This is a genomic window from Campylobacter sp. LH-2024 (genome assembly GCF_048270605.1).
Classification (GTDB): domain Bacteria; phylum Campylobacterota; class Campylobacteria; order Campylobacterales; family Campylobacteraceae; genus Campylobacter_D; species Campylobacter_D molothri.
Map to the genome: position 1 here is coordinate 288,358 of NZ_CP168139.1, position 57,671 is coordinate 346,028.

Consider the following 57,671-nt stretch of genomic DNA (forward strand, 5'->3'; position numbering starts at 1 on the left):
GAGTTTTAAAAAACTAAAGCCTAAAGATTCTTATTTCAAATACCTTGCCTTAGATAATGAAAATTTAAAAGTTTGTCAATTTTATATCGCTTTAAATACAAATTTCAAAGAACTTCCGCAAAAATCCTTAAGTAAAGAAAGCTTTACTTTTAGCGATGAAAACATCAGTGCTCTAAAGGCTAAGATAGAGCGTATAGGCACTCCGCTTAAGGATTGGTATGGACTTAATATAAATTATGGTATCAAAACCGGCTACAATGAAGCTTTTATCATCACCACTGAAAAAAGAAATGAGATTTTAGCAAATTGTAAAGATGAAGAAGAAAAAGAACGCACCGCCAAACTCATACGCAAAATGCTACGCGGACGCGATATAAAAAGGTATGCTTATGAATGGGCGGGATTTTGGATAATAGCTTTTGAATTTGGAAGTTATAAAATTTTAGAAAAAGATTATCCAGCTATATATAATCATTTGAAAAAATATAAAGAAAAATTACAAGCTAGAGGACAATGTACCAATAAACCTAAAACACAGCAAAAACCATATTTAGGGCAGCATCATTGGCTTGAATTGGATAATAATCCAACAAAAGAATATTTATTGCAATTTGAAAAAGAAAAGATAGGTTGGCAAAGAGTAACGCAAGAGCCAAGTTTTATTTTAGAAAAAGAATTTGTTTTGTTAGATTCTATGGCATTTATGACGGGAAATTCTAAAAATGAACTTTCTTATCTTTTAGGGTTTTTAAATTCTAGTTTGATTTTTTATTATTTTAAAAATATAGGACATCTGTATTCTGATAAAGGTTTTTTATTGTCAAATCAATATGTAGAAAGATTTCCTATACCAAAGATAAATTCCAAAAATCAAAAAACAGCTGATGAGTTAGTAACCCTAGTCGATGAGATTTTAAAATCCAAAGAACAAGACAAAAACGCAGACACCAAAATTCAAGAAGACAAAATAAACACTTTAGTTTATAAGTTGTATAATCTCACCGAAGACGAGATAAAAATAATCGAAGGCAAGGAATAAAAATGATTAAAAAAATAAAGCAAGTTAATTATAAAAGTTTTAATAATTATAATTCAAGCGGTTTGGAATTTAATCGTATTAATATTTTATATGGGAGAAATGGTCAAGGTAAAAGTTCATTGGTGAATTTCATTAAAGATAATATTGAAAATAATAATTTAGATATTTTTGAAACAAGCTCTAATGGTTTTAGTTTATTTTTTTATGATTCAGATTATAAAAATAGCTTGTTTTATAGCAATGATAAATTTAAGACATTTTATATAGCTGATGATATAGAAAATATAATTTTAGAAAAAAATAAGATATTTAATAAGATAAAAAAACTTAAAAAGTTCAAAGATAAAGTAGAAGAAAAAATAGATATTATAAATAAAAATAAAAAGGATCTTAAAAGTACAATAGCAAAAAATACTAGAGAAGTTCTAAGTAAAATTGATAGTAATAAATATAATACCCCGCAATCTTATCAATCTATACATATAGATGATAGTTATTTATCAAGTGAAAAAATATCATTATTTGAGATATTGTCGTATGATGAATTTGAAAAAATTAAATCAATGAAGAAAAATTTAAATTATGAAATTATCAAAGAGTTTAATTTTGATAAATTTAAACAAATAGAAGATGGTGTAAAAAAAATTGATGAAATGCTTAAGCAAACCCCAGAAAACAATGCAATAGATAGATTTAAGCAAGATAATGATTTGGAAAATTTGGCAAGATTAGCATTTGATATAAAAAATAAGTCAGAGATATATAAAGATAAATGTCCATTATGTGAACAAAATATATTAGGCGTTAAATTGTGGGAAAAATTAGAAAAACATTTTAATGAAGAATATAAGCAGTTTATTGAAAAATTAGAAAAAGCTAAAAATTTTTTTGAAAATTCTATAACAGAATTGAGCAATTATGCAAAATGGTTTAATGAGTATTTTATTAAGACTAAATTACTTATTGATGATGATATTGATAAAAAAAGACAAGAATATTTATTATTTATTGAAAAATCTATAGAAGAAATGAATAATATAATAAATCATATAGAACTTAAGAAACAAAATCCAAACAAGAATGATATAAATATTAATTGTGATTTAAATTTATTTCAAGGAATTTTAAACGACGATATCCAAAACTTAATTAAACAGCACAATAGGAAACAGCAAACATATCTTAAAGATATAGATGAAAATATTGAAAAGATAAAAAAGCATTTTATAGCCAAAGAGAAAGATAATGTTGTATTATACAATGGTTTAATTAATTTTTATAATAAAATTAAAGAAAAAATTAATTGTGTATTAGAAAAAAGAAATAAGCATATAGTGGATATAGATACAAAACTTAAAGAAATGGATCAAAGTTTTCAAAATCTTAATAAAGATATGGAAAAATGGTGCTTTAATGATATTCGCTTTGAGAAGATAGGGGATACGTACTATAAAATACAAAGGTTAAATTTTAACAATGAATGGTTTGATTGTGATAAGGGGTTAAGTGAAGGGGAAAAGACTATAGTTTCTATAATATATTTTACGAATCATTTTTTATCAAAAATTAAAGAAATAAACGAATGTCCTTTGGTTTTGCTAGATGATCCTATAAATAGTTTAGATAATTCAAATCGAGATAAAATTATTAATTATATATCCGATAAACTTTTGAAACAAAATCGAGGTCAGTTTTTTATAGCTACACATATTGATGAAGTATGTGATAAGTTTAATAAAAGAAATCCTGATGTAAAATCAATTTTTGAAATAAAAAAATATGCCAATCAATCTGAAATTGAAAAAATAGTAGATTTTAAATTAAGTAATGATTTTAAAACAATCTATGAGAGATTATGTAAATATTTAAAATCTGGGAAATATGAAGATGCATTTGATATAAAAGACGATCCTAGATTTATTCTTGAAAAGATTTGTAATATATTTTTTGATGATACTAAAAATTTTACAAAGTGTTATGACAATTTGCTTAGTAAATTTGATATAACAAAAAAATATACAGCAAGTGATATACAGGATTTAAATCATGGAAAAAATATAATAAATTCAGATGAAATAATAGAAAAAATTAAGTTTGTTGTTGAAATTATCGACAAAATTAGGAAATAGCTAGTGCGAGAAATTATAGCAGTAAAAAAGGATTTTGTTGCTTTTAATACTAAATCAGTTTGTCAAGATAGATTATTGACATCCGGAAAAGCATATTATTTATATTATAAGGATAGTAATAAATTTTATGGTTATGCTGGAAAAGAATGTGCAAGGCAAAAATGCAATAATGACTTAAATATTATACCAGATTTTACAAAATCTTTGATTTCAAATTTTAAAAAAGAAACTAAAATAATTCAAAATAGCAAACATATTTATGAGACAAATTTGAATAAGAATGACATTTCTATAGCTATTGAATATGTAGTTTTAAGACAAAGTAAATTAAAAAAATTTGAAAAAGCAAACTATTTTATATTGAATGATTATTACAAAGAATATTTAAAGACAAATACTCTTTCACTGAATTCGATCAAGCATGTTATAAATATAGAAAAAAAAGCGCCTTTGCAATTTAAATTAGAGAATTTATTAACTTGCTATGCTTATGAATATAAAATTTTACTCGCATTAAAAAGTACTCCTAGAAATAATAGAGCATATTTAATAAGTATATTATCAAATTTAAGAAAATATTACACATTGACAGATAGGCAAATAAATGGCGTAGAAGAGTGGTTTAAAAAAATTAGAAATAAAGAAGTCGCTGAAGCTAAATTAAAAAAATTTTTATATCAAAAACCGCACGTAAAAATTCCATAGTGCCTAGCTAAATTTTAGGTTTAGCTAGGAAATACACTCCATTAGCGATCAAAACGCAAAGAAACATTACCAAAGCAAGGATTATCGGTGTATTTGCATTTATGGCACCGACGATGTAAGAAATCGTCCCAGCAAAGCCAAATTGCATAGCCCCAAGTATAGCAGAAGCCGTTCCGCTATTTTCTTTAAATCTTGCCATGGCCAAAGTTACAGTATTTGGCGCGATAAAGCCAAGCATAGCTATACTTGTAAAAAGGCTAAATTCAAAAAGAAATAAATTCGGGAAAAAACAAGCATTTACAAGTAAAACAATCGTCGATAAAAGCATAACCACCAAAGCTTTAGAGAGAATTTTTTTGCTTTCAAATTTTAAAACCAATCTCGCATTGATATTAGCACAGATGACAAATCCAAAGGCATTAGCTCCAAAAATCAGTGCAAATTTTTGCTCACTGATGCCAAAAAATTGCGTAAAAACAAAACTCGATCCAGCGATATAAGCAAACATCGCAGCCAGTGCGAAAGATACGCAAAGAACGCAGATAAAAAAGGCTTTATCGCTAAGAACGATTTTGTATTTTTTAAAAGCCTCATAAGGGCATAATTGTTTTTTATCAGTAACTTTGGGCGCTGACTCTTTAAGCCCAAAAAGTATCATTAAAAAAAGCGTGATCCCAAGGGCAAACAGCGTAGCAAAAATACTATGCCAAGAAAAATACTCGAGCAAAAATCCACCAAAAGTAGGAGAAAGCATAGGTGCAAGAGAGCTAAAAACCATCATCAAAGCAAAAATTCCTGTTGCTTCTTTGATCTCAAATAAGTCATTGATGATCGCTCTTGCGATCACAACCCCAGCACATCCCCCAAGAGCTTCAAAAAATCTTAAAGCGATAAAAGCATAAATATTGTCAATGACCACACAAAAAAAGCTAGAGAGTATGAAAAACAAAATTCCTATTAAAGCAGGAATTTTTCGCCCAAAAACATCGCTTAAAGGCCCGTATATAAGCTGCCCTAAGGCAAAAGCGATGAAAAAACTCGCAAGGCTTAATTGGGTTAAAAAAGAACTCGTTTGAAAGCTTTGTTGCACGTGAGAAAGCGCAGGCAAATACATATCCGTAGAAAGTGGCGCTATGCTTGACATCAAAGCAAGGATGATAATAAGTTTTAATTTTTTAAAGCCGTGAATTTGTGTTTGTTTTTGCATAAATTCCCTTTTTAAAAAGTAAAAAGCTATAATTTAATATAATTTTTATAAAAAATCCATTTAACAAAAGGAAAGAATTTGCAAAATTTTCAAAATGAAAAAATAAAATGTCCAAATTGCGGAAATTTTATCGATATCAGTTTAGCTTTATACACTCAAATTTTAGACAAAGCTAAACTAGATATGCAAAAACAAAAGCAAGAATTTGAAAAAGAAGTCAATGAAAAAAGGGCGGAGTATTCTAAAATTTTATCCGAGCTAAAAGCACAAAAGGCCGAACAAGAAAAACTCATCAGCGAACAAGTTAGCCAAAAACTTGACATCGAAAAACAAAAAATCGAACAAGAAGCACTTTTGCAAAAACAAATTTTTCAAAAAGATTTTATGGAAAAATTTGCTAAAGAACATGAAAATGAAAAGAAAATCATGCAAGAAGAGCTCGATAAAAAAAGCAAAGAACTAAGCGAACTTCTGACTTTAAAGGCTGAAAATGAAAGGCTAAAAAGAGAACAAAAAGAAAATGAAGAAAGATTAAAATTGCAAATCAAAGAAGAGGCTTTTAAAGAATTTAAAGAGCAAGAAAAAAAGAATTTAGAGCTAGAAAAGGAAAAAATTCGTCTTGAATTTCAAAGCAAAAATGAAGAGCAAGATATAAAATTTAAAGAACTTGAGATCAAATTTAAAAGTGTCACTCAAGAACTTGATGCGGCAAAACGTAAAGTCGAGCAAGGCTCACAGCAACTTCAAGGCGAAGCGGCGGAACTGCTTATCGAAGAATATATCCAAAATGAATATTTTAACGATGAGGTAAAAGAGGTGCCAAAGGGTGTTAATGGGGCGGATTGTTTGCACATCGTTAAAGATGCTTTTGGCAATATTTGCGGCAAGATTTTATACGAGAGCAAACGCACTAAAGAATTTAATAAAGAATGGCTAGATAAATTAAAACTAGACAGCATAGCTGCAAAAAGTGATATCGCGGTTTTGATCACAAAAACTATGCCTAAAGATAAAGAAAAAACGCATTTTAAAGAAGGAATTTTAATCTGCACTTTTGCTGAATTTAAAGGCGTCTTAGCTGTTCTTAGAGAAAGCATAATCAATGCTTACAAATTAAAAAATGCCTTGCAAAATAAAGATGAAAAAAATCATATTTTATATGAATATCTAAATTCTAAAGAATTTAATACTCAAATCACTTTCATACTTAAAACTTATCAAACCATGAGAGAAGAGCTTGAGGCTGAAAAAAGAGCCTTGCAAAATATATGGAAAAAAAGAGAAAGAGCTATAGAAAATCTAAGTTTTAATTCTACTGCTATTGTAAGTTCATTAAATGCGATATTTAGCGATTTAAAAGGCGAAAATTTAATCGGCGAAGAGGGGATTAAAAGTCTTGAAAATTTAGCGAAAGAAGATTGATTTGGGAGAGCCCCAAATCAGTTATTCTCCTGGAAAATAGTTTGGATTTTTCCAAGGTCCGTATTTTACTTTGATGTATTCTTTAGGGTCTAAATTTTGTTGCGGTGAAGCAAAATACTCAGGTTTTAAAGATGGAGATTTGCTATAAGCAGTATCAAGCCCTGCGCGGTTTTCTGTTGTAGTAATAGGCATTCTTACAAAGCCTGTATTTACATAAGCTGCGATATCTAAAGCATCACCATCACTTAAGATTGGATTATCAGCACTTGCACCAAAAGGCATAGCTGATTTTAAAAATCTTGCTAAAAATGGAATCATAGCCATATGTCCGCCATCAGGATAGATAAGCAATGATGGATATAAATGTCCCGTGCCTTTTTCATAGTTTGCATTTTTTACCCCGAGTCCTCTTTCTCCATGACAAGCAACACAATTTTCTTCAAAAAGTTTTTTGCCACGAACTGGATCAGCTGGGCGATTTGGGAAATTCATTTTAGCAAAAAATTCACCTTGCAATTTTACTCCATCTTTGATACCATAAGCACTTTTTAGCCATTTAAAATACGCTAAAATTGCTTTCATTTCTTTAGAGTTATCAGGGAAGCGATGAGAATCAGTTCCGCCCATACCACGAATTCTATCTTCTAAAGAAATGATTTTCATAGTTTCTATGTCTAATCTTGGATAATTATTCATAACATTTAAAAACGGAATTACGTATTTTTTTGTGCCTGGTAAGCCATTGCCATCATTATCCATATGACAAGAGATACAATTAACCTCATTGCTAGTTTTTTTGAGTTTGCTATATGGCCCTAAGGTGCTTTCTGTCTTGCTTAAAAGTTTAATGCCATAGCGTATTAAATCCCCTTCTTTGCCTTTTGGTACGTCATTGATGCTTAAATTTTTGTTTGGCCATTCTTGTTCAGGTCTGTTTGAGAGTTCTTTAAAATAAACAACTCCTTCTTTGTCGTTTAGTTCTTCACCTGCTTTGTAATCACTTACATTTTTTGCATTTAGGCTTAAACCTAAACAAAGGCTTAAAAATAAAACATGTTTTTTCATGATTTTTCTCCTTAGTTTTGGTTATTTTATTTCATTTTATCACATTAATACTTAAATGTTAAGTCCAAGTATTTAATATTACAAAATTTTTGTATAGAATATATCGACTAAAGAAATTTATTTTTAATGGAATTTAAATTTTTTTCTAAAATTTCAAAATTATCTTTTAAATTTTGATTAAGGTCAATAAAGAAAGGATTTTTCAGGGTTGCAATAAGAAAATAATTATTTTTATTTAAGATATAATCTAGAGTGAAATTTTTATTTTTAAGTTTAGTATAGATATTTTTTTCATCGCTAAAATCATGCTTTTTATTTGAATTTAAACTCTGAAGTAAAATTCCGCAAAAAAATTCTTTGTTAGTATTGATAAATTGCACATCATAAATTTTAAATTCTTTAAAATCAAAACAATTTTGGCTTTTAAATTCTTTTAAATCAGATACAATTTCTAATTTTAAAAAATCTTTTTGGCTTAAACCTTCTTTTTTAAATTTAGCTCCAAATCGCTTAAGGAAAAGATTAAGAGCATTAATTTGCAATTCTTTTTTTGCAAGAATAAGTTTTTTGGAGGTAAAACGAAAGAAAAAAATACCTACAAGTAAAGCTAAAATAAGCGATATAATCGAATCTTTTGTGAAAACAAAAGCTAAAAATAATACTATTATAGCTTCAAGAGTGCTTAAAAATTTTAAAATTTTTAAGCGTTTGGATATGAGAATTCTTTGATTTTCTAAAGCGTCCATTAAGACTTTGCTTTTTCCATTCTTTTTCTTTGAGTTGGATCAAGATAGCGTTTTCTTACGCGAACATTTTGTGGAGTAACTTCTACGAGTTCATCTTCTTCTATCCATTCTAAAGCTCTTTCAAGGCTTAATTTTCTAGGTGGAACAAGTTTTATAGCATCATCGCTTCCACTGGCTCTAACATTGGTCAGATTTTTTCCTTTAATTGGATTTACGTCTAAATCATTTGGACGAGAATGTTCTCCTATAATCATACCGGTATAAACTTTAGTTTGAGGATCGATAAAAAGAACGCCTCTATCTTGGAGATTAAATAAAGAATATCCCAAAGCTACACCATTTTCCATAGAAATTAAAGCTCCATTGTTACGCTTTTCTACAGCACCACTAAAAGGACGGAATTCTAAAAAGCTATGATTCATAACTCCTTCACCTTTAGTATCGGTTAAAAATTGAGATCTAAAACCTATAAGTCCTCGAGCTGGGATTTCAAATTCAAGTCTTGTTTGTCCATCTCCTGTTGGAGCCATTGTTTTCATTTCAGCTTTTCTTTTACCTAATTTTTCTATAACTGCCCCGCTAAATTCTTCAGGTACATCGATAACCAAATGTTCAAAAGGTTCAGTTTTAACACCATCTTCCATTTTTACAATAACTTCAGGTCTTCCCATGCAAAATTCAAAACCTTCTCTACGCATATTTTCAGCCAAAATAGTGATTTGAAGTTCGCCTCTACCGCTGACTTTAAATTTACCTTCACCTGTGCTTTCATATTTCATCGCGATATTAGTTTTCATTTCTGCTTCTAAGCGTTCTGCAATTTTATTTGAGGTCACATGTTTGCCCTCAGTTCCTGCTAATGGGCCATCATTAACTGAAAAAACAATGCTAAGTGTTGGTTCTTCTATATGGAGTGGATCAAGTGGCATAGGATTGTTAGGATCTACAATACTATCGCCAACATCTAAAGCTTCAAAACCAGCTATTGCAACTATATCACCACTTTTTGCTTCCTCAATATCCATTTTTTCTAAGCCCATAAAACCTATAAGTTTAGAAATTCTGCCATTGACTTTAGTGCCATCAGCTTTTGCAAGCATTACATTTTGATTTTTTTTGACAACACCATTAAAAATTCTTGCAATCCCTATTTTACCTACGAAATTATCATAGCCAAGGGTGAAAACTTGAAGTTGCAAAGGATTATCATTTGTGCCACTTGGCGCAGGAACTTTTTCAAGAATAGTTTGGAAAAGTGGTTCCATATTGTCACTTTCGTCATTAAGATCTAATTTGGCATAACCATTTTTTGCAGCTGCATAAACGATAGGAAAATCAAGTTGTTCATCATTTGCATCAAGAGCTACAAAAAGATCAAAAATTTCGTTGATTACTCTTTCAGGATCGGCCGCTGGTTTGTCGATTTTATTGATCACGACTATAGGCTTAAGTCCTAAAGACAAGGCTTTTTTAACTACAAATTTAGTTTGAGGCATAACACCTTCTTGGGCATCAACTAAAAGTAAAACCCCATCGATCATTTTTAAAACGCGTTCTACCTCTCCACCAAAATCAGCATGGCCTGGAGTGTCTATAATGTTTATTTTAGTTCCTTTGTAATTTATAGCAGTATTTTTTGAAAGTATGGTAATACCTCTTTCTTTTTCTATATCGTTACTATCCATTACGCGTTCTGAAATTTGCTCCCTTTCGCTAAAAGTCCCAGATTGCTTAAGTAATTCATCTACCATTGTTGTTTTACCATGATCAACGTGTGCAATAACAGCTATATTTCTGATATTTTCCAAAAGATTCTCCATTATTAAATTCAAAGCTAAGATTATATAAAAATTTTGCTTAATTTTAAAAAATAAAAAGTTGGAACGCTTCTTGCTTTAGTTTTGGCAAATATTATTAAAAAAGGAAATTATAATGTCAAAGCCATTAAATGAAGAATTTTTTATACCATTAAATTTGGATTTAGTTGATAAAAAAAATGAAGTTTTACTTCAAGTTTTAGATCTTTTAGAAGTTTTAAAATCAAACAAAGATGAAAAAATGGTGAGGATTTCAAGCGAACTTTCAGAAATTCTAGAAAATGAGGAAAATTTTGAAAAAATTGCACAAGCAAAAAATTTAGATGAACTTTTAGAAATTCTTGTTTTTCTCAATGATAATAAAATGATTAAGATTTATGAAAACTCATATTTAGAAGAAAAATTTCCTAACTTGGCTGCGGATAAATTTTTAAAATAATCTAAGGAAAAACTATGTCAAATGTAGCCCCACAAAATGATGTTTTAAGTCTTGCTCCTAGTAAGACTTCATCGAGTGATTCTTTTAGTAAAACAAAAAAAACAAATCAAAATACTAATACAAATAAAGAAGAAAATGTTGCTCAAAATACAGAAGATGAAAGAGAGAATTTTTTAAATTCTTTACTTAATTCTATTGATGAGACAAATGAATTTTTACCTGATCACATGAAAATCAGTGAAAAAGAAGTGGTAAATGAAGCGATTAATAAACTTCAAAAGGGAACATTTGACGATAGTGATAAAATCAGCATTTTTGAATCAGCATCTTTTATGCAAATACTTTCATTGCTTGATAAATTAAAAACAGATACAGCAGATATTAAACTTGCAAATCTTTCAAGTCAATTAAGTCAGCTTGTAAAAACTGAGGCTAATTTTAATGCTTTAAAAGGTGCAAATAATCTCAATGAACTTTTAGATATTGCTAAAGATTTAGGTTTAAATGTAAAAAATATCAAAGTAGATCGCTTGCTTGATTTAAAAGCTACTTTTCCAAATCTTGATAAAGCAGATTTTTTTAAAGGTGTTGTAGATAATGTTTTTAAAGAAATTATCAACAATAAAATAGCCCATGTAAGTAAAAATTTAAATCAAAATTTACAAAAAAACAATACTCATAAAAAAGATGATAATTCTTTGCTTTCTCAGACTTTAAAAAACTTAGATTCTATTATAAAAGGTCAAGAAAATCAAAAATCAAAAATCAAAAATGAAAAGCTTGATACTTTAAATACCAAAAAAGAACAAATTCAAATAGATGAACTTTTAAAAGATGTTAAAAATAATAATAAAAATAATGAGCTTAATGTAGATCAAGAAAATATTAAAGATATTTTAAAAAATTTAAACAATCAAGACAAAAAACAAAATATTTCAAAAGATCAAATGCAAAATTTAGAGGAATCAAATCTTTCAAAAAATTTAAAAGAGCAAAGTAAAAAAAGTGAAATTCAAAATATAAATTCAGATAAAAATTCCAATAAAGAAATGCTTAAAGATTCTCAGAATTTAAGTTCTAATTTAACTCCTAAAGATTTGACTTTAAAAGATAATAAAACAAATAATCAAGAATTAAAATTAAATTTAAATGATCAAAAAACTAATTTTGAAAATTTAAATAAAACTCAAGTAGTGCAAAATAAAGATAACACGCATCTTGGCACTAATAAAGAAGAAACAAAAAATAATTTTAATCTTGATCAAAATAAAAATCATCATGATGAAGCAGTTAATAAAACTGGTTTAGAGGATTTAAATTCTTTAGTAAAAGATCTTAGTAAAGTTAATCAAAATAATGCAAGAAATATTACTCCAAAAGAGACTTTGCAGTATTTTTCAGCAGATCTTAAAGAAGCGATGGAGCATTATAAGGCACCGATTACAAAATTAAGCATCACGCTTAATCCAAATAATTTAGGCGAAGTTGAAGTCACTTTAGTTCAAAGAGGAAGTAATCTTCATATAAATTTTAATTCTAATACTAACGCTATGAATTTATTTATGCAACATCAGTCTGAATTTAAAAATTCTCTTGTTAATATGGGATTTACCGGACTTGAAATGAATTTTAGCGATCAAGGGAAAAAAGAGCAAAACCAAAATAAAGGTAAAAATCGTAGTGGATATGGCTTTAAAGATGCCATAGAAAACAATAATGAAAAATCAAATATTAATTTAGAACTTGTTTTAGCAAAATATTTCTAAAGTTGGAATACTTTTTGCTTTTAATTAAAAAAGACTTAAATATAAAAAGGATTTTATAATGGCAACAACAAATTGGAATAGCAATCTTAACTGGACTCCAGTCACTAGCAATTCAAGCTCTACAAGTGGTTCAGCAAAGACTGATAGTTCAAATTCTAGCAGTAATAGTTCCGGTATAGTTAGCAATCCTAATGCAACACTTGATAAAGACGCATTTTTAAAACTACTTTTGATCGAGTTGCAACATCAAGATCCAACAGATCCTATGGATAGTGATAAAATGCTTACTCAAACTTCACAGCTTAGCGCTCTTGAAATGCAACAAAATACAAATACAACTATGCAAAAAATGGTTGAAACTATGCAAAAACTTTCAGCTTCTTTTTCAACCAGTATGAGTACTTCGGCTATAGGGGCTATTGGTAAAATGGCAACTGTTCATAACAATACTATCAAGCTTACGGGTTCTGATGAGGTTATTGCTTTAAAGATGTATTTACCTGAAGATTCTGATAATAAAGGCTTAACGCTTGAAATTTATGATAAAAATAATAAATTAGTTTATTCTGAAAAAAGTAGCGAAGGGCAAGAAGTTTCTAAAGGATTATTTACCCTAGAATGGCCAGGTAGAAATAATGATGGTGTTTATGCTGGGGATGGTGAATATACCGTTAAAGTGGTATATAATAATAAAAATGGAGATAAAATTACCGCTAATTATGGATCATATCCTATAGAATCTATTAAATTTGTTGATGGGGTTGCTTATGCTAAAATGGGTGGTCAGTATGTAAGTTTTGATGATATTGCTGAAATTTCAGATTATAAAATTTCAAGTGATTCTACTGTGCAAAAACCTTCGGATACTGAAAAACCTTCTGAGGATGAAAAGCCTTCAGAAGATGAAAAACCTTCGGATACTGAGAAACCTTCAGAAGATGTAGATTCTGATTTTACAAGACCAGACGATGATTCATCATCTAGCACTAAAAAATATTTTAGCTAAGGATTGTAGCCATGATGAATGCGTTTTACAATGGAATTTCCGGAGTTAAGAATAATAGTTTTGGTATTGATGTTACTGCTAATAATATAGCCAATGTTAATACAACTGGTTTTAAGCACTCTGATGCACAATTTAAAGATATATTTTATAGTACAATTACTAGTCAATCAACCAATCCAGCCCAAGGTGGGTATGGTGGCGGTGCTGCATCTTCTCAAATTAGATTTGAGCAAGGTTCAGTTACAGCCACAGGAGGAGAATTTGACGTAGCTTTACAAGGAAAAGGTTTTTTTGGTGTTTTAGGAGCTGATGGAAATGCTTATTATACTAGAAATGGATCTTTTAGAAGAGACGCTAATGGATATTTAGTTGATTCTTATGGAAATTTTGTTTTAGGAACCATGAATCCTGCTTTTGGTGGAATTACCTATAGTGACAGAGTTGCGGGATTAATGGGTGATTATTTAAATACAGGAAGCCCTGTAAATAGTGGTTTTACAGTTAATTCAAATAATGCTTTTGGTATAGGAACTGCTACAACTCAAAAACCTATACAAGTTCCAACTAATATGTATTTAAATCCAGAACCTACTAAAAATGTAAAATGGAGTGGTAATTTAAGTACTAATACAAGTAAAGAAATTGTAACAGTAGATCTTGATCCTAATAAATTTACACTTACAAAAACTGAGGATGGCAAATATGTTGTTAGCGGTAGCGTAAGTAAAGAAGATGTTTTTAGCGCTAAAGCTGGAGATAGGATCCTTTTAAATTTTGTTGATGATCAAGGTGTGAAAACAAGTTTTGAAGCAACTTTAGATGAGAATTTAAATTTTAAAAGTAAAGAGCTAGATTTAAAAGGCTTAGATCCTAATAGTGTAAAATTAAGCTCTGTGCAAATTGCAACCGAACAAGAAAAAGCAAACAAAGATATCTTAGAAGCACCAGTTTATAATGCCGATGGAAGCAAAAGTGTTCTTAGAGTAACTTTAGAGAGAGTCTTACCTCAAGAAGGTGAAAATATAACCTATAAAGCTATAGCACAAATTTATGATTCTAATGGAAAAGCCGTAGGAAACCCAACTGAAGGAAGTATGGTTTTTGATAAAAATGGAGCTTTGCTTCAAAATAATATAACAAGTATAACAAATCCTAATGGTGGAAATATCAATATAGATTTAGGTTCACCTTATGATCCAAATAAACCAGGATCAGGATATAGTGGAATTTATGTGCAAGCAGGCAAAGAAAAAAATATCATCACTCAGCAAGATGGTTTGGCAGAAGGCTTTTTTAAACAATATCAAGTTACAGATGATGGCAGCGTAGTAGCACAATTTAGCAACGGTAAAAATGCTGTTGTAGGAAAACTTGCTCTTTATAATTTTATCAATGAACAAGGCTTAGCTGCAATGGGAGATAATATCTTTGCAGCAACAGCTAATAGCGGGGATGCAAGTTTTATTGTAAAAAATGGACAAGTGGTAAATACGGCTAAATTTAAAGGCGGTTACTTAGAGCAATCCAATGTTGATTTAAGTGTAGAATTATCTAATCTCATAGTAACTCAAAAAGCTTTTGATGCAAGTTCTAAAAGTATTACAACTAGTGATCAAATGATACAAAAAGCTATTAGTATGAAAAGGTAAATTAAAAAGAATTTACCTTTTTTAATTCTTCGTATTGTAATTTTAAATCTTCTATTTCGATTTCATTATAATGATTTGATAACAATTCTAATTTATCGTTTTTCTTTTCTGTATAAAATTTTTTTTGAAAATCTTGCAAAGATAAAGTATGTCTAATTTCTTCTTTTTTTGTTTTAGTTTCAAATAATAATAAATTATCACTGCCTATTTCTTGTGTATTAATATAAATATTAGCTGCTTGTTGTGCTTGTTCTAAAGAGTTAATTTTTGTATCGATTTGAAATTTTATTTTGATAAATTTAGCGTATAAGCCAACCAAATGATTATAATTTTTAATTTTTGAATCATATAGTTTTATAAAATCAGTTTGTGCAGATGAAGGATTTTTTTCCTTTTTTGCTTGTATAGCTCTAGTTTGATTATTGATTAAGTGATCATAAAGATTTTTTGTTTTTGCGATAATTGTAGCAAGAGTATTTTGCACTTTGATATTTAAATTTTTTAAATTTTCATATTCTAAATCACTATTTTCAAAATTGCAAATAATAGTATTTTTAGATTTTATATAATCAGATATCACTAATTTTTTATCAGGGTATAAAGTATTATCGGTTAGCAGATTGCAAATAAAGATATTTTCAGCTTTAATTGTGGCTCCTATGCAATTTTCTATATAAACATTTTTAGCTTCTACAGTACCATTTTCTAAATTTTTAATATAAACATTCTCTGCTTTAATGTAGCCTTTATGGATAAAAATAGAAGAATTTTGCGCATAGATTAAACTTTTTTTGTGTGTTAATCCTTTAACGGTTAGATTTTTTGTATGAATTTCAGTTGATCCGATATTTCCATTGACTTTAATATTAGAGGCTTTAACATTAACAATGCCTGATTTAATGGCATCATCACTTAAATCATGATTATAAATTTCTAATTTAATATCCTCTTGAGTATCAGTTTTAATAGAGCCTGTGGTTTTTAATCCCACTTGTCTTATTTTAATATCATTTATGATGCTATAGCCTATGCGATCTTTATTTAAAAAACCATAATTATTGCTAAAATATCTTATTTTATCTTCTAATTCTTGTGTATAAATACTTTCATCTTTAATATTAAAAGGATTGCCATGAAATTTAACAGGGCTTAAACCAATGACAGCTCCTCTTAAATTTCTACCTTCTTTGCCATTAATTCTAAAAATATATTCAAATAACAATTCATCTTTTTTGATAGGTTTGCAAAATTTTCCATTATCATAGCTTTGCGATGGAGAATCACCATCGATTTCTTGATGATGTATAATAATTTTATCACTTTGACTATCTATTTTATCGACTCCTTTTGCAAGAGAACATTCTAATTCTTGGATCCCATTTCCATTTTCATGATCTTTTATAAAATCATCTAAAATTTTAAGAAAATTTTTTTCAAGTCTTATGATTAAAATTTTTTGTTTTGCCATTGTTTTATAAATGGTTTGTAAAATATCTTTTTTAAAATCAGGATAATAAGAAAAATTTTCTTTACATTTAATATGTACGCTAAGATGCGTTAAAGCAGTATTGCTTTTAAGAAGTATTGTAAAATTCTTTTGAGGTTTTTTTGGGTGAATTTCTATGATAAATTGTTGTATCATAGTATCATAATTTTTCACAAAAAAATCATCAGAATTAAATAAACCAAAATCTTGTTTTTCATAAATTTTACGTTTTGCTGGTTTTTTATTAGAACATATAAGTTTAAAATCAATAATTGAAAAATCAAGCAACTCTTGAGAATTTTCTTGCTCAAATTTAAGACTTTCAAAAGGATCTAAGGTATGCAAAGTTTTATTCATAATCTAGCTGTTCCTTAATGCTTTCAAATTTTTGATTTAAAATTTCAAAATTTTCTTTAGGGTCAAATTTATCCAAATGGATTAAAATTTGTTCGCAAGTTTCGCATCTTAATATATTTTCTCTGCTAACAAGTTCTTGATGGATTGTTTCTGGAACTTTATGAATACGCAAAGGGCAATTACAAATATAATCGTAATTTTTTTCTCCACTTAGATCAAATTTAATCGACTTTAATTTAATATAATGTTCTAAAGTGTAATTAATTTCTTTTAAATGTATAGCTTTGCTTGTAAAATTAGATAACCATAAATCTTCATTAGCAAAATGTTCAAATACCCAATCTTTTGTAAGTATTGAAAGCTCTTCGGAGAGTTTGAAAATATCATTAGAATAATTTAAAAGATTTTTAGCTCGTTCTAGTAATACTCGGTGAGAATATTTATGTTCTTCTATTAAAGGAAAATCTATGTTTTCCATAAATTTTTCTTCTTCTTTAAAATGAACTTTAGCATATTGAAATAATTTAAGCAAAACTTTTTTTAATTCTTCTTTGAGCTCTTCAGGTTTATTTATATTATCATTTTGTATTTTTTTGGCTAAGTTATGTGCAATATCAGCAATATCGAAAATAAGTTCATGTTGTTTATCTAATTGCAGATTTTTTATGCTGAAATTTTTATCCCATTTTATCATTGCATTTACTCCAAAACTAAGTAAACGTTATATTATTAAGCATTTTTTAAGTTAAAAAATAAAAATGCTTTTTTACGTTTTTTATTTAATCACCTTTTTGTTTAAGAATGGATTGTTGGGCACCAACAATCCATCTATTTAAATGATTTTTACAAAAAGGAAAACCCACCCAACACTAACCCACAAATATATTTAAAATATTAACTCATACTTTTAAATATCAAGTAAAAATTATTTTCAGTAATAAAAGCAATATTGCTTTATGGCAATATTGCGATTAAAATTGAATTGGAAATTAAAATAATCAGTAGCTAAAAGAGTGAAAGATCGATTTTCTAAAAAGGAGTCTAGTTTTTAGCTTCAAATTATTTTCTAAAAAGGACTTATTTTTAAAAATAATTTTTTAAATTACAATTAAAAATAATTGTAATTATAATAAAAAATAATTTAAATTATCAAATTAATTTTTATTATGATTTTAATAAAATTTTTTTAATTAAAATAAAATTATTTCTATAAAATTTATAAAAAAGAGAAATTTTTTAAATATCAAGGCTTTTTAAGGGTATTATGTTAAAATAACCTCCGCCTTTTCTTAGACCTGTGCAATGCTATTTTTAAGCACCGCTTCAGGGTGGGAACACAGCAGAGCACTTGATCATAGTGTGTGCCGCAGCCATCTGAGAAAGGGTTTTAAAGCTATTCTATAAAACCACTAGCGATAACTTTATCCCCATCATAAAATACAGCCATTTGTCCACTTGCTATACCATAAACACTTTCTTTAAGTGTGATTTTTGCGCTTTTATCTTCAAGAATTTTAACCTCGCAAGGTGTGGATTTGGATCTATAGCGAATTTTAACCTCGCAATTTAGATTTTTTGCTTCTATAAATAAATTAATGTTTTTCAATTCAAATTCGTTAATTTTTAATTCTTCTTTTTTGCCTACGACAATTTGATTTTTTTCAGGATTGATTTTTAAAACAAAATGAGGCTCATGGGCTCCTTTGACTTCAAAGCCACGTCTTTTTCCTATGGTATAGTGCATATACCCTTCATGTTTTCCTACAATTTTCCCGCTACTATCTAATACTTCGCCTGGAATTTTTGTATTCATAAATTGGTCTAAAACCTGAACATAAGTATTTTCTACAAAGCAAATTTCAGAACTTTCTTTTTGCGTAGCAAAAGATTTTAAAACTTCGATTGAGGATGCAAAAGCTTTAACATCTTCTTTTTTCATCTCTCCTAATGGAAATATAAGGTATTTTAAAGCTTCTTTATCGGCACTTGCTAAAAAATAACTTTGATCTTTACTTTCATCAACTGCTGTACGAATAAGACCATTTTCTAATCTCGCATAATGCCCTGTGGCTAATTTTTCACAACCTAAACTTTTTGCAAATTCAAGAAGTTTTCCAAGTTTGATGAAACGATTACATAAGGCACAAGGATTTGGAGTTTTGCCTTCTTTATAGGTATTAACAAAGGGCATATAAACTTTATCTTTAAAATCTTCTTGCAAATCCAAAATGTGATAAGGAATTTGTAAAAAATTAGCTACTTTTTCTACTTTTTTGATATTTTCTTCATGGTAATTAGGCTTACCATGAAGTTTCATATAACAACCTATGACTTCATGTCCTGCATTTTTTAATTTATAGGCTGTGACTGTGCTATCAACTCCTCCGCTCATTGCGACTAAAATTTTCATTAAATTTCCTTTAAAGTGTTAATTATAAAATCTAAGTCGTCAGTGATTTTATACTTTAACTCATCTCCTTGCGAGATTACTTCTTGTTTGAGTAAAGAATTTCTGACGAACTCGTCAAAACCTCGCCAAAATTTACTCCCAAACAAAAAAATAGGAACATTTTTCTTAAATTCAAGTTGCTTAAGCGTAAGAACTTCACAAAGCTCATCAAGTGTTCCAAAGCCGCCTGGGAAAATCACAAAAGCAAGACTCTTTTCAATAAGAGCCATTTTGCGTATGGCTAAGCTCTCAAAAGTAATACTATATTCTATAAAATTATTTAATTTTTGCTCATGAGGCAAAAATATGTTAAAACCTACAGATTTTATAGAATTTGCATCAGCATTAAAAGCACCTTCATTAGCTGCTTGCATAATGCCACCACCTCCGCCACTAATCACGCAAAAATCATTTTCAGCACATTTTTGTGCAAGAATTTTTGCTTGTTGGCAGTAAAAATCATCTTTCTTCAATCTTGCAGATCCAAAAAAAGTTATGGTTTTTTTAAAGTCTGGTATATTAGCAAATTTTTCTAAATCTTGGCTTATTTTTTTATCCATTTGATAACCTTTAAAAATAAAATCCATTCTAGCTAAAAATTGATAATAAGTTCTTTATTTGTGTTAAAAGAAAAGTTTATTAATATTAAAATATTTGGAAAAATCAAACTAAAAGGCAAAATAAGGATATGATAAAACACATTCTTATTTAATCGATGGTAAATTTTGTAAAAAGTCAAATATCTAGAATACTAACTGAAATAAATTATACTTAGATGCTTTAAGAAATTTATTAAAGTATTTAAAATTTATAAAATTAAGATAAATTATAAAATTTATCTTAATTGCTCTAATCTTTCTTTTTTGGAGCCTATTTCTGTAATTTGCACTCCAAAATTTCCATCTACGATCACCACTTCTCCGTAGGCAACTCTTTTTTCACCTATTAAAATTTCAAGAGGATCATTGGCAAGCTGATTAAGTTCTACAACAGAGCCTATATCCATCGTTAAAACATCTTTTAGGAGCATTTTTTTATTTCCTATACGAACGCGAACTGGCAAACGAACATCCATAATTAAATTAATGTTTTTAAGTTCTTCGCTAATATTAAAGTGTCTTTCTTCGTTAGATTGGGTATTATTTTGAGAATTTGCCTCATCTGATTTTCCACTTAAAATATTGTATAAGTTTTGATCCATAACTAAAGAAATTTGCTCTTCTAAATCTTGTATTTTAACATCGAAAAAATAAAGTTTTACAAAGTCTTTAAAATCAACACTATCAGATACAAAATCACACGAAGAAATACTAAAATCCATATTTGGAATTTCTTTTTGGGCGCCTAGGGTAGTTGAAAAAGCTGAAATGATATTTTGTATAGCTTCTTTGGCAGCATCCATTTCATCAGGACCTAATTGATCATTTTTAGAAATTTCTTCTTCGCCCATCATCCATTCTCCAATAGCACTCATAAGAATAGAACTGGCTAAAATTCCTATTTTTGCATTGTCATTAACATTAAAAATAGCAAAAACCAAAGGGGGTTTTAGTGTGTCTTGAGATGAAACATCAAATTCTTTATATTCACTAAATTCTGCACTTTTTCCTGTTAATCCTTCTATAGTGCTAATACATTCATTTGTAAATAATTTCAAAAAATCATTAATCATATTTCTTCATCCTCCATATCTTCAGACTCATCATAAGCATTAGCCTTTGCTTTACGCTCTTCTTCATATTTTTCTAAAATCTCTTTAATTTCATCTTTATCGGTACGTATAAGCTCGATGATTTTAATTGATTTTCTAAAACGATGTAGACCAATTTGTGCTAAAAATACATCTTTTTTATCAATGCTAACTATAGCTTTATCATCAGCTTCCCTATCAAGTCTTAAAATATCTCCTTGTTTTAATTCTAAGAATTCATTAACACTGATTAAGGTTTTACCTAAAATAGCTTCATAAACAACTTCAGCACGTCCAATCAAAGTTTTAAGTTCTTTATTTCTTGATTTTTTCGCTGAAGTTTCACCCATCATAATATCGCGATTTGCTAAACGACTTAGAATACTTTCTAAGTGCACAACAGGATAGCAGATATTAACCATACCGCTTGAATTCCCTATAATAATTTCCATAACAACCATAATCACAATTTCATTTTGTGATACAATTTGAACAACATTTGGACTTGATTCTTTAGCTTCAACGCTTGGATAAATTTCAGTAACCCCAGCCCAACTTTCTTTAAGTCTTTGCATAATAATACGTAAAATAGAATCAAGCAAATTAAGTTCTATATCCGTAAGTTCTCTTGATGCCTCATAACTATCACCTTGACCCCCTAAAAGTCTATCAATCATAGGAAAAGCAATGCTTGGATTGATTTCTAATACACAGTTTCCGTCCAATGGTTTAATAGAGAATACGTTAAAACTTGTAGGACTTGGGAGCGACATTAAAAATTCTCCATAAGTCATTTGATCCACAGAATGAAGTTTTGTTTCAACAATACTTCTCATCATCGATGAAATTTGAGAAGCTAAATTTCTTGCAAGTTTGTCATGTATACCTTTTATCGTTCTTAATTGTTCTTTTGAAACCCTGTTAGGACGTTTAAAATCATATACAACGATATTTCTTTCTTCTTTATCTTCTTTAGAATTTGACGCTGTGGGCGCGTCTGTATCATCAACGACTTCAAGTAAAGCATCAATTTCTTCTTGAGAGAGTATTTCTGCCATTAAACGAGCCTTTCTCTAAGTTTTTTAAGAAGTTTTTTATGAATTTGAGAAATTCTGCTTTCGCTAATATCTAAAATTTCACTGATTTCTTTAAGACTTAATTCTTCATAATAATAAAGCTGAATAATGAGTTGATCGCGTTCTTTTAAATCTTCTAAAATTTCATGAATTTTTTCTAAAAACTCTTCTTTTTCCAATTTTTCTAAGGTATCATCTTCGTTATAAAGTTCTATTTGTTCATCTATAGGCAAAGTATAACTGATAGCATGCGCTGTGCGAACTTCTTTAATTTTTTCTACATCTAAATCAAGTTTTTTTGCTAAATATTCATCATCTGGCTCTTCTTCATTTTCTCTAAAATACTCATCAATTAAATTATCAATATCTTTGATAATTTTTCGATTGTTGCGACTCATAACATCTAAAGAGCGTAAAAAATCAAGCATAGAGCCATTAACTCTTTTTCTTGCAAAACCCCAAAAACTATCATTTTGTTCTTTATCATAGCGACGAGAAAGTTTAATCATTTCTTCTACTCCGACGCTAATAAGGTCATTAACATCAATACTAGAAGGTAAGCGTTCTTTTAAACGAAATGCCATGGCACGAAGGGCTGGCATATAGGATAAAACCAATTGATCCTGTTCGTTTTTTATTGTTTGGATATAAGCTTTAGGCGGCTTTTTTTGCATGCTTACGTCTTTCTTTTGATTCGTTTTTCTTAAGTTCTTCTCTTTCTTGTTCTAATTTTTCTAAAATTATATCCATTTTCTTTTCTCGGATTACAAGATCATTGATGATATTATTGCTTGTTCTTTCATATTCATTTTTATTAAAAATTCTTCCACTAATTTTTTTAATATCAATAAAGCAAATAATAGCAATATGAATACAAACATAAAACATAAAGGTGATTAGACAAGTAAAGATTAAAATATCAAAAGGACCATCAATACTTACAACACTAAAAGCTAAACCTATAAAAAATCCACAAACTGTAAAAAATGCTACATAATTTTCTGGTCTCATTATCTCTTCTTTATTTAAAATCTTTCGATAATTTTTCTAAAGAAATTTGAAAAACTTCGGCTTGAAACATTATCAAGCATTTTTCGTTCCAACCTATATAAAAGCTTAGAAGCTAGGGATTTTAACTCATCGCTTGCATTAGTATTTTCGTCTGTAAATAAAGTACGTTTTTTTATACTTGAGCTGACATCTTTTGAGGAGCTTAAGTGTCCTAAAAATTCTAAATTAAGAGGATTTTTAATATTAGCATCTGCTACTTTTTTAATATTTTCAAAAACTTTTAAGGCTTCTTTTTCATTTTTTACCACGTTAAATAACATAAGTAAATTTTCTTTAGTTTTTGAAGTAGTTTTGATGGTAGCATAGGCATCTGTGATTGCAGCAGGATCTGGAACTGTTACAACAATAACCTCATCAGCCATTTCTAAAAAATTTAGGGTATTGCCGCCAATTCCTGCACCTGTATCTATAATGAGAAAATCAAGTTCATCTAAAATACTTGCTTGATTTAAAAATCTTTCATAAATATTTTTATCATTGTATTTTAAAATTTCATCTCCGCTTTCACCCGGTATAAGCCATAAGTTAGGTTTTACTTCGATGAGTATATCCTCTAAGGAGCATTCCCCACGTAAAACATGCAAAAGGTTTTTATGGATACGAACATTTAAAATTACATCTAAATTTGCCAAGCCAATATCAGCATCAAATAATCCCACTTTATATCCATTATTTGCTAAAACATTAGCTAAATTTGCACTGATAGTACTTTTACCCACTCCACCTTTACCGCTTGTAATGGCTATAAAATGAGTATTTTGAGATTTTTTACTACCATTTTGATTCATTAAAGAACGAAGTTTATTGGCTTGATTATCCATTGTTTTTTCCTTTGTTAAAACCTTCTAGGATACAGCGAACTAAAAAGTCACTGTTTGCTACTTCTATATCATCTGGAACTTCTTGCCCGGTTGAAAAAAAGCTAAGAGGTATATTTGTTTCATAAATAAGAGAAAATATATTTCCAAACACTTTAGTTTCATCAAATTTGGTGATAATAAGAGTGTCTATATTTAAAAATGAGAAATTTTTATAAATTTCCATCAAATCTTCATGTTTTGTATTTGCTGAAATCACTAAATTAACATCAATTTCAGCATTAGAATGCATTAAAAATTCTTTTGTTTTAGCAAGTTTGCTCTGATCATATTGAGAATTTCCTATGGTATCAACTAAAATAATTTCACAATTATTTAAGCTTTTAATAGCCTCGTCAAGATCTTTTGGCTCTATACTATCAATAATAGGAAGCTTCATCATCTTAGCATATTGAAAAAGTTGTTCCACAGCACCAATTCTATAAGTATCAAGCGTGATAATGCCAGTTTTGTAGCGTTTATCTCCATAAGCATATCTAAAAGCTAATTTTGCCAAAGTTGTCGTTTTTCCTACTCCTGTTGGGCCAACTAACATCATAATTTTTTGCTTTTTAATATCACTTTCAATGCGACAAGGTAAAATATTTCTCAAAAGAGAGTAAAAATATCTTTGAACTGCTTCTTTGTTGGTTTTCATTGAAGTTGGCATGTTTTCAATTGTTGCTTTCATAATAGCTTCTAAATGTTTTTCAAGCATCCCACTTTCTTTAGCTTGTTTATAAATGGTTGCAAATTCTGGAGGAATGATAAGGTTATTACGTGCTTCAGCTTTTTCATCCCACATCATATCAGCCAAAAGATCAATTTTGTCATTGAGTTTATTGATTTGTTTTTCAACATGTTCTATTTTTTTATTATAGTTTGGTTGAGGTGTATAATCTTCTAAAGGCGTATTGGTTACTTTAGAGATTTCACTGCTAACTTCACTTAAACGTTCTTTAAAATCATTAAAATCCATTGATGCATTAGGATTTATTTTGCTTGGTGGAAAATCTTGATAATTTTTATTTTCAATTCTAGATGCGCCTAAATTTAAACTTGCTTTTGCATTTGAAAAATCAAGAATAACATCTTCATCTTCGCTTATATTTGTAGTTTTGGTTTTCGGTTTTTCTATGATATTAGCATTTGAAATATTTTTTTGAATAGGCTTTTTAGGAGGTAAACTTTTCCCCATTTTTTTAAGATGTTTGTGATAATCTGCTTCTTCAATAGCGACCATAACTTCATAAAGTGCACCACGATTAAGGGTTTTTGGACGAATTTGTTTATTGGTAATAATGAGTGCTTTATCGCCGTAGTCTTCTTTGACTTTAGGTATGATTTGTTCTGTATCTTCAACGGTAAAGGTATGGATAAGTTGTCCCATTTATAATCCTTTTATCAAGCCCAAAGGTAAAATTACGCTTATTCTTTCTTTGACCCCATGATGAGGCACCTCGCACCACGCATCACACTTAACTTTTTTAGAAAAATATAAAAGATCTAAATCAAGTGTTCTAGGAGCGTTTTTGAAAGTTCTTTTGCGTTTAAATTTCAACTCATAAAAAAGTAAAACTTTCAAAAAAGCTCTTGCGTGTAAATTTGTTTGTACAAGCATAATAGCATTGGTAAAATCTTTTTGAGCTTTAAATCCAAAAGCTTCATTAATAAGATAAGGTGAAGTTTCTAAAACTTTTACTCTCTTATCATCCATGAATTTTCTAAACAAAGCATCAAAACGTTTTTTCTCAGGTTCTATATTACTTCCTAGACCCAAAATAGCAAAATATTTAAAATCCTTTTTATTTCGGCTAAAATAAGGAAAAAAACGACTTTTTTCTAGTCGTCTTGCCCCTTTTATTTTTAGCATTACGGTTTAATTTTTAACCTGTGCTTGTGCTTGCATGCTACGCAAATTATTAATTTGATCGCAAATTTGCATCACACCCATAAGAGCCAAATGATATCCAAAAGGACCAAAACCTACAATCGATCCAGAGCAAACTGGAGCAATTAAGCTTTTTTGACGAAATTCTTCTCTACGGTGAGTATTAGAAATATGAACTTCTACGGTTGGTAAAGCTACTGCGGCTATTGCATCACGAATTGCTACAGAAGTATGAGTATAAGCTCCAGCATTTATAATAATCCCATCTTTAGTGCCCAAGCATTCTTGAATTTTATCTACAATCTCACCTTCAAAATTACTTTGAAAAAAGTCAAGTTCAATATTATTTTGAGATGCTGCAATTTTCATTTGTTCGTGGATATCATCCATTTTCATTGCACCATAAATATTGATCTCTCGTACTCCTAGCATGTTTATATTTGGACCTTGAATGACCATTATTTTCATAACAAATTCACCTTAAAAATTATTTTTAACTTTCTATTATAACATTTTAAAATAAATTTTTGCTACAATGATGATTTTATTTAAGGAAAAATTTGTGTATATTATCGGTGCGAAATATCTTTTTTTATGTGATGAAAATTTTACTATTTTAGAAAACCAAGCCTTTGTTTTTAAGGATGAAATTTTAGAATTTGGAAAGCTTGAGGAATTGTTAAAAAAATATCCTCAGGCAAAATGGATAAAAACAGATCAAAACTGCATTATTATTCCAGCTTTCATTAACCCGCATACGCATTTAGAATTTAGTGCTAATTCTACAACTTTGCATTTTGGAGAGTTTTTAATTTGGCTTAAAAGCGTGATTAAGTCACGTTCATTTTTAAGTGCTAAAGCTAAAGAAGAATTGATTTTTGAGAATATAAAAAAAATACAAAGAAGTGGAGTAGGAACTATAGGTGAAATTTCAAGTTTTGGTAGCGATTTTAATGCTTGTTTAAAAGCGAGTGAAAATGGCATACGTTTTGTTTATTTTAATGAAATTTTAGGTACAAATGAAAATCAAATTGAGGAAAAAAAAGTTGAATTTTTGCAAAGATTTGAAAATTCTTTAAAATATAAAAGTGAATTTTTTATCCCTGCGATTTCTGTGCATTCTGCTTATTCTACTCATCCAAAACTTGCTCATTTTGCACTTGATTTGGCAAGAAAATATGATTTGTTAGTCAGTACTCATTTTTTAGAAAGCAGAGCTGAAAATATTTGGTTGAGAAAAGCACAAGGTGGATTTAAAAAATGGTTGGAAAATTTTATACCTAATCCTAGGCCATTTTACACCCCAAAAGATTATGTAATGCTTTTTGAAAATATTAAAACTCTTTTTACGCATTGTGTATATTTAAAAGAATATGAATGGCTTGATAAAACTTACCATTCTATAACTCATTGCGCCTTTTCAAACCGTCTTTTAAGTCAAAAAAGATTTGATTTAAAAAAAGCGTTAAAGAGTGGTTTGAATATTCATCTTGGAACTGATGGACTTAGCTCTAATATTTCTTTATCGTTACTTGATGAAATGCGTGCAAATTTATTAATTCATCAAGGAGAAGATTTGTTAAATTTAGCGTCTAAGCTTTTACAAATGGCAACGCTTTATCCTGCAAGAGCTTTAAATTTAAATGCAGGAGAGCTAAAAATTGGAAAAAATGCAGATTTTAGCATTTTTAATCTTGGAGAATGTGAAAAAAAACAAGCACCTTTGCAATTAATTTTAAATGCTAAAGAAGTAGAAAAAATTTTTATAAAAGGAAGGGAATGCAGCTTATAAAATCGTTTTTTAAAATTTTAGGAAATGGTATTAAATTTATCAATACTTATTTTAAAACTTTTGTTTTATTTTTGATTATAATTTGGATTTTTGCCTCAAATCAAGGTTCAAATTCGCATTTTGCTAATTTAGAACGCATTGATTTAAAGGGTGAAATTTTCGATAGTTCTTCTGTGTTAGAAAAAATAATTAAGGCTAAAAATGATAATCAGATTAAAGGAGTTCTTTTTGTAATTGATTCTCCAGGAGGTGCTTTTGCTCCAAGCATGGAACTTGCTTTAGCTATAAAAGATTTAAGAGCAAAAAAACCTGTGGTGGTTTATGCAAGCGGTACTATGGCAAGTGGAAGTTATTTAGCAGGAGTAGGGGCTAATAAAATTTTAGCTAATCCTGCAAGTTTTATAGGGTCAATTGGAGTGATTATGCAAGGGGCTGATATTAGCGAATTGGCTAATAAATTAGGCATTAAAGAACAAACTATACAAGCGGGAGAATTTAAAAGTGCGGGAACTTTTACAAGGGCTTGGAGTGGCAAGGAAAAACAATATTTACAGAATTTAATTGACCAAAGTTATGATTTATTTGTTGATTTTGTTGCTAAAGAAAGAAATTTAGATAAGGCTCAAAAAAATACTTGGGCTAATGCAAGAGTATTTTTAGCGCAAAAAGCTAAAGAATTGGGGTTAATTGACAATATAAGCAATTATGAAAATGCTAAAAAAGAACTTGAAAAGCTTAGCAAGGTTCAAACGCCTATTTGGAAAGAAGAAGATAAAATTGATAAATTATTCAATCGTTTAGAGAATAAAACTTCAAGTTTAATAAGTCAAAGTTTTACTCAACTAATTTATAAAAGTGCTTTTTTTGAGACCAGATAATTATTGTTTATTTAAATAAATTTTCATTATATTTTTGCAAAAAGGACATTCTTTTTGCATTTGCTTCAAATTTGAAGTATATTCTATATGAAATAATTGATTACAATAAGGACAAATAATTTCTTGACTTAATATAGGATAAGAATAAAATTCCTTATCCAAGATAAAATATTTAACTTTTTTGATGATATACTCCTTTTTAAATGGTTTTGATAAACTTATTAAGTTTTGTTGCGCCGTCTTTTTCATCTTTAATGACTAAAATTTTTGCTTTTGGCCAAAAAAAACTTTTTGGTTGTTCAAATTTTCCCCAACGCCAATCAAATCTTGGTTTTAAAAGCACTATCGTTGGAATTTCAAGAGCTAAACTAAGATGTGCTATAGCACTATCTATAGTAATCATACAATCAATATCATTTAAATTATTTAAAGTATCATTCCAATTTTTTATTTTTTTAGCTCTATTTTCTATTTTATCTGATAACGTATAATCACCTTGCATTTGAAAAGAAATAATCTTATAAGGCATATCTTTTAAGGCATTAAGCAAAAAATTTAATTCAAAATTTCTTGTTGTTTCGGAATCTATAGCATTTGGAGTAAACCAAAAAATCCCTATCTTTTTGATTTTATTTTGTGGTTTTTTATATGCTTTTATTGGAGTTTTTAGTTGAGAAATTTCTGTCAATTTAATATCCATGAAAAAAGGTAAAGAGCAAATAGGCATAGCATAATCAAATTTTTTAGGCAAAGTTTTTAATACTTTTAAATTTCTAAAGTTTTTTTCAGATTGATTTAAAAATTTGATCTGATTTTTAAACATTTCATACATCGCACTTTGAGGTGCAAAAAGTACTTTCTGAGCGATTTGACAAATTTTGTCTAAGCATCTAGAATACATAATTGTATCACCAAAACCTTGTTCGCAAAAAATAAGAATTTCTTTATTTTTAAATGCATCTATACCATTTTTATTGAAGATTTGCATTGTTTTATTATAGTGATAAGCAGAGAAGGTTTCATTATGGGCGTAAAAAAGTCTGCTTTCGTAAAATTTTTTACCTTCTTCAAAATTATCTTCTGTACCCATGCGCATCAAAAGATAAGCCAAATCAAATTTATAAGTTGCATGTGAGTGTAAACTTAAAGCTTTTTGATAAGCATGATAAGCATTTTGATAGTTGGAATTAAATTCTAAAACCTTGGCGTAATTTTGCCAAAATTGAGCATTATGTTGATTGAATTCTTGCAAAGAATAGAATAAAGTTAAAGATTGTTCTATTTTAAATAATTTAAAAAGTAAATATGCTTTTTGAGGTAAAATTCGTGTATTTAAAAATTCTTCAATTTTTATAATTGTTATATTTTCTTTTGTTTTATTTTGTAAGCGATCTTGAAAATTTGATGTATTAGACTGTATTTTTTCTACTAATAATCCTTGTTTGATTTTTTCGTTGGTTTGTGACCAAAAAGCACAAAGTTCTTCATGTGCTTTAAGAGCTTTATTATAATCTTTTTTAAAATAAATTTCAGCATAACTTTTCCATAAATTTAAATCATATGGATCTTTCTTGAGTAAATTTTGAAAGATTTTTTCAGCTTCTTCTAATTTTCCTGTAATTTGAAAAAGTAGAACTAATTCTAAATTAATTTCCTTGTATAAAGAATCATTTTTTGTCAAAAGTTCTTTAAGTAAAGCAAAGGCTTCTTGAAATTTTGAATTGAATATATAAGCTTTTGAAAGTAAAAGACCATTAAAGCTAGTTGCATTTTTTATAAAAAGTTGTTGGGCATAATATAAGGCTTTATCGTTTATAGAAAGCTTAAGAGAAGATAACATAGCATACGTTAAAGCATCAATATTATCAAGGTGCTTTTCGCTTATTTCTAAACATTTTTCATAATTAGAATTAAAATAATAATAATAAACTTGATTAAGCATAAGCTTTCCTTGATAAAATAATATATTATTAAAAATAATTTATATTATTAAAAATAATTTATATTATTAAATTTTTATATGATTTTGGTAAATAAAAATAAATAGATAAATAAAATTATCTATATATTTTATGGATGAGTTAAAAGAGGTTTAAATTTTTCGAAATAGGATTTTAATATTTTGTGTAGTTTTGTTTTCTTCATTTGCAATGAGTTCGAAAATTTTTTTCATAATATCAATAATATCTGAATTAAATCGATTTTGAGTTGTATTAAAATGTAAGTGATCTGAAAAGAAGTATTTAAAATATATGCCACAATCATCTGAACTATTTTCAATAAATTGATTTAAGGTAAAATGACTATCAATAAAAAATTTAAAATCTGTATAAACAAGTCTGGAGTGAAAAAAATTATTGATATTTTTTATAGAAACAATAAAACAATTTTCATCATTGCTATCTTTATGATAAATTAATTTATTGTATTTATTTATGCAAACTAACATTATAATTTTCCTTAAAATATTAATTTATAAATATAACCTTAGTTATTTTTTGTAATTTATCAAAAAATAATTTAATTTAGGATTAAAATACTATTAATTAAGATTAATATTTAATATAAAATAAAGGATTGAATTTTTTAATTTTTCAGATTATTTGACATTCTAGATAAAATTTATCTAGAATGTAATTTAGTATAAAATAATATGAGCTTGCTGTGGGCCATGAACCCCAAAAACAGTAATTAACTCTATATCAGCAGTTCTTGAAGGTCCAGCAATAAACAAAATATTGCTTGGTAAATTTTCATGTTCTTTTTTAGTCAAATTTAAAGCTTCGCTAAGACTTTTAACCACATTTTCTTTTTTGAGTAAAACAATACAAAGTTTTGGAGCTAAAGAAAGCATTCTAGGTTGCTCTTTAGATGAAAGCACTAAAGCAACACCATGGGAACTTACTCCAACTCTTGCATGGATAATCGAAAAATCACTATGAAAAACTTCAGATCTTAAATCTTCTATATTTTTATCAAAACAAACTTTTTCTTCAGCATTAATCTTTTCTAAATTTAAATTTAAATTTTGAGGATAGATTAGTTTTGTATAGCCATAACTTGATGCAATTTCATTAATTTTTTCTTCAAGTTGATCTTGAGTGCTTTCTTCAACAATATATTTATTATCACTCATTTTTTGTTTTAACTCGCTAAGCATATCATCTGTGGTGCAAATATGCTCTACTGGGTCAATACTTGGAGTATAAGAAAATTCTGTTTCATGATAATAATTTTCTAGCTTTTTTAAAATGCTTGCTTTGCTTTTTGAGGTAATTTCTGCAATTTTATTCATAAATAACTCCTTGAAGTTTTTCTACTTCTTTATATAAATCTTTTTTAATTTCTGGTAATTCTTTAAAAGCACTCCAATTTTTAATTACTGGCAAAGAATCCTTAAATTTGTGCAATAAGGAATTAAAATAATGAGCTTTTGATAAAGAAAATCTCCATAAATTACCGCTAGTAGCTAAGCTTTTGAATTTTGAAAAAGCAAAAGCTTCCATGGCATTATGATGAACTAAATTTGCACCTATAGGTGGATTATCTCCTTGTCCTACTTTATCGCGTCTTAATTTTCTAATTAAATCAGCTAAAGGAATTTTAACAGGACAAACCTCCGAACAGCGTCCACAAAGTGAGCAAAAAGTTAAAATATCTCCTGTATGATCAATACCAAAGATATTTGGACTAATAACTTCTCCTATAGGCCCTGGATAAGTTGTTTGATACGTGTGCCCACCTATTTGATCATAAACAGGACAAAAATTCATACAAGCACCACATCTTATACATCTTAAAGCTTCATAATAATCTTCATTAGAAAGCATATTAGTGCGATTATTATTAAATAATATCACATGTACCTCTTTAGGACCGTCTAATTCTCCATTTTTTCTTGGTCCTGTAATGATATTATTGTAAGTCGGTATAAATTGTCCAGTTGCCGATGGAGTAAGTAAAGAAACCATTGTAGCTGCATCTTCAAAAGTTTCCATAACTTTTTCTATTCCACAAAGGGCTATATGTATATCAGGAGCTGTAGTGCACATCCTACCATTACCTTCATTTTCTATGAGCCAAAAAGCACCTTCTTTAGACATAGCAAAATTAACTCCGCTTAGACCCAATTTTAAACCCTCAAATTCATCTCTTAAATGCTTTCTTGCTATGGCATTAAGTTTTTCTGGTTCACTTTCTAATTCTGAATTAAGCTTTTCTTTAAAGATTTTTCCTATTTCATAACGATTTCTATGAATAGCTGGAACTACAATATGTACAGGAGCTTCATCATTTAATTGTAAAATGAGTTCGCCTAAATCGGTTTCAATGGCTTTCATTCCTTTATTTTCTAAGTAATGATTTAAACCTATCTCTTCACTAGCCATTGATTTACCTTTTAAAACTTTAGAAATCTTTTTTTCTAGCATAAGTTGATAGATAATTTCACAAGCATCTTCTTTTGTATCCGCCCAATGTATGATCATTCCATTAGCTGTAGCATTTTTTTCAAATTCTAATAAACGATCTTTTAAATTCATTAAAGCATTGTTTTTAGCTTGTTTGGCTTTAGATCTTAAGCCTTGCCAATCATTAAATTTAGCATCAATTACTTTAAAACGATTGGTTTGTAAGGTATGCATAGCATTAACAAGATTTTCTTGCATTTGTTTATCGTTTAGTTTGATATGAACGATTTGCTCATGAGGCATTTTAGCATTCATAGTTTTTCTCCTTGCAAACGTTTGATTAAAAAATCATATAGGTGAATGGGTTTAATATCGAGCCCCATTTTTTTCATGGTACCTCCTAAATTAAGTAAACAACCTCCATCTGCACTAACCAAATATTTTACTCCTGTATTTTGAATATCTTTGATTTTGCTTTGTGCCATAGCATTTGAAATTTCAGGCTCTTTTACGCAAAAAGTTCCACCAAATCCACAACATTCTTCTTCATAGGTTAAAGGCACAAGTTCAACGTTTTTAAGCCTTTTAATTAGATTTTTATTTGCATCGATGCTTTTTTGAACTCTTAAAGCATGACAATTTGAATGCCATGTTATTTTTACGGGTTCTCCCTTATCTTCATAGTTTACATTTAAAACTTCATCAAGATATTGAGAAAGCTCTATAACTCTTTGGCTGAAATTTTTTACTTTTTCAAATTGTGGATCATTTTTAAAAAGTTCCAGATAATCATGAGCCATCATACCGGCACAAGATCCACTTGGTACAACGATAGGATAAGGTTCATTAAAGAGATTTACATTATACATTGCAATTTCTTTACTCTCTTTAAAATAACCTGAATTAAAAGAAGGTTGAGAGCAACAAGTCTGTTTTTTCTTAAATATAACTTCAATTCCTTCTAAACGTAAAAGTTTTAAAGCATTTAAAATTGTATCTTGCATAGCTGCTGTGCCTAAGCAAGTCGCATAAAAATATACTTTTTTCATTAATTTACCTTTCAATAATCACTATTTTAAAACAACACTAGGAATAATATCTTGCAAAAAGAAAGCGATAAAACAAGTCCAAATTCCTACCAAAATAATAAAAGCTATAGAATACTTAAGAGTAAATTTGAAAAGTTCAGATTCTTTTCCTACTAATCCAACGGCTGCACAAGCTACAGCTATACTTTGAGGGCTTATCATTTTTCCGACAACTCCACCTACAGAATTTGCTGCTAAAAATAAAACTTCATTAACTCCAAGTTTTTGAGCTGTTGCTTGCTGTAAAGTTCCAAAAAGTAGATTAGCACTTGTATCAGATCCTGTTAGAAATACTCCTATCCAACCTATAGCAGGAGAGAAGAAGGAAAATATATCGCCAGTATGTGCAAATGCAAGGCCTAAAGTTGCACTCATACCACTATTTTTAGAAATAAAAGCAAAAGCTACCACAAGACCTATTGTAAGACAAGGAATAGCCATCTCTTTTAAAGTTGCCCCAAAACATTCAGCAGCATCACTTGCTTTGATTTTTAAAATAAAAATAGTAAAAAACGCTGCAAATAAAATAGCAGTTCCTGCTTGAGCTACGGTTTTTCCGTTAATAAAATCTATACCTAAATTTAAACTAACTGGTTTAAGAACACTTGCATCAACTATAGAAGGACTAAGTATTCCTTGAGTGATATTATTAAATGCAATTGTAATACTAGTAAAAGCAAAAATTCCATCTTTTCCAAAAAGGTCTTTAAACCAAGGTTGAGTCCAAAAAATTATACAAACTATAAGCAAGATAAATGGAGCCCAAGCTTTTAATACCGAAGAAAAGCTAAGATTGTTATTAGTTTCAAAATTAGTTTCTCCATCAACACGGTAAATATTTTTTATTTTCCAAAATTTTAAAAATAAAGTTGTAATTGCCAAGGAAGCAACAGCGGAAATAATACTCGGAAGTTCTGCACCTAAATAGTTGGAGCTAAGATATTGAGTGAGCGTAAAACTTGCCGCAGCAACAAAAACCGCAGGAAAAGTTTCTTTAATGCCTTTAAAGCCATTCATCAAAAATACAACAAAAAAAGGTACAATAAAACTAAGCGGTATAAGCATTCTACCTATCATAGCTGAAACAGATTGGCTTTCAATTTTGACCAAATCACACATCGCAATAACAGGAATTCCAACGGCGCCAAATGCTACAGGGGCTGTATTTGCTATAAGACAAAGTCCTGCTGCTTGCAATGGTTTAAAACCAAGTCCAACTAAAAGAGCTGCGGTGATAGCAATTGGTCCGCCAAATCCTATCGCGCCCTCTAGAAATGATCCAAAACAAAAACCGATTAAAATTACCTGCATTCTGTGATCTGGCGTGATACTCATAACGCTTTTTTTAATGACTTCAAAAGATCCTGATTTAATCGAAAGCTTGTAAAGAAAAATTGCTGCAATAATAATCCAAGCAATAGGCCACATTCCATTGATAAAGCCTTGAATAAAACTTGCTCCAACTAAATTCCAAGGCATTTTATATGCCAATAAAGCCACCAAGGATGCTACAATAACGGTTAAAAATCCAGCTTGAAAACCTTTGAGTTTAAAAAAAACTAGACAAACTAAAAAACAAAGAATTGGTAAAAATGCTATTAAAGCACTTAACCAAATATTGTTCATCGGGTCATAAATTTGTTGCCACATTAGATATTTTCTCCTTAATTTTGACATCTTTAGCCATTTTATCAAAATTTCAAAAAATAGATTTAAAGAAATGAAATAGGGTATTAAAGTTTATAAGTTCTTAAAAATTTTGTGTATTTTTGTAACATATTAATTTTTTTATTTTTAATAAAATATAAATATAATGAAATGATTTTTATATTTGAAAATATTTTTTAATCTTTATATTTTTAGTAATTATCGGTGATTTTTTATTGATTATGAAATTTAAATATAGATTATTTTTTATTATAAAGGTTAAATTATTAAAAAATAAGTCGATATAGATAATGAATCTTTTAAAAATATTGCAAATTAAAAAGCTGAATTTATTAATCAGCTTTTTAAAATTATTTTAATTCCCAATTTATAATTTCTTTTCCTAAACTTTTTAAAATTTCATTGACTTTTGAAAAATGTTTGCAGCCTAAAAATCCTGTTCTAGCTAGCGGACTGGGGTGAGAAGCTTCTAGTATAAAATGTTTTTTTGTATCAATAAGATTTTTTTTAGACTTTGCAAAATTACCCCAAAGTATAAAAACAAGTCCTTTTTTTTCCATGCTGAGTTTAGATATAACAGCATCACTAAATTTTTGCCATCCCCAAGTGCTATGACTCGCAGGTTTTCCAGCTTCAACGCTAAGAATGGAATTTAAAAGCAAAACTCCTTGTTTTGCCCAAAAACTTAAATCTCCATCTTTTGCAGGTTGAATTTTTAAATCATAATAAAGTTCTTTATAAATATTAGCCAAACTTGGTGGAATTTTAATTCCTTTAGGGACTGAAAAACTAAGTCCCATTGCTTGACCTTCTTGATGATAAGGATCTTGCCCTAAAATGATCACTTTTAAATCTTTTAAAGGAGTAAGATTAAAGGCATTAAAAGTTAAATTTGCTGGAGGATAGATTATTTTTTTGTTCTTTAGAGCATGAATATATTTTTTTTTAATTTCTAAAAAATAAGGTTTTAAAAATTCTTCTTTTAAAAAAAATTTCCAATCCTCATTTATTTTAATATTTTCTAGATTAATAGCCATTTTTTCCATTGAAATAGTCCAAAATTTATATCTAGGTGAAATTATAACAAAATTATTGTGAGATATGTTTTTTATTTTTTTATTTATTTTTACTTGAATAAATGTTAATAATATTAACTAATTATTAACTAAAATAGGAATATACTTATCTACGTAGATTTTTATGTTTACATTAAAAATAGAAACTATATGAAAGGTTTACAATGGGAACAAGAAAAGAACATGATTTTATAGGAGAACTAGAAATTCCTGATGATGTTTATTATGGAGTGCAAACTTACAGAGCTTTAGAAAATTTTAAAATGAGCGGAAGGGTTTTAAAGGAATATCCATTTTTTGTTAAAGCTTTTGCACAAGTTAAAAAAGCAGCAGCTTTGGCTAATAAAGATTTAGGTATGGTTCCAGCCGATAGGGCTGATTATATTGTAAAAGCTTGTGATAGAATCATCAATGGTGAATTTTTAGATCAATTTGTAGTTGATATGGTTCAAGGTGGTGCTGGAACAAGTACAAATATGAATGCTAATGAAGTAATTACAAATGTTGCTCTTGAGATGATGGGTCATAAAAAAGGTGAATATCAATATCTTCATCCAAATGATAATACTAATTTTGGTCAATCAACTAATGATGCTTACCCAAGCTCTATTAAAGTCGCAGTTCACGCTAAAATGGGTGATTTGCTTAAAGCTATGGAAATATTAAAAAATGAATTAGAAATTAAAGCAAAAGAATGGAAAGATATATTAAAAATTGGAAGAACAGAGCTTGAAGATGCAGTTCCTACAACCTTAGGAAATACTTTTAATGCTTTTGCAAGTTATTTAAAAAGCGATATAGAAAAAATCACTAAAGCAAGAGAGTCAATGACATATCTAAATTTAGGAGCAACAGCAATCGGAACAGGAATTTGTTGTCATCCAGATTATAAAGACTTAGTTGAAAAATACTTAAGTGATATAACAGGCACCACCTTTAGACCTGCGGAGGATTTTATAGCAGCTACTCAAGATACAGCTGATTTTGTTCATGTAAGTGGAGCTTTAAAAACTGCTGCAGTAAGACTTTCAAAAATTGCTAATGATATAAGATTAATGAATTCAGGTCCAAGATGTGGTTTAGGTGAAGTTAATTTACCTCAAATGCAACCAGGTAGTTCTATTATGCCAGGAAAAGTAAATCCAGTCATTCCAGAAGTTGTAGGAGAGGCTTGTTATGAAGTTATAGGGAATGATGTTACCATAGCACTTTGCTCAGAAAGAGGTGAATTTGAGCTTAATGCGTTTGAGCCAGGAATTGCTTATGCTTTATTTAATTCTTTAGTCCTTTTAGAAAATGCAATGTTAACTTTAGCCAATAAAGCAATCAAACACTTAACAGCTAATCCTGAAAATTGTAAAAAAACCATGTTAAATTCTGTTTGTTTGGTTACTGCTTTAAATCCTTATATAGGATATGAAAATTCAGCATCAATTGCAAAAGAAGCTTTGCAAACTGGAAAAAGTGTTGCTGATATAGTTTTAGAAAGGGGCTTATTAACCAAGGAAAAATTAGATGAATACTTAACTCCTGAAAATATGTTAAATCCGCGTATTGAAAAATAAAAAGGTTTTATTATGAGTGTGGAGTTGATTTTACAAATAGTCGTCTTTTTGGGTTCTATTTTTATAGGAATTCGCTTAGGGGGTATAGCTATAGGCTATGCAGGAGGTATAGGAGTTGTTATTTTAGGACTTGCTTTAGGCATGAAGCCAGGTAGCATTCCTTGGGATGTTATTTTAATTATTGCTGCAGCTATTGCAGCAATTTCTGCAATGCAACAAGCTGGTGGTCTTGATTATATGGTAAGGCTGACTGAGAGATTTTTAAGAAGGCATCCGAGATTTATTAACTATCTAGCTCCAATTTGTGGATGGCTCTTGACTCTCTTAGCAGGAACAGGTAATGCCGTATTTTCTTTAATGCCCGTAGTTGTCGATGTTGCAAAATCTCAAAATATTAAACCTTCAGTTCCACTTTCTTTGATGGTGGTTGCTTCTCAAATAGGTATTACTGCATCTCCTGTAAGCGCTGCCGTTGTTTATATGAGTGGGGTTTTAGAACAATTTGGATGGAATTATCCAACATTATTAGGAATTTGGATCAGTACAACTTTTATCGCTTGTATTTTAACAGCTTTTATAGTTAGTCTTATTACTCCATTAGATCTTAGCAAATGTAAAATTTATCAAGAGCGTTTAAAAGCAGGGCTTGTTAAGGATGCTAATGAAGTTTTGCAAGCACAAGATAAACCAGGTGCTAAACTTTCAGTTGGAATTTTTCTAATTACAGTTTTATGTGTGGTTTTGTATGCAACAGCAATTTCTAGTAACATTAGATGGATAGATCCTGTTGTTATTCCAAGAGATTCTGCGATTATGAGCTTTTTATTAACAGCAGCTACTTTGATTACTTGGTTTTGTAAAGTGGATCCAGCAAAAATTTTGGATACAAGTGTTTTTAAAAGTGGTATGACGGCTTGTGTTTGTGTTTTTGGTGTTGCTTGGCTTGGAAATACTTTCGTTTCGGGTCACACACAAGAAATTACAGATTTAGCAAGCAATTGGGTAAAACAAATTCCAGCAACACTTGCGGTTGCATTTTTCTTTGCTAGTATGCTTTTATATTCTCAAGCAGCTACAGCTAAAGCTATTGTTCCAGTAGTGATTGCTTCTTTAGGTATCACCGTTGCCAATCCAAATGATTCTTATATGTTAGTGGCGTGTTTTGCTGCAGTTTCTGCACTTTTTGTTCTTCCAACTTATCCAACCTTACTTGGTGCTGTACAAATGGATGATACGGGAACAACAAGAATAGGTAAATTTATCTTTAATCACTCTTTCTTTATACCAGGTGTTTTAGCTATTGCGATTTCAGTAGCTTTGGGTTTTGTTGCAGCTGGTTTTTTAAAGTAATCAATAATAGCCTTGAGGGCTGTTATTGATTTTTTGGTATAGTTTAGAATAATTTTTATTTTTTGGATTATTTTAAATGTATCAAATAATATTATTCTTTCTTATATTTATTTTAAGTGCTTGTTCAACTCATCAAGATCAAAATTTATTTTATGAAAAAGAATTATTCTCTAAAAAATGTGATCAGGATTTTTTTAAAAAACAATTACAAGCAATTAATAAAAATGATGATATTATTTTTAAAGGCTTAAATACAGCATATATTGCTAGAGATTGTAAAGATTTTAATTTAAGTAATACTATTTTCGATCAGGTAGAAAATTCTTATAAATATGATGTTGATTTACAAAATATTACTCATAAAAGTATGAATTTTATCAGTTCTACATTAATAAATGATGGGATTAATGATTATCAAGGTGCTTGGTATGAAAGGACTATGGTAAATGTTTACAAGGGTTTAAATTTTATGAGTTTAAAAGATTTTTCAAATGCCAGGGTAGAGTTTAATCGAGCTTTAGCAAGGCAAGAAATAGCTAAAGAATATTTTGTTTCCCAAATTCAGCAGATGCGAAAAAAGGCTGAAAAAGAAGAGAATTTTAAACAAAATATAGATCAAAATCTTAAAATTATTGCAAGACAATATAGTAATCTTTTTAAAGAATTTCATGCACAAAAAAATTATACAAATGCTTATGTGACTTATATTTCTTCGGTATTTTTTTTCATGGATCATGATTATCAAAAAGCTTCTGATTTATTTAAAGAAGTTTATGCAGCATATAATAATGACAAAGAAATACAAAAAGAATTTGAAATGTTTGATCGATATTCTAAAGCTTTAAATCCGCAAAAATTAAAAAAACATATTTTTATCATTTATGAAAATGGTCTAAGCCCTAGATTAGATGAATTTTCACTTACTTTACCTTTTATTTTTGATCAGTATATCGTAACAGCAAGTGTAACTTTACCTACTTTAAAAAAAAGAAAAGAATCTTTTGCTTATTTAAATATTTTTGATGGTAAAAATATGAATCAAACAGTAAAAATTTTCGATTTTGATGAGGTGGTTGCGAGTGAATTTAAAGAAGAGTTAAATGCTAAAATTATAAAATCTTTAATATCAAGCCTTTTTAAAACGAGTTTAAACATGGCTGTGGCAAAAAATGATCAAAGTGGAATTTTGACTTTTGCTACGGATATTTTTACGACTGTAACAACAAGGAGTGATTTAAGAATCTGGAATTTTTTACCTAAAAATATTCAAATTTTAATGATAAATAATGATGGCTTTATTAAAATTCAAGATGAAAATAATAATTTGATATATTCTAATTCTTTGGATCAAAATAAAGATATATTAATTTTAGTTAGATCTTTTAATCCATTAATTTCAAGTGAAATTTACAAAATTGAAAATTAAACAAAGTATAATAGTTTAAAAAAAGGAAATAAAATGAAAAATTTATTTTTAGCAGCTTCTTATATTTTTTTAGTTTTTTTTCTCGTAGCTTGTGGATCGCCTATTTATACTGATGGTTATGCGAGTCAAAAAAAACAAGGAGATGCTTTAACTTTGGGACTTGATAAGGAAGATTTTGAAAAAACAGCACAAAAAATGATTGAAAGTATGTTAAAGGATCCTGCTTTTGCAAATATTTCACAAGGTCAAAGAAAAGTTATAGCTATTGGAAAAATTATTAATGATACTCCTCAAAGAATTGATACAGATAAACTTATAAGTAAAATAACTATAGCGCTTCGAAAATCAGGTAAATTTATTCTTACTACGGCAGTTGCAGCAGGAGGTGCTCAAGATGACATGAGTGAAGCTATAAGAGAGCTACGCAATAATGAAGAATTTAATCAAAATACTATTTCCAAAAAAGGAACTTTGGTAGCTCCAGATTTTTCTTTGAGTGGAAAAATTCGTCAAGATACTGTTAAGCTCAAAAATGGTGATATACAAGCAGAGTATTTTTTTCATTTAACGCTTACAGATTTAAATTCAGGGCTTGCTTATTGGGAAGATGAAAAAACAATTGACAAAACAGGAACAAGCAAATCGGTGATTTGGTAAAATGAGAAAATTTTTTGTTTTAATAGCTTTTTTCTCTTTACTTTGGGCTGAAAATCAAAATATTATAAAAGCTAAAAATGAAAAGAATGTGATTATTTATGATTACTCTCCCGCTCAAGATGTAAATTTTAGTAATATTCAAAGTCTAAAAATACTTCCGCATCAAAGATCTAAATTTCAAAAAATTATGCAAGGTATAGGGACGGGTCAAACGAGAGAAGATGCTTTAAATAATGCTTTAATCGATGTCTTGTCCAAGCTTAAGGGAATATCAAAGTTTAATTTAAGACAAGAAATCAAAAATATTGATTTTAAATTTTCAGCTTTAGGAGAAGTGATTCAAGATTCAAAGAATATACTTCAAAATATAAGTAATGGGCGTATTGATAGCTATGAAGTTACTTCTGCTGAAAATAATGGAACAAGTTGGGAAGTTAAAATATTGGCCTATAAATATCTTTATCAAAATGATCAAAAGCCTAAACTAATACTTTTTGATGAAAATTATGGAAAATTAGGAGAAAATTTAACCCAAGCTTTAAATGATATTTTTTCTAATGATAGTTATTTTACTCTTTTGGAAAGAAAAAACGATTTTAAGAGCGAAGATAAACTTATCGAAAGTGCTCAAGGCTCTAGTGATGAAAGCTCTAAACTAGGGAATGTTTTAGGTACTGATTATATTTTAGAGTATAAAATTTTAGATGTATCTAAGCAAAATAATTATATTACTTATCAAGATGATAAAAAATTAAAGATAAATATCTCTTTTAAACTTATATTTTATCCTACAAGAGAAATAGTATTGTCAAAAACTTTAAGTGCGAATTTTATGCTTGCTCATGATATTCAAAAAGAGCAAAAATATTGGGAAAATATCGCCTTAATGATGCAAAAATATATACAAAATTCTCTTTTTAATACCAACGCATTTGATGAAAATAAGCAAGACAAAGGCAAAGATTCTACTTATAAGCTTCATGAAAGTGGTGGGGTTGATCTTGGATTTTAGTTTTGCTTTGATTTTTTAATTCGCAAATTTTATAAATTCATTAAACATTAAAGAAAAATTTTATAAAATCAAAGTTTTTCTAAACCATTAAAGCTTTTAAATCCTAATCGGTGCTTTATGGTACTTACCAAATTATAAGGAAAAGCAATGTATGCTATTATGAAACACAGCGGAAAGCAGTATAAAGTTAGCGTTAATGATGAGTTAAAGCTAGATCACTTTGAAGCTGAAAGTAAAGCTATTATTGAAGTGAATGAAGTACTTGCAATTTGCGATAAAGATATTAAGGTAGGTGCGCCTTTCGTAGCAGGTGCAAAAGTTGTTTTAGAAGTGATCAATCACGGAAAAGATAGGAAAGTTGTAATTTATAAAAAAAGACGCAGAAAAGATTCTAAACTTAAACGAGGTTTTAGAAGACAATTTACTCGCGTTATAGTTAAAGATATTAAAGCTTAAGGGGTAAAAGAATGGCACACAAGAAAGGTCAAGGTTCAACTCAGAATAATCGCGATTCTATCGGTCGTCGTTTAGGTGTTAAAAAATTTGGTGGCGAATTTGTTAGAGCTGGAAATATCATCATTCGCCAAAGAGGAACAGCAACACACGCAGGTAACAATGTAGGCATGGGAAAAGATCATACTATCTTTGCTTTAATTGATGGTTTTGTTAAATTTGAAAGAAAAGATAAAGATAGAAAAAAAGTTTCTGTTTATCCTGCTTAATTTCTAGGTTTTTGCCTAGAAATTCTTTCAATATATTTCTTATTAAAATTTAAGACAAAGAGTTAATTTATAAAAAATCATTAAAGTATTTGAATACTTGGTTTTCGATCTTATAAATTATTCAATATGTTTTTTATAGTTTATTTTTGTAAAAACTTTATTTAATTTTTTTAAATTGTTAGATCTGTTATGACTTTAATTAAATTCAAACAATTCAATCAATTTTCAGAAAATAGTTTTTATTTTTTAAATAAATTCTTTTTTAACTCTTTTGAATTTTTTAATTTTCTTTTTGTTATACTTCTTTTCAAAAAAATTTAAGGTTAATAATGTTTATAGATAGTGTTAAGATTACTTTAGCTTCAGGTGATGGAGGTAAAGGCGCTGTAAGTTTTCGTCGTGAAAAACATGTTCCATTAGGTGGCCCTGATGGTGGCGATGGCGGAAATGGCGGAGATATCATTTTTATATGTGATAACAATACACATACTCTTGTTAATTTTAAAGGCAAAAAGGAACTTCGTGCGCAAAATGGTGCAGCTGGTATGGGGCGTAATAAAAATGGAAAAAAAGGTGAAAATTTAGAACTCATTGTTCCAGAGGGTACTCAAGTTATTGATGCTCAAACAAATGAAATTTTACTTGATTTAATTAAAGAAGGACAAAGAGAAGTATTTTTAAAAGGTGGAAAAGGCGGGCTTGGAAATACTCATTTTAAACACGCAACCAATCAACGTCCCGATTATGCACAACCTGGTATAAAAGGAGAGAGTCGTTTAGTAAGACTTGAGCTCAAATTGATCGCTGATGTAGGACTTGTAGGTTTTCCAAATGTGGGAAAATCGACTCTTATTAGTGTAGTTTCAAACGCAAAACCTGAAATTGCAAATTATGAATTTACCACACTAACACCAAAACTTGGTTTTGTTGATGTAGATGAGTATAATTCTTTTGTGATGGCAGATATTCCTGGTATTATCGAGGGTGCAAGTGGAGGAAAAGGTTTGGGCCTTGCTTTTTTAAAGCATATAGAAAGAACATCTTTTTTACTTTTTGTGCTAGATCCTTTAAGAGAAATGCCTTTAAAAGAACAATTTGTAGTGCTAAGAAATGAGCTTGAAAAATTTTCTAAAGAGCTTTTTGGGCGTAAATTTGGTATCATGATTTCAAAAAGCGATAGCGTAAATTTAGGTGTTGATTTTGCGAAACAAATCGCAGAGAATATAATAAATTTAGAAGATTATTTAAAAAGCATAGAAAATCCACAAAGTTTCTTAATCGAGGTTTCAAGTCTTGAAAAAACAGGGCTTAAGGAGCTTAAATTTATGCTTTTAGAAGAGATTAAGAAGTTAAGGAAAAAAACTTAAAAAGCAACGTTTAGTAGGTATATTATTTTTTATTGCGGTATTTTTGTCATCACAGAAGAAGAGTCAAAGCTTATTTAGAGTGGAATCTATTTGTTGATTGTAAGAATTATTTTATTGTTTATAGTCAATATCAATTAAATAAAAAATTGATTTTATAATAAGGATTTATGTGTCCAGTAGCGAAAATTTTAAAGATTTTGTTTTAGATCAGCTTAAACTTTGTGGAAATAAATATACTTTTCATGCTAGAAAAATGTTTAGAGAATATTGTATTTATGTAAATAATAAACCTATATTTTTAATTTGTAATGACGTATTATATATTAAGCAATTTTATTTTTTAAAAAGAATTTTAAAAAATAATGAAAAAATTTCCCTTTTTCTAAAGCAAAATTATGGTATATTATCGATATTGAAAATATAGAAATTTTAAAACGGGTTGTAGAACTCTTTTTAAGTAGTGATTTAATTTTAAAGGATGAGAAATGAAAAAAATGATTTTAGCTTTTTTTATGATTGCAACTGCTTCTATTTTACAGGCTAAAAATTTAGAAATCTACGAGAGTCCTACTTGTATGTGTTGTGATTATTGGGCAGCTTATATGAAGAAAAAAGGTTATAGTGTAAATGTGCATAAAACAGATGATTTTCTAAAAATTAAAGATCAATATGGCGTCAAAAACGAATATCAAAGTTGCCATACAGGAATTATTGAAGGCTATGTTGTTGAAGGACATGTTCCTGAAAGTGCTGTAGCTTGGCTTCTTGAAAACAAACCAAAAGATGTTATAGGAATTTCAGCTCCTGGAATGCCACAAGGAAGCCCTGGAATGGAACAAGGTTATAATGAAAAATATCCTGTAATTTTAATGAAAAAAGATGGAAGTTATGAAATTTATGGTTATTTTTTAGGAGATCAAAAACTTTAATTGTTTGAAAAAAGGATGAGATTAATTTTTTATCCTTTTAATTTCATTTTCAAGTATATGATAAGGTGTTAATCCTATAAATTTTTTATTCATTTTTCCTGCTTCAAAAAAACTAATTACGGGAACTCCATAAATACCACCTATCGCATCTGAAAGATATTTAGCTGCATTTTTTTCGTAAAATAAAGTTAATTGAGTTAAACCTTTATCTTGTGCCCAATTTTTAGCATCATTAAGATTTTTTGCATCTCCTAAAATCACAAAAATATTAAAATTATAATTTTGAATTAATTGTTGTAAAATTTTGATTTGTTCTTTACATACTCCACAATCTTTAGTAAAAAATACTAAAGCAAAATTTTGATTTTTTTGATCGAGTTTTAATGTTTTTTCAAAACCATTATAAGAAAAATTATAATTTTTATAATCTAAGCTTTTAAAATTTTCCCCATCGCTACAAGATATAAAAAATAAAGCTGTGATTAAAGCAATGAAATAAGCTTGGACTTTAAATTTTCCCAAGGTGTTTCTCCTAAAATTCTATCTTTTATAATTCCATTTTTAATGATTATAGTGGTTGGTGTTGCAAATACAGCATATCTATCTTGAGTTATTTTAAGATCATCTTTTAAAATTTTGACGTTTTTAAAATCAAATTTTTTAGCTAAAGATTGTATAGTTTGCATATCATTAGCTGAATTGATTGCATAAACGCTAATTTTATTTGGATAATTTTGTATAAAATCATCTAAATAAGGCAATTCTTTTAAGCAAGAAGAGCAACCGTTCTGAAAAAAAACCAATACTTTTAAATTATTTTTATCATCATTTAAATTGATTTTATTGCCCAAGAGATTTTTAGCTGAAATTTCTGCTGCAACTTCTCCTATTTTTGCACTTTTATGATTTTCAAAAGAGCATGCGTTAAGTAAGAGTAAAGCAATAAAAATATATAAGTATTTCATTTTAAAACTCCATGATGTAAACATATAGTTCTATCGGCAAATTTAGCTAAATCTGGATTATGAGTAATTAGAACAATCGTCTTTCCTTCATTTTTGAGTTTTTTTAGAGTTTGAAGAACGATTTCTTCATTAGCTTCATCTAAATTTCCTGTGGGCTCATCTGCAAGCAAAAGTTCTGGATTGTTAATTAGAGATCTTGCAATACAAACTCTTTGTTGCTCTCCTCCGCTAAGTTGATTAGGCAAATGACTTAAACGATGCGAAAGACCAACTTTTTCAAGCATCATTTTTGCATCTTCTTCATCAATACAAGAATGATAATATTGAGAAAGCATCACATTTTCTAAAGCATTTAAATAAGGAATAAGATGAAATTGCTGGAATATGAGCCCTATTTTTTCTCTGCGTAATTGTATTTTTTGTTCTTCGTTAATTTCTTCTAAATTTTGTCCATCTAAGATATATTGGCCGCTGCTTGGAGTATCCATTAAGGATAAAATATTTAAAAGTGTTGATTTTCCACTTCCTGATGGACCCATAATTGCAAGCCATTCTCCTTGATAAACATTTAAATTGATATTATTTAAAGCTTTAACTTTGCCAAAATTTTTACTAAGATTTGTTATTTTTATTAATTCTTTCATTTAATCACCTTTCAAATTGTCACAAATATTAATTTTTAAAGCCTTTTTTATAGGCAAAAAAGCAGCAAAAAAAGCAAAAGCTAAAGAAATAATAATAGATATTAATACTGCTTTAAATCTAAAATCAATACTAGAATTAAAAATTAAATAGCCAAAAATATTAGCCAAAAATATTCCGCAAAATGCTCCTATAATACTTGCTATCAAGCTTACAATGAAACATTCGCTTGCAAAAAGTTTAAAAATTTCGCTCTTTTTTGCACCTAATGCCAAGCGTAAAGCAATTTCTTTTTTTCTGGAAAATATAATAGAACTTAATGTGGTATTAACACTAGTTGTGACTATAATTAAAACAATAATGACGATTAAAAACATTAAGGTTTTTATTTTTTTAAGAACTAAATTTTCGCTCAAAGATACCGATGATATAGGTTTAGCATTAATAGTATTATCACTAATAGCTTGAGTTTGACTCCAAACATTTTGAAAGTTGCCATCAACTATAGCATTAGCATAATTAATACCTTGAGTATCACTTAAATTTTGAATCACATTTAAAGATGCTAAAGCGATACTATCAAATTCATCATTGCTTAAAAATATAGCTTTAATAGTTAATTTAACACTTTTTCCATTGTTTGGATTGTAAATTTGTAATTCATTTCCTACTTTAAGACCTAATTGTTTAGCTAAATCAATACCCAAAAAAATAGAATTATCATTAAAATCTCTTAAAGAAAAGCTCCCGTCTTTTATCTCTAAAAAAGGTTTAGTAAGCTTTAAGGCTTTAAAATCTGTTCCTAAAACAACAGCACTTGTGCTGCCTAAATTTAAAAATTCGTATAAAAATGGAGTTAAAGCCCTAGCTTTTAATTTCTGTTTGATTTCTTCATATTTAGCATTAGAGATAAAATTTTCATCTATATTTTTAGGACTTATAATCACATTTGCTCCATAAGCTTTTAATTCTTTTGAGAGTTTTATATCTATGTCAAAATAGATATTTAAAAATGCTGAACAAGTTAATGCACCTATGAAAATGGATAAAATAATAATAAAAAGTCTTTGATAGGAAAAACTAAGGCTTTTAAAAAGTTCGTTTAGAAAAAATCTATTTTCCATAAAGCACCTCCACCGGAGAAAGATTGGAAATATGCCTTATGGGAATTAAGCAGCCAATTATAGCTATTAAACCAGCAAAAACAAGACTTAAAGGTAAAGCTATAAAAGCAATATCAATAAAATAGCCAAAAATATTAAGGCTAATAATTTCTGAAATTCCTATGCCAAAGATAAATCCAAAAATTGCAGCAATAAAAGCTACGATTAAATTTTCACTTGAAAAGATTAAATAAATTTGAAAAGTATCAGCTCCAAGAACTTTTAAAAGACCTATTTCTCTTTTTCTACGATGAATTTCTGAATTCATAAGGCTTGAAATAGCTATACTTGAAATGATGATACAAATGATACAAGTGATCGACATTAAAGATTGAATTTTTTTAACAATCAAATTTTGAGCATCACTAATAGCATTTAGTACTTTTACATCAGAACCTGGTAATCCATCTTTAATTTGACTAGCAATAGAACCTACATAGGCAGAACAATACCATTTATCGTATTCAACTTGATCGAGTTTTTCTTCTCCTAAGCGGCGTACTTTTTCAGAAAGTGCTGATTCGGGTATAGTAAAAGCTCTAACTTCAGCACTTGAGTAAAGTCCTTGTTTATCGAGTAATTCTTGAGCAAGATGTAAAGGAGCGATGATTTTATTTGACATTTTAGGATTTGTGTGCAGTAAAATTCCTACAATTTTAACTTCTTTTGAAATATTGTTTTCTCCTATTAAGGTTATATTTTCTCCTATTTTAAATTTAGAATTTTTAGCCAAATCTTCACCAAGCATAATTTCATTACTATCATCTTTTGCCCAATTTCCTTCTACTTTAAGATAGGGATAAAGGGTTTGAATTCCTGTAACAAAATCATCATCATCCTTTATTTTAATTGCTTTACTAAAATAAGTCCCATATAGTAGAGTTTTCATAGTTTTATTATTGTTTTTAATAATAATTTTTCCATCTAAAAAAGGAGCTAGTGCGGTGATATTGTTGCGCCAATAAATATCTTTAATCATGTATAAATTTTTTTCTTCCAGATAGTTTTTATTTTTTAAGGGTTCATAAATTTCATTACCTATTTCAATGTTTAAGTTAGAACCTTTAGGTAAAACAAGTATATTTGATCCATAGCTTTTTAATTGTTCTGTAACTTCATTTCCTATGCTTAAAGTAATATTTAACATAATGCAGAGTAAAAGGGTGGCTAAAAAACAAGTGAGAAAAGCTAGAAATTTTTGAATTTTATTTTTAAAAATAGAATTGAGAATTATTTTAGCCAACATCGTTTCTCCTTTGGATTAAAAACTTAGCTTCCGTATCTCCAATAAATTTCAAAGGATCTTTTTTAAATTCTTCATAGTTTTTTTCATTGATAAAATAATAAGTAATTCCTTTATAGCTATAAGAAAACGGTGCTTTTATATTAATAAGTTTATCTTTTGAAACAGGATCGCTAACTTGAATTTCTTTGATTTGATTGAAATAATTAGATCCAGCAACTACATCTTTTACATCAATGATAATTTTTTTACCATCATAGATATATTTTAAAGGAATAGGATTGCATCCGCCAGATTTACCTACGCTCGGTAAGAAAATACGGACATTGCAAGAAATACAAATTAATTCTCCATCTTTTTTAATATATCCCATATCTCCACAAATCATGCAAGCATCAAAAACAGCAACAGGAGAATCTCGATCTTCTCTTTTATTGATCAAAAAAAATCTTACAATTTTACCTTCAGGTGTTACATAGGCAAATCTATGAAGCTTATTATCTCTTAAAAGAGCTACATCAAAGATAAATTTACCTTCAGCATTAGGTAAAATTTCTTTAGGTTCGTCTATAACTAAGGGTTTAGAGCTGATCATAAAAAAATACAAAACAATACAAAAACTCACTACACAAGCAATAAAAACACTTGAAAAATAAGAATTAATTAGATGATTTTTTGCTTTATCTTTGCGATAATTTATGTCTAAAATTGCATGTTTGTTTAGATTATTTTTGCGAATTTTTAGACTTAAAAAAGCAAGGATAAGGATTAAGATAATATAAAGATAAATTTTAAAAGTGCCAAAATAATTGCTTTTGCCAACAAAACTAACTAAAAATGATTCGGTATTGATAATTGAATTTCTCATTAAAGTAAGTAAAATATTAGCCAAAGCGTGATCCATTTCTACCAAGATGGTAAGACAAAAAACAATAAAACTTACTTTTTTGTTGATTTTTTTTTGCCATTTTAAAAAGAAAAAGATTAGAACGCAAATAATGAAAGCTAAAAACATAAAGCCTAAAGATATAATCGTTTGACTATCTAATAAAGAATTGCTAAATATAGGAAAATCTTGGTTCGCATAATAATAATTTAAAGCTATACAAAAACTTAAAATAGTTGATAAAGTTAAGTTTAAAATTTTAAATTTTTCCAAAAAATAAAATATAAAACTTACGAGTAAAGAAGCTATAAAAATAAAATTGAAATTAAATATCAAATTATCAGTTTTTAAAAATTGTGCGGATATAAAAAATGCAAAGTATCCAAATAAAAATCCTAAAAAAACCGATATAAAGGTCTTTATAATGTATTTTTTCTCAGGATTTATAAAAGCTATTAAAACACTTAAAGGTAAAATATTGGAAATAAAATTGATAAAATATATACTCATAATCTTTCACTTTTTTATATTGATAAGAGTTATTATTACATAAAAAACTTTAACAAGTATAAAAAATAAATAAATTTATAAAAAGATTTTAATTGAATATGTTTAAACATAAACCAAGATTCTATTTTTTAAAGTATAAGAAGTATTTTTAGAAATTCTATGAATAAGAATTTCTAAAAATATAAATTATTTTGGTGTGCCAGTATATTTAAATTTATAATCAACTTTAAAAGGCTCAAACCATTTACCTACACCAGTTTCTTCATCAACATGGCGTCCAAATCCTTGTTTTTCAGGATTTGAAATATAAAAAGTAAGTTCATAATTACCTACCCCAAAACCACCTTTTTTGTCTTTTTCCATAGCGATATTAGCACCATAATGAGGACCATCATCTGCAACCATAGGCATCAAAGTTCCACGTTTAATGGCCCCAGTATCAGTATTTTTAAGTTCATAAGCTATAGTTAAATAAGGCATCCAAAATCCTTCCGGAAATCCATTAGGATTATTTTTAGTCGCATGAATATCTGCTTCTAAGTGAATATCAGCCAATGAAGCTGCAAGGTCAATTCCTCTTGGCTCCATTTCAATTGGCTGAAGATAAACAGCTGCTATTTCCATTCCATTTAACTCTTTTGGATCTCCAATCGGTACTTCACCTGCAAAAAGATTAATGCTTGTAATTGCTGCTATAACAGCACCAGATAAAATTTTTTTCATTTTACTCCTTTTTTTGAAATTTGTTTTGTCATTAAAATACCAATAATTAATAAAATTAATACTATGAACTGCGGTATTAAAGTTTCATAGTAAGGATAAATTCCAAGCCATAATATAGGCTCAAAATTAATAGGGATTAAGCTAGGAAGAATAATCTTTCCCTCTATAAGTTCTGCTATGCCTTTGCCTGTAAAAACAAATACCATATAAAAAATAATATATGAGGTAATGTAAAAAAATTGCTTAACTGGAATGCGAATAGCTCCTGCTTTTAAAAGAAAGTATAAAACAATAAGAATTAAAATTCCAAGGCCAAGTCCTCCAAATATGGCACTTAAATCTGTACTAGTTTTTGCATCAAAAAGTAAAGCTTGATAAAAAAGTACTGTTTCAGCACCTTCTCTATAAACAGCTAAAAAAACAGTAATCCAAAGTGTTTTTGCACTATTGTTTGAAATAGCATCAATTGCGCCTTGTTTGATAAAACTAGCCCATTTTTTATTTTGCGCATTGGAAAGTAGCCAAAATCCAACATAAAATAATAAAAGAACCGCTATGAGCATTGTAATGCCTTCTATAAGCTCCCTGCTTTGTCCTGCATTTTCCTTAAAAATCCAAGAGACAGCAAAAGCAGTAATAAAACTTAGTATTATCCCTGTAAAAAGCGCACTATAGGCTATATTTAGGCGATTTTTATTACCACTTTGAACAAGATAAGATACAATAGCAACAACGATAATTAAAGCTTCTAAACCTTCGCGTATGATAATTCCCAAAGCCCATATAAAAAGGGAATAAGGTGTAGAATCTTGAATTTTATCTATGCCTTTTTTGATGAATTTTTCCAATTCATCAAAAGTAGCTTTAAGTTCTTTTTTATCAGCGCTATTTTTAATCAATGCAACACTTTGGGAAAATAAACTTTCAATTTTTAATTTTAAGTTACTATCAACTGCACCAATTTTATTTTCCATTCCACTAGCTTCAAAAATATCTAAATAGGTATTTTGTAATTCATTAATAGCCGAAATATTAAAACCATCATAATTATTTAAAATTTCATTTAAAGCAATTTTGATATCATCTCCTACTTTAGAATAATCTTTTCCTTGATTTTCGTTATTAAAACCTTTTAGTTTTAATTTTGAAAGTTCTGAATTTGGAATTTGTAAAAATATATCAAAAAGCTGTTGTTCTATATTATCTAAATCATCTCTTAATTTTTTTTCATCAAGTTTTTGCTCATCAATCTTGCGCATTAATGTTCTTAGAGCTTGTTGAAATTTTTGATCATTTCCTGCTTTAGTAAATTTATTGATAAGAATTTCAACTTTTGTATTTCGATAATCATTGAATAAAGCATCATTTAATAAATTTTTACTTTCATTATAATTTCCATTTTTAAAAGCATTTGCAGCTAGAGTAAATTTGGTCGAAATATTATCAAGAATAAATTGCAATCTTGCATCCATAGAAGCTGCAGCTTGAAGATCTTGATCAATATCTTTAGAATTTAAATTTGATAAATGAGCGCTAGTGTTTGTATCAGTGTTATCTGATAAGGGTTTAACACCTGTAATTTGTGCAATTAAAGCTTCAGCATCAGCTTCTCTTTTGGCATTAGCTTCTAGACTAGATTTCTCAGCAGCAGCTTTATCATAGTTAGTTTGACTAGCTTCTGCTTTTAATTTATATCCATTTTGTAAAATTGGAGCAACTTCATCTAAATCATAATAAAGACTTTCAATGAGCGCATCGATTTGTTCTAAAGAGGATTTTTCTTTATACATACGACGCAAATTAATAAATTTACGTTCCATAGTAATAGCTTTTCGACCTATATTTCTACCTATAGGGCCTTCCATATTTTCAAAATGTTGAAAATAAGCATCTTCACTTAGTTTTTTTGCTTGTTGGGCATCACCTTTTTTATATAACTCTAAACTTTGTTTGAGGATGCTTTTAATTATATTTGCTTCGGCAATATAATTGTCGACTTTGGCAAAAACAGTTGTTGCGAAAAAAAATAAAAAATAAAAAAGTATTATTCTAAAAATTTTCATTATTATTTGCTCCATAAACTATGAATTTTTAATTATTAAAAATAATATTTATTATCAATTGTAAAAGTATAGTACCAATAATCTTAAATAGGACTAAAAAAATAATTTACAATGAAAATTTAAATTTTTAATTTTCAAAAGATTCTAAAAAATGCTATTAAATTTTTTAAAATATTTCCGATATTATTTAAATGTCTTTGCTAATTAAGACTAAATTAAAATAAGGAGGGCGTTATGATTTCAGATGCAACCATGAGTAATGCAAACTTATTAACAGCAGTTAATACTTCAGTATTAAAAAAATCTATGGATACAAATGAAACATTAATGAGTAAGCTTATTGAAGGTATGGAGAATGTCTCTGAAGCCTCCGCTCCAAAAGCTTCGAGCTCTGGTGGTTTAGATATTTATGCTTAATATCTGACAATTAGGATGCAAATTTGTATCCTAATAAATTTATTCATAAATAATTATTTCTTTAGTATTTTTTAGCTATAATCATAATAAAAATAATTTTTTGATTCTAGGATGGGTTATAGATGCATACGATTAAAAAAATAATTTTAAGTGAAACTTTTCCTGGAATTTTGCTTATATTCTTCACTCTTTTAGCATTATTATTTAAAAATTCTTCTTTTGGTTTTTATTACGCAGAGTTATTTCATGCAAATTTAACAATTGGTTTTGAGGATTTTAAAATCGCAAAGCCTTTAGAGCTTTGGATTAATGATGGATTGATTGCAATATTTTTTCTTTGTATTGGACTTGAGTTAAAATATGAAATTTTACGTGGGCAGCTTAAAAATATAAAATCAGTTTCTCTACCTTTATTTGGAGCTTTAGGGGGTATGATCCTTCCAGCTTTAATTTTTACTTTAATTAATCATTCTCATGATTTTGCTATGCAAGGTTGGGCTATTCCAACGGCTACAGATATTGCATTTGCAGTCGGGATTTTAATGCTTTTGGGAAATAAAATTCCATCGAGTTTAAAATTATTTTTACTTTCTTTAGCTATTTTTGATGATTTAGGTGCAATTATTATTATTGCATTATTTTATACTGATCAACTTTCATTTTTAGCTATTGTAATCTGTTTTTTATGTATTTTGGTTTTATTTGTGTTAAATTATCTTCATTTTACACACTTATCTTTATATGTTTTAATTGGAGTGATTTTGTGGGTAGCCATGCTGAAAAGCGGAGTGCATGCTACTTTAGCAGGGGTAATTATAGCCTTATTTATACCTTTAGATACATCTGATAAACAACCATATTTACATAAAGTTTTAAAGGATTTAAATCCTTGGGTGGTTTATTTTATTTTACCTTTATTTGCTTTTGCGAATGCGGGAGTTGATGTTAAAGATATGGATGCGAGTGCTTTATTTTCGCCTGTGAGTCTTGGGATTATGCTAGGTTTATTTTTAGGCAAACAATTAGGAGTTTTTTCTTTTTGTTATCTTGCTATCAAATTAAAGCTCGCAAAACTTCCAGAAGATATAAAATATTCTAAATTTTATGGAGTTTGTATTTTAACTGGTATAGGCTTTACTATGAGTTTATTTATTGATGGTTTAGCCTATAGGAATAGCGATATTTTTGAACATGCTGATAAATTAGCTATTTTACTGGCGAGTTTAATTAGTGCCTTAATCGGTTTTATATACCTTAAGATAATCAAATGAATGGTGTATTTCATAAATTAAAAACTTTAGTTTTAAGTGAGGCTTTTGGGGGAATTTTATTAATTATTTCTACTTTACTTGCTTTATTAATACAAAATGGATTTTTTAGCGAACATTATCGTAGCCTTCTTAATTTAAAAGTGGGATTTAGTGTTGGTGAATTTCAGCTTAATAAGCCTTTTTTACTTTGGGTAAATGATGGGCTCATTTCGATTTTTTTCTTTGCAATAGGTCTTGAACTTAAGAAAGAATTTTTACATGGAGATTTTAAAAACCCTAAAAATATAGTATTGCCTTTTATAGCAGCTGTAGGGGGTATATTAATCCCTGCTTTATTTTTTACTTTAGTTAATTTAGGCGATATGTATACTCTTAAGGGTTGGGCCATTCCAACAGCTACAGATACAGCTTTTGCTTTAGCAATATTGATGATGTGTGGTAAATATATTCCATCAAGTTTAAAAATTTTTTTACTTTCTTTAGCTATTTTTGATGATGTGGGGGCTATTTTAATTATTGCAATTTTTTATACCACTAAACTTTCTATTTTTGCTTTTATTATTGCCGCAATTGTTATTTTTATAATGCTTATGCTTAATATTTTTAGCATTACGAGAAAATCTTTTTATTTTATTTGTTCATTGATTCTTTGGATCAGTGTTTTAAAAAGCGGAGTGCATGCTACTTTAGCAGGAATCATCACAGCTTTTTTTATTCCTATGTCTACTAAAGAAGGTAAACCTTTTTTAGAAGATATTTATGAAGGTTTGAAATTTTGGCTTACTTTTGTTATTTTACCTTTATTTGCTTTTGCGAATGCAGGAGTGAATTTATCAAATATAGATTTAAAAGCGATGTTTTCTGGAGTAAGTATAGGAATATTTTTTGGACTTTTTATAGGAAAACAATTAGGGGTTTTTATTTTTTCTTATTTTGCTATAAAATTTAAATTAGCTCATTTGCCTCAAGGAGCAAATTTAAGACAACTCTATGGAGTTTGTATCTTAACTGGTATAGGCTTTACTATGAGTTTATTTATTGATGGTTTAGCCTATGAGGTAAGCGATATATTTCATTATGCAGATAATCTTGCCATTTTAATTGCCTCATTTTGTTCTGGAATTTGGGGATTTATTTATCTTAGATTTTTTGCAAATCGTGCTTAAAAAAAGGAGAAATAAATGAGGCAACTTTTTTTTATTTTTTTAGCTTTATTTTTCATCACAGGTTGTAGTTTTTATCCTAACTTTACTTTTATGGGAAAATCAAACAATCATTATTCAAATGCAGAATCTAAACTTAAATCTATCGCCTATGAATGGAGAAAAACTCCTTATGTTTTAGGAGGAAATACTAAAAGAGGCGCTGATTGTTCAGCATTTACACAAAAAGCTTTATTAAAATTTAATACAAAAATTCCAAGAACAACTGTAACTCAGCTAAATTCAGGTATAAAAGTTTCTAAATCTCATTTAAAGACTGGAGATTTAGTTTTCTTTAGGACAGGTAGAGGTCCTAATGGTATGCATGTAGGAATTTATATGAATAAGGGTAATTTTATTCATCTTTCTTCTAAAGGAGGAGTTAAGGAAGCTAGTTTGAGTAATTCTTATTGGAAATCACGTTATATAGGTGCTAGAAGATATATAAAATGAAAATCGGAGTTTTTGATAGTGGAATTGGCGGCCTTAGTGTTTTAAAATCTCTTTATGAAGCAAATTTTTTTGATGAAATAGTTTATTATGGAGATACTGCAAGAGTTCCTTATGGGGTAAAAGATAAAGATACGATTATAAAATTTTGTTTAGAGGCTTTAGATTTTTTTAAAAAATTTCAAATTGATATGCTTATTATTGCTTGCAATACCGCAAGTGCTTATGCTTTGGATATATTACGTCAAAACGCTAATATTCCAATATATGGAGTGATAGAAGCTGGAGTTGAGGCAACAAAAAAAGCATTAAAAAATAAGAATGAAAAAA

Annotated in this window: 56 protein-coding genes and 1 other RNA gene (2 of these 57 only partly in view); 26 read left to right on the forward strand and 31 right to left on the reverse strand. The window is 28.5% G+C overall.

Translation table 11 applies throughout. The features are described from left to right. The 3 genes in view from ACD570_RS01575 to ACD570_RS01585 are tightly spaced (at most 3 nt apart) and all read left to right on the forward strand, a layout consistent with a single transcriptional unit that may run on beyond the window. Positions 1–1,039: the 3' portion of an Eco57I restriction-modification methylase domain-containing protein gene (locus tag ACD570_RS01575; protein ID WP_417904332.1), read on the forward strand. Its footprint begins 2,678 nt before the window's first position; 1,039 of the gene's 3,717 nt are visible here — the last part of the coding sequence; its start codon lies beyond the left edge, outside the window; its stop codon occupies positions 1,037–1,039. Between the two features lie 2 nt (positions 1,040–1,041). Beyond that, entirely contained in the window at positions 1,042–3,168 is a 2,127-nt protein-coding gene (locus ACD570_RS01580) for an AAA family ATPase (protein ID WP_200282857.1), read from the forward strand. 3 nt (positions 3,169–3,171) lie between these two features. Continuing rightward, positions 3,172–3,873: a hypothetical protein gene (locus ACD570_RS01585; protein ID WP_200282855.1), complete on the forward strand. Its 702-nt coding sequence runs from the start codon at positions 3,172–3,174 to the stop codon at positions 3,871–3,873. Positions 3,874–3,880: 7 nt separating this feature from the next. Here the strand turns inward: ACD570_RS01585 and ACD570_RS01590 are convergent, their stop codons facing one another. Beyond that, complete coding sequence (locus ACD570_RS01590; RefSeq protein WP_417904333.1) at positions 3,881–5,080, reverse strand: multidrug effflux MFS transporter; 1,200 nt, start codon at positions 5,078–5,080, stop codon at positions 3,881–3,883. 78 nt (positions 5,081–5,158) lie between these two features. Here ACD570_RS01590 and ACD570_RS01595 point away from each other — a divergent pair, with 78 nt between their 5' ends. Next, positions 5,159–6,502 carry a DUF2130 domain-containing protein gene (locus tag ACD570_RS01595; protein WP_200282851.1) on the forward strand — a complete coding sequence of 448 codons (1,344 nt, stop codon included), beginning with the start codon at positions 5,159–5,161 and terminating at the stop codon, positions 6,500–6,502. A 21-nt stretch (positions 6,503–6,523) separates the two neighbouring features. Here ACD570_RS01595 and ACD570_RS01600 read toward each other — a convergent pair whose 3' ends face one another. The 3 genes from ACD570_RS01600 to typA all read right to left on the reverse strand — a co-directional run bounded on the left by ACD570_RS01600 (position 6,524) and on the right by typA (position 10,121). Beyond that, entirely contained in the window at positions 6,524–7,567 is a 1,044-nt protein-coding gene (locus tag ACD570_RS01600) for a c-type cytochrome (RefSeq protein ID WP_417904334.1), read from the reverse strand. A 107-nt stretch (positions 7,568–7,674) separates the two neighbouring features. Continuing rightward, positions 7,675–8,313: a poly(A) polymerase gene (locus ACD570_RS01605; RefSeq protein ID WP_200282847.1), complete on the reverse strand. Its 639-nt coding sequence runs from the start codon at positions 8,311–8,313 to the stop codon at positions 7,675–7,677. Further along, positions 8,313–10,121, reverse strand: a complete 1,809-nt coding sequence (typA, locus tag ACD570_RS01610) for a translational GTPase TypA (RefSeq protein ID WP_200282844.1) — start codon at positions 10,119–10,121, stop codon at positions 8,313–8,315. Before typA ends, ACD570_RS01605 begins: the two co-directional genes overlap by 1 nt. Positions 10,122–10,245: 124 nt before the next feature. On the opposite strand from typA, the gene ACD570_RS01615 reads away from it, so the two are divergent. Genes ACD570_RS01615 through ACD570_RS01630 form a run of 4 tightly spaced genes read left to right on the forward strand, consistent with a single transcriptional unit; the run spans position 10,246 to position 14,990 of the window. Further along, the gene (locus ACD570_RS01615) at positions 10,246–10,569 is read left to right on the forward strand and encodes a hypothetical protein (protein ID WP_200282841.1); all 324 of its coding nucleotides are present in this window, start codon (positions 10,246–10,248) and stop codon (positions 10,567–10,569) included. 14 nt (positions 10,570–10,583) lie between these two features. Further along, positions 10,584–12,335 carry a flagellar hook-length control protein FliK gene (locus ACD570_RS01620; RefSeq protein ID WP_239820183.1) on the forward strand — a complete coding sequence of 584 codons (1,752 nt, stop codon included), beginning with the start codon at positions 10,584–10,586 and terminating at the stop codon, positions 12,333–12,335. A 58-nt stretch (positions 12,336–12,393) separates the two neighbouring features. After that, entirely contained in the window at positions 12,394–13,341 is a 948-nt protein-coding gene (locus ACD570_RS01625; protein WP_337202144.1) for a flagellar basal body rod modification protein, read from the forward strand. An 11-nt stretch (positions 13,342–13,352) separates the two neighbouring features. After that, a complete protein-coding gene (locus ACD570_RS01630; protein ID WP_337198439.1) occupies positions 13,353–14,990 on the forward strand; it encodes a flagellar hook protein FlgE in 1,638 nt (545 codons plus the stop codon). Between the two features lies 1 nt (position 14,991). On the opposite strand, the gene ACD570_RS01635 is transcribed toward ACD570_RS01630, so the two are convergent. Both ACD570_RS01635 and ACD570_RS01640 read right to left on the reverse strand, forming a co-directional pair. Beyond that, a complete protein-coding gene (locus ACD570_RS01635; protein ID WP_337204902.1) occupies positions 14,992–16,833 on the reverse strand; it encodes a flagellar assembly protein A in 1,842 nt (613 codons plus the stop codon). Then, on the reverse strand, positions 16,826–17,527 hold the full coding sequence (locus tag ACD570_RS01640; protein WP_417904335.1) for a hemerythrin domain-containing protein: 702 nt from the start codon (positions 17,525–17,527) through the stop codon (positions 16,826–16,828). Before ACD570_RS01640 ends, ACD570_RS01635 begins: the two co-directional genes overlap by 8 nt. 592 nt (positions 17,528–18,119) lie before the next feature. On the opposite strand from ACD570_RS01640, the gene ffs reads away from it, so the two are divergent. Next, positions 18,120–18,217: signal recognition particle sRNA small type (gene ffs / locus ACD570_RS01645), an RNA gene on the forward strand. A gap of 9 nt (positions 18,218–18,226) precedes the next feature. On the opposite strand, the gene mnmA is transcribed toward ffs, so the two are convergent. From mnmA to aroQ, 10 genes are all read right to left on the reverse strand, one after another. Then, positions 18,227–19,243, reverse strand: a complete 1,017-nt coding sequence (gene mnmA / locus ACD570_RS01650) for a tRNA 2-thiouridine(34) synthase MnmA (RefSeq protein WP_337196771.1) — start codon at positions 19,241–19,243, stop codon at positions 18,227–18,229. Next, positions 19,243–19,842 (reverse strand): TIGR00730 family Rossman fold protein, encoded by a 600-nt coding sequence (locus ACD570_RS01655; protein WP_200282811.1) that lies wholly within the window; start codon positions 19,840–19,842, stop codon positions 19,243–19,245. Before ACD570_RS01655 ends, mnmA begins: the two co-directional genes overlap by 1 nt. Positions 19,843–20,117: 275 nt before the next feature. Next, positions 20,118–20,954 carry a flagellar motor switch protein FliY gene (fliY, locus tag ACD570_RS01660; RefSeq protein WP_239820177.1) on the reverse strand — a complete coding sequence of 279 codons (837 nt, stop codon included), beginning with the start codon at positions 20,952–20,954 and terminating at the stop codon, positions 20,118–20,120. Beyond that, positions 20,951–22,030 carry a flagellar motor switch protein FliM gene (fliM, locus tag ACD570_RS01665; RefSeq protein WP_200282807.1) on the reverse strand — a complete coding sequence of 360 codons (1,080 nt, stop codon included), beginning with the start codon at positions 22,028–22,030 and terminating at the stop codon, positions 20,951–20,953. Before fliM ends, fliY begins: the two co-directional genes overlap by 4 nt. Then, on the reverse strand, positions 22,030–22,722 hold the full coding sequence (locus tag ACD570_RS01670; RefSeq protein WP_200282805.1) for an RNA polymerase sigma factor FliA: 693 nt from the start codon (positions 22,720–22,722) through the stop codon (positions 22,030–22,032). Before ACD570_RS01670 ends, fliM begins: the two co-directional genes overlap by 1 nt. Next, a complete protein-coding gene (locus tag ACD570_RS01675) occupies positions 22,703–23,059 on the reverse strand; it encodes a hypothetical protein (protein ID WP_200282802.1) in 357 nt (118 codons plus the stop codon). Before ACD570_RS01675 ends, ACD570_RS01670 begins: the two co-directional genes overlap by 20 nt. Before the next feature lie 14 nt (positions 23,060–23,073). Next, a complete protein-coding gene (gene flhG, locus ACD570_RS01680) occupies positions 23,074–23,940 on the reverse strand; it encodes a flagella biosynthesis ATPase FlhG (protein ID WP_239820176.1) in 867 nt (288 codons plus the stop codon). Beyond that, positions 23,933–25,366: a flagellar biosynthesis protein FlhF gene (gene flhF, locus ACD570_RS01685; RefSeq protein ID WP_417904336.1), complete on the reverse strand. Its 1,434-nt coding sequence runs from the start codon at positions 25,364–25,366 to the stop codon at positions 23,933–23,935. The genes flhG and flhF overlap by 8 nt, the downstream gene beginning before the upstream one ends. Continuing rightward, positions 25,367–25,849 (reverse strand): 2-amino-4-hydroxy-6-hydroxymethyldihydropteridine diphosphokinase, encoded by a 483-nt coding sequence (gene folK, locus ACD570_RS01690; protein WP_200282790.1) that lies wholly within the window; start codon positions 25,847–25,849, stop codon positions 25,367–25,369. A 6-nt stretch (positions 25,850–25,855) separates the two neighbouring features. After that, entirely contained in the window at positions 25,856–26,335 is a 480-nt protein-coding gene (aroQ, locus tag ACD570_RS01695) for a type II 3-dehydroquinate dehydratase (RefSeq protein WP_239820174.1), read from the reverse strand. 70 nt (positions 26,336–26,405) lie between these two features. Here aroQ and mqnF point away from each other — a divergent pair, with 70 nt between their 5' ends. Together mqnF and sppA are read left to right on the forward strand one after the other, a co-directional pair. Continuing rightward, on the forward strand, positions 26,406–27,659 hold the full coding sequence (mqnF, locus tag ACD570_RS01700) for an aminofutalosine deaminase family hydrolase (RefSeq protein ID WP_234284857.1): 1,254 nt from the start codon (positions 26,406–26,408) through the stop codon (positions 27,657–27,659). After that, entirely contained in the window at positions 27,647–28,537 is an 891-nt protein-coding gene (gene sppA / locus ACD570_RS01705) for a signal peptide peptidase SppA (RefSeq protein ID WP_200282781.1), read from the forward strand. Before mqnF ends, sppA begins: the two co-directional genes overlap by 13 nt. Positions 28,538–28,736: 199 nt before the next feature. On the opposite strand, the gene ACD570_RS01710 is transcribed toward sppA, so the two are convergent. The 7 genes from ACD570_RS01710 to ung form a co-directional block, all read right to left on the reverse strand. Then, complete coding sequence (locus ACD570_RS01710) at positions 28,737–30,479, reverse strand: hypothetical protein (protein WP_417904337.1); 1,743 nt, start codon at positions 30,477–30,479, stop codon at positions 28,737–28,739. Between the two features lie 150 nt (positions 30,480–30,629). Then, on the reverse strand, positions 30,630–30,986 hold the full coding sequence (locus ACD570_RS01715; RefSeq protein ID WP_200282567.1) for a hypothetical protein: 357 nt from the start codon (positions 30,984–30,986) through the stop codon (positions 30,630–30,632). Positions 30,987–31,175: 189 nt separating this feature from the next. Beyond that, a complete protein-coding gene (locus ACD570_RS01720; RefSeq protein WP_337199772.1) occupies positions 31,176–31,832 on the reverse strand; it encodes a lactate utilization protein C in 657 nt (218 codons plus the stop codon). Next, positions 31,825–33,261 (reverse strand): LutB/LldF family L-lactate oxidation iron-sulfur protein, encoded by a 1,437-nt coding sequence (locus ACD570_RS01725; protein ID WP_239820171.1) that lies wholly within the window; start codon positions 33,259–33,261, stop codon positions 31,825–31,827. Before ACD570_RS01725 ends, ACD570_RS01720 begins: the two co-directional genes overlap by 8 nt. Next, a complete protein-coding gene (locus tag ACD570_RS01730; protein ID WP_200282558.1) occupies positions 33,258–33,995 on the reverse strand; it encodes a (Fe-S)-binding protein in 738 nt (245 codons plus the stop codon). The genes ACD570_RS01725 and ACD570_RS01730 overlap by 4 nt, the downstream gene beginning before the upstream one ends. Before the next feature lie 21 nt (positions 33,996–34,016). Continuing rightward, positions 34,017–35,684, reverse strand: coding sequence for an L-lactate permease (locus ACD570_RS01735; RefSeq protein ID WP_200282555.1), 1,668 nt, complete (start codon positions 35,682–35,684; stop codon positions 34,017–34,019). A 368-nt stretch (positions 35,685–36,052) separates the two neighbouring features. After that, the gene (ung, locus tag ACD570_RS01740; protein ID WP_239820170.1) at positions 36,053–36,748 is read right to left on the reverse strand and encodes a uracil-DNA glycosylase; all 696 of its coding nucleotides are present in this window, start codon (positions 36,746–36,748) and stop codon (positions 36,053–36,055) included. A gap of 194 nt (positions 36,749–36,942) precedes the next feature. On the opposite strand from ung, the gene ACD570_RS01745 reads away from it, so the two are divergent. From ACD570_RS01745 to ACD570_RS01790, 10 genes are all read left to right on the forward strand, one after another. Continuing rightward, positions 36,943–38,343: an aspartate ammonia-lyase gene (locus ACD570_RS01745; RefSeq protein WP_417904338.1), complete on the forward strand. Its 1,401-nt coding sequence runs from the start codon at positions 36,943–36,945 to the stop codon at positions 38,341–38,343. 12 nt (positions 38,344–38,355) lie between these two features. Continuing rightward, a complete protein-coding gene (locus ACD570_RS01750; protein WP_337206992.1) occupies positions 38,356–39,693 on the forward strand; it encodes an anaerobic C4-dicarboxylate transporter in 1,338 nt (445 codons plus the stop codon). 76 nt (positions 39,694–39,769) lie between these two features. Beyond that, positions 39,770–41,119, forward strand: a complete 1,350-nt coding sequence (locus ACD570_RS01755) for a hypothetical protein (protein ID WP_337206994.1) — start codon at positions 39,770–39,772, stop codon at positions 41,117–41,119. Positions 41,120–41,152: 33 nt separating this feature from the next. Further along, the gene (gene lpoB, locus ACD570_RS01760) at positions 41,153–41,776 is read left to right on the forward strand and encodes a penicillin-binding protein activator LpoB (protein WP_417904339.1); all 624 of its coding nucleotides are present in this window, start codon (positions 41,153–41,155) and stop codon (positions 41,774–41,776) included. A 1-nt stretch (position 41,777) separates the two neighbouring features. Further along, a complete protein-coding gene (locus tag ACD570_RS01765; protein ID WP_337196748.1) occupies positions 41,778–42,788 on the forward strand; it encodes a hypothetical protein in 1,011 nt (336 codons plus the stop codon). Positions 42,789–42,935: 147 nt separating this feature from the next. Beyond that, positions 42,936–43,244 carry a 50S ribosomal protein L21 gene (gene rplU, locus ACD570_RS01770; RefSeq protein WP_137623143.1) on the forward strand — a complete coding sequence of 103 codons (309 nt, stop codon included), beginning with the start codon at positions 42,936–42,938 and terminating at the stop codon, positions 43,242–43,244. A gap of 11 nt (positions 43,245–43,255) precedes the next feature. Beyond that, on the forward strand, positions 43,256–43,510 hold the full coding sequence (rpmA, locus tag ACD570_RS01775; RefSeq protein ID WP_002800974.1) for a 50S ribosomal protein L27: 255 nt from the start codon (positions 43,256–43,258) through the stop codon (positions 43,508–43,510). Positions 43,511–43,839: 329 nt separating this feature from the next. Further along, positions 43,840–44,877 carry a GTPase ObgE gene (obgE, locus tag ACD570_RS01780; RefSeq protein WP_337206999.1) on the forward strand — a complete coding sequence of 346 codons (1,038 nt, stop codon included), beginning with the start codon at positions 43,840–43,842 and terminating at the stop codon, positions 44,875–44,877. 169 nt (positions 44,878–45,046) lie between these two features. After that, positions 45,047–45,301, forward strand: coding sequence for a hypothetical protein (locus ACD570_RS01785; RefSeq protein WP_417904340.1), 255 nt, complete (start codon positions 45,047–45,049; stop codon positions 45,299–45,301). A gap of 61 nt (positions 45,302–45,362) precedes the next feature. Then, positions 45,363–45,806, forward strand: a complete 444-nt coding sequence (locus ACD570_RS01790; protein ID WP_239820161.1) for a DUF411 domain-containing protein — start codon at positions 45,363–45,365, stop codon at positions 45,804–45,806. 21 nt (positions 45,807–45,827) lie between these two features. Here the strand turns inward: ACD570_RS01790 and ACD570_RS01795 are convergent, their stop codons facing one another. The 8 genes from ACD570_RS01795 to ACD570_RS01830 all read right to left on the reverse strand — a co-directional run bounded on the left by ACD570_RS01795 (position 45,828) and on the right by ACD570_RS01830 (position 54,001). Further along, entirely contained in the window at positions 45,828–46,328 is a 501-nt protein-coding gene (locus tag ACD570_RS01795) for a TlpA family protein disulfide reductase (protein ID WP_200282536.1), read from the reverse strand. Beyond that, on the reverse strand, positions 46,289–46,771 hold the full coding sequence (locus ACD570_RS01800) for a TlpA family protein disulfide reductase (protein WP_200282534.1): 483 nt from the start codon (positions 46,769–46,771) through the stop codon (positions 46,289–46,291). Before ACD570_RS01800 ends, ACD570_RS01795 begins: the two co-directional genes overlap by 40 nt. Beyond that, entirely contained in the window at positions 46,768–47,415 is a 648-nt protein-coding gene (locus ACD570_RS01805; protein ID WP_337198429.1) for an ABC transporter ATP-binding protein, read from the reverse strand. The genes ACD570_RS01800 and ACD570_RS01805 overlap by 4 nt, the downstream gene beginning before the upstream one ends. Further along, positions 47,416–48,537, reverse strand: coding sequence for an ABC transporter permease (locus tag ACD570_RS01810; RefSeq protein ID WP_337207002.1), 1,122 nt, complete (start codon positions 48,535–48,537; stop codon positions 47,416–47,418). After that, positions 48,527–49,822 (reverse strand): ABC transporter permease, encoded by a 1,296-nt coding sequence (locus ACD570_RS01815; protein WP_200282527.1) that lies wholly within the window; start codon positions 49,820–49,822, stop codon positions 48,527–48,529. The genes ACD570_RS01810 and ACD570_RS01815 overlap by 11 nt, the downstream gene beginning before the upstream one ends. Then, positions 49,812–51,215, reverse strand: coding sequence for a Fe-S-containing protein (locus ACD570_RS01820; protein ID WP_337204912.1), 1,404 nt, complete (start codon positions 51,213–51,215; stop codon positions 49,812–49,814). The genes ACD570_RS01815 and ACD570_RS01820 overlap by 11 nt, the downstream gene beginning before the upstream one ends. A gap of 186 nt (positions 51,216–51,401) precedes the next feature. After that, positions 51,402–51,938: an iron transporter gene (locus tag ACD570_RS01825; RefSeq protein WP_200282521.1), complete on the reverse strand. Its 537-nt coding sequence runs from the start codon at positions 51,936–51,938 to the stop codon at positions 51,402–51,404. Then, complete coding sequence (locus ACD570_RS01830) at positions 51,935–54,001, reverse strand: FTR1 family protein (protein WP_337207008.1); 2,067 nt, start codon at positions 53,999–54,001, stop codon at positions 51,935–51,937. The genes ACD570_RS01825 and ACD570_RS01830 overlap by 4 nt, the downstream gene beginning before the upstream one ends. 234 nt (positions 54,002–54,235) lie before the next feature. Between ACD570_RS01830 and ACD570_RS01835 the strand changes: the two genes are divergently transcribed. The 5 genes from ACD570_RS01835 to murI form a co-directional block, all read left to right on the forward strand. Further along, positions 54,236–54,418, forward strand: coding sequence for a YjfB family protein (locus tag ACD570_RS01835; protein ID WP_200282515.1), 183 nt, complete (start codon positions 54,236–54,238; stop codon positions 54,416–54,418). A gap of 122 nt (positions 54,419–54,540) precedes the next feature. Beyond that, positions 54,541–55,689 (forward strand): Na+/H+ antiporter NhaA, encoded by a 1,149-nt coding sequence (gene nhaA, locus ACD570_RS01840; RefSeq protein ID WP_200282512.1) that lies wholly within the window; start codon positions 54,541–54,543, stop codon positions 55,687–55,689. Further along, complete coding sequence (gene nhaA, locus ACD570_RS01845) at positions 55,686–56,855, forward strand: Na+/H+ antiporter NhaA (protein WP_417904341.1); 1,170 nt, start codon at positions 55,686–55,688, stop codon at positions 56,853–56,855. The genes nhaA (ACD570_RS01840) and nhaA (ACD570_RS01845) overlap by 4 nt, the downstream gene beginning before the upstream one ends. Positions 56,856–56,870: 15 nt before the next feature. Then, on the forward strand, positions 56,871–57,344 hold the full coding sequence (locus tag ACD570_RS01850) for a C40 family peptidase (protein ID WP_239820154.1): 474 nt from the start codon (positions 56,871–56,873) through the stop codon (positions 57,342–57,344). Next, positions 57,341–57,671, forward strand: the 5' portion of a protein-coding gene (gene murI, locus ACD570_RS01855; protein WP_200282504.1) for a glutamate racemase. The gene runs 413 nt beyond the window's last position; only the first 331 of its 744 coding nucleotides appear in the window; it begins with the start codon at positions 57,341–57,343; its stop codon lies beyond the right edge, outside the window. The genes ACD570_RS01850 and murI overlap by 4 nt, the downstream gene beginning before the upstream one ends.

Bases quoted from the DNA above. Each gene is read 5' to 3' on its own strand.
- ACD570_RS01580 (WP_200282857.1), top strand. From the start codon at position 1,042: ATGATTAAAAAAATAAAGCAAGTTAATTATAAAAGTTTTAATAATTAT.
- ACD570_RS01590 (WP_417904333.1), bottom strand. From the start codon at position 5,080: ATGCAAAAACAAACACAAATTCACGGCTTTAAAAAATTAAAACTTATT.
- ACD570_RS01600 (WP_417904334.1), bottom strand. From the start codon at position 7,567: ATGAAAAAACATGTTTTATTTTTAAGCCTTTGTTTAGGTTTAAGCCTA.
- ACD570_RS01605 (WP_200282847.1), bottom strand. From the start codon at position 8,313: ATGGACGCTTTAGAAAATCAAAGAATTCTCATATCCAAACGCTTAAAA.
- ACD570_RS01615 (WP_200282841.1), top strand. From the start codon at position 10,246: ATGTCAAAGCCATTAAATGAAGAATTTTTTATACCATTAAATTTGGAT.
- ACD570_RS01620 (WP_239820183.1), top strand. From the start codon at position 10,584: ATGTCAAATGTAGCCCCACAAAATGATGTTTTAAGTCTTGCTCCTAGT.
- ACD570_RS01625 (WP_337202144.1), top strand. From the start codon at position 12,394: ATGGCAACAACAAATTGGAATAGCAATCTTAACTGGACTCCAGTCACT.
- ACD570_RS01630 (WP_337198439.1), top strand. From the start codon at position 13,353: ATGATGAATGCGTTTTACAATGGAATTTCCGGAGTTAAGAATAATAGT.
- ACD570_RS01635 (WP_337204902.1), bottom strand. From the start codon at position 16,833: ATGAATAAAACTTTGCATACCTTAGATCCTTTTGAAAGTCTTAAATTT.
- ACD570_RS01640 (WP_417904335.1), bottom strand. From the start codon at position 17,527: ATGATAAAATGGGATAAAAATTTCAGCATAAAAAATCTGCAATTAGAT.
- mnmA (WP_337196771.1), bottom strand. From the start codon at position 19,243: ATGAAAATTTTAGTCGCAATGAGCGGAGGAGTTGATAGCACAGTCACA.
- ACD570_RS01655 (WP_200282811.1), bottom strand. From the start codon at position 19,842: ATGGATAAAAAAATAAGCCAAGATTTAGAAAAATTTGCTAATATACCA.
- fliY (WP_239820177.1), bottom strand. From the start codon at position 20,954: ATGATTAATGATTTTTTGAAATTATTTACAAATGAATGTATTAGCACT.
- fliM (WP_200282807.1), bottom strand. From the start codon at position 22,030: ATGGCAGAAATACTCTCTCAAGAAGAAATTGATGCTTTACTTGAAGTC.
- ACD570_RS01670 (WP_200282805.1), bottom strand. From the start codon at position 22,722: ATGCAAAAAAAGCCGCCTAAAGCTTATATCCAAACAATAAAAAACGAA.
- ACD570_RS01675 (WP_200282802.1), bottom strand. From the start codon at position 23,059: ATGAGACCAGAAAATTATGTAGCATTTTTTACAGTTTGTGGATTTTTT.
- flhG (WP_239820176.1), bottom strand. From the start codon at position 23,940: ATGGATAATCAAGCCAATAAACTTCGTTCTTTAATGAATCAAAATGGT.
- flhF (WP_417904336.1), bottom strand. From the start codon at position 25,366: ATGGGACAACTTATCCATACCTTTACCGTTGAAGATACAGAACAAATC.
- folK (WP_200282790.1), bottom strand. From the start codon at position 25,849: ATGCTAAAAATAAAAGGGGCAAGACGACTAGAAAAAAGTCGTTTTTTT.
- aroQ (WP_239820174.1), bottom strand. From the start codon at position 26,335: ATGAAAATAATGGTCATTCAAGGTCCAAATATAAACATGCTAGGAGTA.
- mqnF (WP_234284857.1), top strand. From the start codon at position 26,406: ATGATTTTATTTAAGGAAAAATTTGTGTATATTATCGGTGCGAAATAT.
- sppA (WP_200282781.1), top strand. From the start codon at position 27,647: ATGCAGCTTATAAAATCGTTTTTTAAAATTTTAGGAAATGGTATTAAA.
- ACD570_RS01710 (WP_417904337.1), bottom strand. From the start codon at position 30,479: ATGCTTAATCAAGTTTATTATTATTATTTTAATTCTAATTATGAAAAA.
- ACD570_RS01715 (WP_200282567.1), bottom strand. From the start codon at position 30,986: ATGTTAGTTTGCATAAATAAATACAATAAATTAATTTATCATAAAGAT.
- ACD570_RS01720 (WP_337199772.1), bottom strand. From the start codon at position 31,832: ATGAATAAAATTGCAGAAATTACCTCAAAAAGCAAAGCAAGCATTTTA.
- ACD570_RS01725 (WP_239820171.1), bottom strand. From the start codon at position 33,261: ATGAATGCTAAAATGCCTCATGAGCAAATCGTTCATATCAAACTAAAC.
- ACD570_RS01730 (WP_200282558.1), bottom strand. From the start codon at position 33,995: ATGAAAAAAGTATATTTTTATGCGACTTGCTTAGGCACAGCAGCTATG.
- ACD570_RS01735 (WP_200282555.1), bottom strand. From the start codon at position 35,684: ATGTGGCAACAAATTTATGACCCGATGAACAATATTTGGTTAAGTGCT.
- ung (WP_239820170.1), bottom strand. From the start codon at position 36,748: ATGGAAAAAATGGCTATTAATCTAGAAAATATTAAAATAAATGAGGAT.
- ACD570_RS01745 (WP_417904338.1), top strand. From the start codon at position 36,943: ATGGGAACAAGAAAAGAACATGATTTTATAGGAGAACTAGAAATTCCT.
- ACD570_RS01750 (WP_337206992.1), top strand. From the start codon at position 38,356: ATGAGTGTGGAGTTGATTTTACAAATAGTCGTCTTTTTGGGTTCTATT.
- ACD570_RS01755 (WP_337206994.1), top strand. From the start codon at position 39,770: ATGTATCAAATAATATTATTCTTTCTTATATTTATTTTAAGTGCTTGT.
- lpoB (WP_417904339.1), top strand. From the start codon at position 41,153: ATGAAAAATTTATTTTTAGCAGCTTCTTATATTTTTTTAGTTTTTTTT.
- ACD570_RS01765 (WP_337196748.1), top strand. From the start codon at position 41,778: ATGAGAAAATTTTTTGTTTTAATAGCTTTTTTCTCTTTACTTTGGGCT.
- rplU (WP_137623143.1), top strand. From the start codon at position 42,936: ATGTATGCTATTATGAAACACAGCGGAAAGCAGTATAAAGTTAGCGTT.
- rpmA (WP_002800974.1), top strand. From the start codon at position 43,256: ATGGCACACAAGAAAGGTCAAGGTTCAACTCAGAATAATCGCGATTCT.
- obgE (WP_337206999.1), top strand. From the start codon at position 43,840: ATGTTTATAGATAGTGTTAAGATTACTTTAGCTTCAGGTGATGGAGGT.
- ACD570_RS01790 (WP_239820161.1), top strand. From the start codon at position 45,363: ATGAAAAAAATGATTTTAGCTTTTTTTATGATTGCAACTGCTTCTATT.
- ACD570_RS01800 (WP_200282534.1), bottom strand. From the start codon at position 46,771: ATGAAATACTTATATATTTTTATTGCTTTACTCTTACTTAACGCATGC.
- ACD570_RS01805 (WP_337198429.1), bottom strand. From the start codon at position 47,415: ATGAAAGAATTAATAAAAATAACAAATCTTAGTAAAAATTTTGGCAAA.
- ACD570_RS01810 (WP_337207002.1), bottom strand. From the start codon at position 48,537: ATGGAAAATAGATTTTTTCTAAACGAACTTTTTAAAAGCCTTAGTTTT.
- ACD570_RS01815 (WP_200282527.1), bottom strand. From the start codon at position 49,822: ATGTTGGCTAAAATAATTCTCAATTCTATTTTTAAAAATAAAATTCAA.
- ACD570_RS01820 (WP_337204912.1), bottom strand. From the start codon at position 51,215: ATGAGTATATATTTTATCAATTTTATTTCCAATATTTTACCTTTAAGT.
- ACD570_RS01825 (WP_200282521.1), bottom strand. From the start codon at position 51,938: ATGAAAAAAATTTTATCTGGTGCTGTTATAGCAGCAATTACAAGCATT.
- ACD570_RS01830 (WP_337207008.1), bottom strand. From the start codon at position 54,001: ATGAAAATTTTTAGAATAATACTTTTTTATTTTTTATTTTTTTTCGCA.
- ACD570_RS01835 (WP_200282515.1), top strand. From the start codon at position 54,236: ATGATTTCAGATGCAACCATGAGTAATGCAAACTTATTAACAGCAGTT.
- nhaA (WP_200282512.1), top strand. From the start codon at position 54,541: ATGCATACGATTAAAAAAATAATTTTAAGTGAAACTTTTCCTGGAATT.
- nhaA (WP_417904341.1), top strand. From the start codon at position 55,686: ATGAATGGTGTATTTCATAAATTAAAAACTTTAGTTTTAAGTGAGGCT.
- ACD570_RS01850 (WP_239820154.1), top strand. From the start codon at position 56,871: ATGAGGCAACTTTTTTTTATTTTTTTAGCTTTATTTTTCATCACAGGT.